This is a genomic window from uncultured Alsobacter sp. (assembly GCF_945952055.1).
Lineage (GTDB): Bacteria > Pseudomonadota > Alphaproteobacteria > Rhizobiales > Beijerinckiaceae > Alsobacter.
Genome location: NZ_CAMFHB010000010.1, coordinates 114,438 through 167,412, shown reverse-complemented (window position 1 = coordinate 167,412; position 52,975 = coordinate 114,438). Strand labels below are relative to the sequence as shown.

Here is a 52,975-nt window from a genome sequence, read left to right as displayed (position 1 = left end):
GCCCTGGCGCTGGATGTTCGGCTCGGTCGTGCCCAGCGCGTCGACGCGCCGGCGCAGCACCTCGATGGCCTGGTCGATCGCCTTGCGCACGCGCTCGTTCACGCCCGCCTCGGAGACGGTCAGGGTGATCTGGCCGTCCGCCTGCTCCGCGAAATCGATGGTGCGCTGGCCGCTGCCGCCGATGCCGCCGCCGACCGGAACCGACAGTTCCGCGAACTTGGGCATCACCTTGGCGCGGTCCGCGGCGTCCGGCACGCGCAGGCTGACGCCGCGCGGCTGCAGCGTGATGCCGCCGGAAAGGTTCACCCGCTGCTCGCGCAGCACGCGGCGCACGTCGTCACGCAGGGTGTTGATCTGCGCCCGAAGGACGGCGCCGGTGTCGACCTCCAGCAGGACGTGCGAGCCGCCCTGCAGGTCGAGCCCGAGCACGATCGCCTGATGCGGCACCAGCCAACGCGGGATGAAGCCGGGCGTCGACTGCTCGATCGCCTTGCGGGTCTCCGGCGACAGCACGCTCGGCATGGCGTAGAGCACGCCGAGCAGGGTGAGCAGGAGTACGCCGAAGGTCTTCCATCGTGAAAAGCGCAGCATCGTGTGGCGTCTGTCTTTCTGCCGCCCCCGGGCGATTGCTTGGTCTTGCGTCTGGGTGCCCGTGCCGGCACCTCGCTTACGACTTGACGGGCTCGCCCTTGGCGCGGACGTCCGCGATCATCCCGCGGACGAGACGCACCCGCACGCCGTCGGCGATCTCGATCTCGAGCTCGGCGTCGTCGGACACCTTCGTCACCTTTCCGATGATTCCCCCGGTGGTCACCACAGTGTCCCCGCGACGCACGTTCTTGATCATCTCCTGGTGCTCGCGCGCCTTGCGCTGCTGCGGCCGGATGATCAGGAAGTACATGATCACGAAAATGAGGACGAACGGCACGATCTGCATGATCATGTCGACGCCACCGGCCCCGGCCGGGGTCTGGGCGAAAGCAGGCGTGATCAAGGGTTACCCTCCGAAGAGTTGCGGGCTGCGCACGGAGCGCGCAGGGACCGGCAAAATCGGCGCGGACTATAGCCAGCGGGACCGGGAAAGCAAACGGAACCACTGCCGGAACCCCCGTTGCCCCGCCCGGATTCGCGCTCGTTCGGGAAGCGGATGACACGGCACCGGCCGGCGGCTAGGAAGAGCGGCCCCCAGGAAGCCCCGCGCGAGCCCCTCCCGCCATGACGACCGACAAGACCCCGGACCTTTCCGCCGCCACCCTGCTGCGCATCGCGGAGGCGCTCGAGCGCCTCGCTCCGCCCAGGTCCAGCGAGGCCGATTTCGACGCGGCGGACGCCTTCGTCTGGCATCCGGAGCCCCCCAGGCTCGCGCCCGTCGGCAAGGTCAACCGGGTCGAGATGCTGCTCCTCAAGGGCATCGACCGCGCCCGCGACACGCTCCTCGACAACACCAGCCGCTTCGCCAGGGGGCTTCCCGCCAACAACGCCCTTTTGTGGGGCGCGCGCGGCATGGGCAAGTCGTCGCTGGTGAAGGCCGCCCACGCGCAGGTCAACCGCACCCTGCCGGCCGGGACGGCCCCGCTGAAGCTCGTCGAGATCCATCGCGAGGACATCGAGTCGCTGCCGACGCTGATGACCCTGGTGCGCGCCGCACCGTTCCGCTTCGTGGTGTTCTGCGACGATCTCAGCTTCGATGGCGGCGACACGTCCTACAAGTCGCTCAAGGCGGTGCTGGAGGGCGGCATCGAGGGCCGTCCGGAGAACGTGATCTTCTACGCCACGTCGAACCGCAGGCACCTGCTGCCGCGCGACATGATGGAGAACGAGCGCGCAACCGCGATCAACCCGGGCGAGGCGGTGGAGGAGAAGGTCTCCCTCTCCGACCGCTTCGGGCTCTGGCTGGGCTTCCACAAGTGCAGCCAGGACGAGTACCTGGCCATGGTGGACGGCTACGTGGAGCATTTCGGACTGGCCGTGCCCGACCGCGACGCGATGCATCACGAATCCCTGGAATGGGCCACCACCCGCGGCTCCCGCTCCGGCCGCACCGCCTGGCAGTACATCCAGGACCTCGCCGGACGCCTGGAGCACAGGCTCGACTGAACGGCGCCAAACCCGAAAAACAGAAAGCGGGAGACGCCCGACGCGTCACCCGCTTTCCTGACGATCAGCGATGGGTCTCGCGGTGCTGATCGGATGACGTGGAGGCCGTTCAGGTGCCCGAGAGATGGGGCATCGGGTCGACCGGCGTGGAGCCCTTGCGCAGCTCGAAGTGCAGCTGCGGCGAGGAGACGTTGCCGCTGGCGCCCGAGGTGGCGATGGTCTGGCCGCGCGACACCGTATCGCCGCGCTTCACCTTCAGCTCGCCGTTGTGGGCGTAGGCGGAAACCCAGCCGTCCGGATGGCGGATCAGGACGAGGTTGCCGTAGCCCTTCAGCTCGTTGCCGGCATAGGCCACCGTGCCGCCTTCGGCCGCCTTCACCGGCGTGCCTTCCGGCAGCGAGATGTTGATGCCGTCGTTGGACGAGCCACCCTTGCCGCCGAACCCGGAGATGATGCGGCCCTTGGCGGGCCACCGGAACTCGGTGGAAGGCTTGGCCGCCGCGGCGATCGAGGCCGTGGTCTCCGTGGCGTCGACCACCGTGGCCGCGGGAGCGGCCGCCGGCGCGGCGGGCTTGACGGCGGCGACCTGGGCGGGAGCCTTGACCGGCTCGGCCGCGGGCTCCGCCTTGGCGGTCGCCACCGGCTTCACCGGGACGGCCTTGGCCGGCGCGGCGACGGGCGCGGGCACCGGGGCGGCAACGGCCACCTGGGCCGGAGCCGGCTTGGCGGCGACCTTCTGCTCGGGAACCTTGACGGGCGCGGGCTTTACTTCCGCGACCTTGGGGGCCGTGACCTTGGTGGGCGTCGTGGCCGGCACGGCGGCGGCGACCTGCGCCGCGGCGGGCTGCGCGCCCTGAACCAGCTTCATGCGCGTGCTGCCCACCGGAACCTTGGCCGCCGCGGCAGTCTGCTGGACCACCGGAGCCGCGGCGACCGGCTTGGCGACGGCCGCGACGGCGGCAGAAGCTGCGGGCGGTGCCGTGGCAGAGGCGTTGTAGACCGGGATGAGGACCGCCGTGCCGGCGACGGGCTGGGCCGCGCCGTTGAGGCCGTTGGCGGCGCGGATGGCCGCCTCAGGAACCCCGTAGCGATTGGAGAGCGACTTGACGGTGTCGCTCGCGCCCACCGTCACGGTCGAGCCGCCCTGTGTCGTCCAGCCCTTCGCGCCGGGAAGCGACGTGACGGCGCCCGATGCGGCGACCGGCGCGGCCATTGCGACCCGCGACGCCGAAGCGGTCGGAGCCGGGAGCGGCGCCGAGGCGACGGGGGCCACCGGCGGCAGCGCCTGCGACTGCACGGGCATCGAGGGCGCGGACGCCACGCTCGCCGTCGTCTGCGGCTCCATCCGCGCGGAGCTCCCGAAGGGATTGTTGAAAGGCGTGTCGGTGAACCGCATCGCGTCCGAGCTGCAAGCCGCCGATGCACCGGCGATGGTGCAAACGAAGGCGACGCGGGCGGCGGAATTCAGGAGAGGAAAACCCAGACGCATACCCATGACTGTTCCCGATCGAAACGGACCGTTGGCCCCGAAAGTCCATGGTCTTATTCATGCCTTGTTGGGGTTAAGGAATGGTTGGAACCGGGCAAGAAACGCGCAGAAGCGTTCACCACAACTGCAATTGCGCCGCGCTCAAAGTGCCGCAGCGACGCCTGCCATCAGGGGCGGGCTTGAAAACGGACGCAGGACGTCGCGCGTCCAGTCCTGAAGCGCGTCGCGCTGGTAGCGCACCATGACGGAGCCACCCTCGTCGCGCTCGACCAGCACGACCCGGCCGTTGGGTCCCAGTTGGTCCGCCAGCGCCGCGGGCAGGCCCTCCACGCTCGCATCCACGAGAATCCGATCGTAGGGAGCACCGGCGGCGTGGCCGTGCCAGCCGTCCGCATGCACCACGCGGACGTTGGCGACCTCCTGAGCGTCGAGGCGAGTCGAGGCTTCCAGGGCGAGCGAGCGGTAGCGCTCCACGGAGACGACATCGGCGCCGAGCCGCGCCAGCAAGGCCGAGCCGTAGCCCGTCCCGGTCCCGATCTCGAGGATCCGGTGCTCCGGGCGCACGTCGAGCGCCGTGATCATTTCCGCCATCAGGGACGGTGCCAGCGTCGATTGCCCGCAGGCGATGGGCAGCGCGACGTCCGTCAGGGCGAGGTCCGCGAATCGGCGGGGAACGAATCGCCCCCTCGGCACGGTCTCGAAGGCCCGCAGCACGGCGGTGTCCCGCAGGCCCTTCGCCCGCAGGGCCATGAGAAAGGCGATCCGGGCTTCGGCGCTGCCGTGGTCACGAACCAGCGACATGCGGTCGAAGCCTTCCGGTCAGGGGCGGTCGAAAAGCTGCGCGTACCGCGTCAGCGTGGGCTCGTCGGTCATGTCGATCCGCAGCGGCGTCACGGACACCTTGCGCGCCGCGAGCGCGGCCAGGTCGGTGCCGTTGCCCGGCGCGAACGGCTCGCGCGAGAAGCCGAGCCAGAAATACGGATTTTGCCGGCCGTCCAGCCGCTCCTCGATCCGGAACAGCGCCGACCCGCGCTGGCCCTGGACCGCGGTGGCCACGCCGACCACCTCCGCCGGGGGGCAGTTGGGAAAGTTGACGTTGACCAGGACGCCCCGGGGGATCCCCTCCCCCAGCACCTTCCGGATCAGGTCCGGCGCCAGGGTCTCGCCGCAGTCCCAGTGGATGGCATTCCGGTTCGCCGGGCCGAAGGCCTGGGACAGTGCGAAGGCCGGGATCCCGAGCAGAGTCGCCTCGATGGCTCCGGCCACCGTGCCCGAATAGGTCACGTCCTCGGCGATGTTCTGGCCGCGGTTGACGCCCGACAGCACGAGGTCCGGGGCGGCGTCCTTCAGGATGTGACGCACGCCCATGATCACGCAATCGGTGGGCGTGCCCTTCACGGCGAAATGCCGCGGGCTCACCTCGCGCAGACGCAACGGATCGTTGAGCGACAGCGAATGGGCGACGCCGGACTGGTCCGTCTCGGGCGCCACGACCCACACGTCGTCCGTCAGCGCGCGGGCGATGGTCTCGCAGACCTTCAGCCCGGGCGCATTGATGCCGTCATCGTTGGTGACCAGGATGCGCATCAGGCCACCTTCTCCAACCGGGTGATGCCGCCCATGTAGGGCAGGAGCGCATCGGGGACGGTCACCGACCCGTCCTCGTTCTGATACGTCTCGAGGACCGCGACGAGCGCGCGCCCGACCGCCACGCCCGATCCGTTGAGCGTGTGGACGAAGCGGTTGCCCTTGCCCTCGGCGGGCTTGAACCGGGCATTCATCCGCCGCGCCTGGAAATCGCCGCACACCGAGCAGGACGAAATCTCGCGATAGGCGTCCTGGCCGGGCAGCCACACCTCGATGTCGTAGGTCTTCTGCGATCCGAAGCCCATGTCGCCCGTGCACAGAAGAACGGTGCGGTAGGCGAGCCCGAGGCGCTTCAGAACCTCCTCGGCCGCCGCCGTCATGCGCTCGTGCTCGGCCAGAGACTGCTCCGGCGTCGTCACGGAGACGAGCTCGACCTTGCTGAACTGGTGCTGGCGGATCATGCCGCGCGTGTCGCGGCCGGCCGCCCCGGCTTCCGACCGGAAGCAGGGCGTGAGCGCGGTGAAGCGATACGGCAGCACCTTCTCCTCGAGCACCTGCTCGCGCACCAGGTTGGTGAGCGACACCTCGGAGGTCGAGATCAGGTAGAACCCGTTCGTGGTCTTGAACAGGTCGTCCTCGAACTTCGGCAGCTGGCCGACGCCGTAGACCGCATGGTCCTTCACCAGCAGCGGCGGGTTCACCTCGGTGTAGCCGTGTTCGCCGCCGTGCAGGTCGAGCATGAACTGCCCGAGCGCGCGCTCCAGGCGCGCGAGACCGGCGCGGTTGACCACGAAGCGAGCTCCCGACATCCGGGACGCGGCCTCGAAGTCCATCATGCCGAGGCCTTCGCCGATGTCGAAATGCTGCCTGGGGGCAAAGCCCATCGTCGCGGCCGTGCGCGGCTCGCCGTAGCGGCGCACCTCGACATTGCCGTGCTCGTCGGCGCCGACCGGCACCTCCGGCAGGGGCGTGTTCGGAATGGCCGCGAGCGCCGCGTCCAGCTCGGCGCTGATGGCCTTCTCCTCCGCCTCGGCGGCGGGAAGCGCGTCCTTGAGCGCGGCGACCTCGGCCTTCAGCGCCTCGGCGCGGGCCTTGTCCTGCCTGGCCATCGCCTGCCCGATCTCCTTGGAGAGGGCATTGCGGCGTTCCTGCGAGACCTGGGCGGTCTGGATCGCGGCACGGCGGCGGTCGTCGATCGAGATCAGCGTGGACGACAGCGCGGAGGCGCCCCGGTTCACGAGACCCTGGTCGAAAGCCTGCGCGTTATCGCGGATCCACTTGATGTCGTACATCGCTCCACCCGTTTGTCCGTCGCAGGGCCGACGGTCCGGGAGGCGGATGCGGCCGGCCCGAGGGGCCGGCGACCGTGCCGCGCGTCAGGTGCTGGACGTGGTGTCCTGGGCCTGGCGCTTCTTCTCGACCATCTGCACCGCGATGATGGAGGCTTCGTAGAGGAGCAGCGTCGGGATCGCAAGGGCGAGCTGGCTGATGACGTCGGGCGGCGTCAGCACGGCCGCGGCGATGAACACCAGCACGATCGCGTAGCGCCGCTTCTCGCGCAGGAACTTCGCATCGATGAACCCGGCGCGCGCCAGCAGCGTGAGCAGGACCGGCAGCTGGAAGCAGATGCCGAAGGCGAAGATCAGCGTCATGATCAGCGACAGGTACTCGCTGACCTTGGGCAGGAGTTCGATCGCCGCCTCTCCGGGAACCAGCTGCTGCTGGCCGATCGAGAAGCGCATGACGATCGGCATGGCGATGAAGAAGACCACCGCCGCGCCGAGCGTGAACAGCACCGGCGTCGCCACCAGGTAGGGCCGGAACGCGTCGCGCTCGTTCTTGTAGAGGCCCGGCGCCACGAACTTGTAGAGCTGCGTGGCGATCACCGGGAACGAGAAGAACCCGGCGCCGAACACGGCCAGCTTGATCTGGGTGAACAGGTACTCGAGCGGCGCGGTGTAGATGAGCTTGACCTGGCTCGCGTCGCCCGCGGCCAGCACGTAGGGGAAGATCAGGATGTTGTAGATGTACTTCGCGAAGGCGAAGCAGATCACGAACATCACCATGAAGCTGACGAGCGACTTGATGAGCCGCGACCGCAGCTCGACGAGATGCTCGATCAGGGGGGCCTTGGTCGCCTCGATATCCTCGTGGCTCATCCGGCCGCGCCCTCGTCATCGGTGGTCTTCGGCTTGCGCGGCCGGCGCTTGGGCTTGGCGGGCTCCGCCTCGTCCCCCGCCGCGGCAACCGGCTCGGTGGAGCTCGCCGCGACGGTCGTCGGCTCGGCCGGTGCGGACTCCGCATCGGCGACCACGTCGGCCTTGCGGGCGCGGCGGCGCTTCGGAGGCGGCGCCGCCTCCTCCACCGGTGCCGCGGGCTCGCTGGCGAACGCGGCGTGGATTTGCTCCGGCGTCAGGTCGGGAACCGGCGGCGGCGCCGGAATGTCGAGAATCGGCTGCGGCGCGGTCGCCTGGACGTCGGACGGCGTCACCGGCGTGGTGGTCGCGGGTGTGGTGCTCGCCGGCGTCGCGCCGGTGCCCTCGACGGCGTTCTTGATCTCTTCGCGGATCGTCTGGATCGGATTGAACGTCGAGGTCGAGTTGATCGTGTTGTTGGCGCCGTCGAAGGCCTTGCGGGCTTCCTCGAACTCCGAGTCCCGGATGGCTTCGTTGAACTGCTGCTGGAAGTCGCCGGCCATGCGCTTGAGCTTCGACACGGCTCCGCCCACCGTGCGCAACACGCTCGGCAGCTCCTTCGGCCCGATGACGACGAGCGCAACCGCGCCGATGACGACGAATTCGCCCCAACCTATGTCGAACATGACGTACCGATCACCGGGTCAAGGCGGCCCGATCGCCGCCCGCCCACCGTGCCCCACCGGCCCCCCGCTACGGGCGGCCGGCCGTCTTCACGACGCCTTGTGTTCGCTGGCAGGCGCCTGCACGCCGGCGGCGCGCTGGTCCTCGATGGTCTTGACGGGCTCGGCCGGCTTGGCCGCCTCGGCAGCCGCGGCTTCCTCGTCGCTCATGCCCTTCTTGAAGGCCTTGATGCCCTTGGCCACGTCGCCCATCAGTTCGGACACCTTTCCGCGCCCGAACAGCAGCATCACGACGATGCCGACGACGATCCAGTGCCAGATGCTGACCCCACCCATCACGAAACTCCCAGAAGCGGGCAGCAACCGGACATCCGGCTCCCCGACCAGTTTATTGCCGGGAACCTAAGGTGCCGGTGCGGCAAAAACAAGAACCCCGGCGGGGTCAATTGCCCATCGTGTCGGGCCATGGTTGATCCGCCAGAGGCTTTTCCGGCCGCCGGCCGCGGCTGAAAACGATGATTCCGACCCGTCTCGCCCCGCCTGCCCGGGCTTGGCCGGCCTGGATGCGGAGCGCTGGCGGCCGAGCGAATCTTCTCGGTGTCGCCGCAGGAGGCGCACCCCGCAACGCTCACTCCTCGGGTCCCGCATCCAGCGGCGGCTCGGGGGTCGCCGCGGCCTCCTCGGCCATGACCGTGAAGAGGTCCTCCCCGAGCGGATCCTCGTCCGGGCGCAGCGACGGATCGTCGGAGGGCACCGGCACGCCGAAGCCCGGAGGCAGGCGTCCGTCGAAGAAGCCCGACCCCTTGAGTTCGTCCAGGCCGGGAAGATCGTCGATGCGGGACAGACCGAAATGGCTGAGGAAGGCCTCGGTCGTGCCATAGGTCACCGGGCGCCCGGGCGAGCGCCGCCGGCCGCGCAGGCGGATCCATCCCGTCTCCAGGAGCACGTCCAAAGTCCCGCGCGACAGCGACACGCCGCGAATGTCCTCGATCTCGGCGCGCGTCACGGGCTGATGGTAGGCGATGATGGACAGCGTCTCGAGCGCCGCCCGCGACAGCTTGCGCGGCTCGATCGCCTCCTTCGACAGGAGGTAGCCGAGATCCTCCGCCGTGCGGAACGCCCATTTGCCGGCCACCTCGATGAGGTTGACGCCGCGCGATGCATAGTCGGCCTGGAGGGTGCGCAGAACGGTCGCCACGGCGACGTCGCCCGGCAGGCGACTGGCGATGGATTCGGCCGCCAGCGGCTCGGACGAGGCGAACAGTAGCGCCTCCGCGATCCGGCACGCCTCGCCGAAGGAGCGCGTCAGATCGCCCTCTCCCGGCAGGTCGTCATCGAAGGCCCCGGCTTGAGGCTTGCTCATGCATCCGCCCGATGTCGCCAAGGCGCCCGATCAGGCGGCCCTGGCCTTCACCCACAACGGCGCGAAGGCCTTCTCCTGCTGGATCTCCAGCAGTCCCTCGCGCACCATTTCCAGCGTGGCCGAGAAGGCCGAGGCGCGCACGGTGGCGCGCATGCCCGGTTCGACCACGAAGCGCGTGAGATACTCGTCCAGGACGGTCCAGTCCACGGCGATGCCGACCAGGCGCTCCAGAGCCTGCCGCGCATCGACCAGCGAGAAGAAGTGTCGGCGGCGGAACGTCATCTTCGACATCGCGTGGCGCTGGCGCTCGCGCGCATAGGCGGCCAGCAGGTCGTAGAGGCTGGCGTCCCACTGCGGCGTCTTGGTCACGACGACCGGCTCCGGCATGCCGCGGGCGAAGACGTCGCGCCCCAGGCGGTTGCGCTCGGTGAGCTTGCGGGCGACCTCGCGCACGGCCTCGAGGCGCCGCAGGCGGAAGGCGAGCTGGCTGGCGAGGTCCTCGCCGCTCGGCTCGTCACCCTTGGGGGCCTCGGGGAGCAACAGCCTGGACTTCAGGTAGGCGAGCCATGCGGCCATCACCAGGTAGTCCGCGGCGAGCTCGAGCCTGAACTTCCGGGCCTCCTCGACGAAGGCGAGATACTGGTCCGCCAGCGAGAGAATCGAGATCTTGTGCAGGTCGACCTTCTGCCGGCGCGCGAGCTCCAGCAGCAGATCCAGCGGACCGGCGAAGCCGTCCACGTCGATGATGAGCGCGGGCTCCGCGTCGCCGCGGTCCACCCTCACCGGATCCTGGAAATCGAGCGTTTGCACAAAATTCACCATCGACCGTGGCGTGCCGAACTGATTCGGCCGCTGATTCGATGGTGGGGTTCTCACCCCGTCGCGGCAAGCATGGCCTCGAGAAGTCCACGGGCATCCACAGGATCCAGCGGCTCCGGGCGATGGGCGATCCGCGCCATCGCGGCGCGCGCCCGGCGGCGGGCCGCGCCCCGCAGGTCGGGGACCGCACCGGCGACGGCCACCATCTCGTCGAGCTTGCCGTTGCAGTGGAGGGCGATGTCGACGCCGGCGGCGATGGCGGCCCCTGCCCTGTCCGAAAGGCTTCCCGACAGGGCCTGCATCGAGAGATCGTCCGAGAACACCAGCCCGTCGTAGCCGATTTCGCCTCGGATCACCCGCCGGAACACGGTCCGGGACGTCGTCCCCGGCGCCTTGTGGTCGATCGCCGTGTAGACGACGTGGGCGGTCATCGCCGCCGGCATGTCTGATAGGGTCGCGAACGGCGCGATGTCGCGGGCGAGCAGGTCGTCCCACGACGCGTCGACCACCGGCAGGGCGAGATGGCTGTCGGCCTTGGCGCGGCCGTGGCCGGGCATGTGCTTGATCACCGGCAGGACGCCGCCGGCCAGCAGGCCTTCCGCGGCGGCCCGGCCATAGACCGCGACGGCATCGGGTTCGCCGGCGTAGGCGCGGTCGCCGATCACCGCGTGGGCGTCCGGCAGGGGCACGTCGAGGACGGGAGCGCAGTCGATGGTGATCCCGACGGCGCGCAGGTCGTGGGCCATCAGGCGGGACGCGAGCCGAACGGCCTCGCGCCGCACCAGCGGATTGTTCACGGGAAGCGAGGCCAGCGTCCTCGCCGAGGGATAGGCCGGCCAGTGCGGCGGCCCGAGGCGCTGCACACGCCCACCCTCCTGGTCGACCAGCACGGGCGCGTCGGCGCGTCCGACCGCCTCGCGGAAGGACGCGGTCAGGGCCAGCACCTGCTCGGGCGTCTCGACGTTGCGCCGGAACAGGATCAGGCCCCAGGGGTCCGCGTCGCGGAAGAAGGCGATTTCGTCGACTGTCAGGCGGGGACCGGCGCAGCCGGACACGAAAGCACGGGTGGTCATCGGCCGAAGTGAGCTCGAGGAGGCATGAAAAAGGCGGCGGACAGGGCCCGCCGCCCGGTTGAAGGCAGAAGAGGAACCGCGGTCAGTTCTTCGCGATGAAGCACTGTCCGCCGGCGGCCTTGAGCTTCTCACACAGCGCCGTCGCATCTTCGCGCGAGAGGCTGCCGACGCGGACCCGGTAGATGGTCTTGCCGTTGACCTCGGCCTTGCGAATGCCGGGCTTCAGGTCGCCGAGCTCGCCGGCGAACCGGCGGCCGAGGCGAGAGGCCGTGTCGCGGGCCTCCTGCTCGCTCGCGGGAGCGGCGAGCTGGACGGCGAAGCCGCCCGAGGACGCGGTGTCCGTGGCCTCGGTGGCGGCGACCGGCTGGGTCGAAGCGACCTGGGTCGGCCGCGGGGCGGCCGGCTTCGGGGTCGGGGCGGCCGTGGCGGTCGAGGTCTGCTGGGCGGGCCGGGTGGTCGGCGCGGCCGGCGTGGCACCCGCCGTTGGACGCTGCGGCGGAACCGCGACGGCCGAGCCGGACGTGTCGGCGGTGGCGACCGGGGCAGAAGCCACCGTGACGCTGCGGGGCGCGCCGCCCACGGGGCCGGCGTCGCTGTCGATGATCGTGCCGTCCGGACGCACGGAGACGGTCTTGACCCGGCGCGGCTCGCCCAGGCCCGGCGGCAGGGCCGTCGCCTGAGGCGGCTTCGGCAGCTCGACCGACGAGGCGGGCGGCGCAGGGACCACGGCAGCCGTGGTCGTGCCGGTGCCGGCCGGGGCCGGCACGGCCGGCTTGGCCTGCAGGCGAGCCACCTGGTTCACGTCGACCGGCTGTTCCTCGCCGCCGACGACCTTGGCGCCCTTGGTGTCTTCCGGGGTGCCCTTGTTGAAGACCTGGCGGTCCTGATTCGGCACCTCGACGCCACCGGGGTTCTCCGGCGCGATCTTCATCGGCCCGGTGTCGGCCTTGATGACCGGCGGCGTGCCGCCCGAGGCCACCTTGCTGCCCGACAGCGTGTTCTTGACCGCGAAGCCGGCGCTGACGCCGATCACGGCCACGCCCATCACGACCATCACGGCGTAGAGGCCGCGGCGCGAGCGGCGCGGAGGCTCCGCGTAGGGCGCGTCGTGCGGGGGAAGCTGCCCTTCCGGCTCGTAGACCGGCTCGAGCTCGGGATCGGGCCGGACCGCGTAGGGATCGGCGGCGCCCTGGGGGGCCGGCTGGAACCGGTCGTCACGGGCGGGAGTGCGCAGCGCCCAGGAGGCGGCATCGGTGGCGGCGACCGCCTGGTGCTCGCCGGTCGGAGGCGCCATCGGCGCGGCGGGGGCCTGACCCTGCGGCGGCACGAAGGGCTCGCCCCGGCTCAGCGCGGCGAGCTCGGCTTCGAAATCGCTGGCCTCGAAGCGCTGGGAGGGCGCCGGCGCGGGCTCGGGTGCCGCGGGCACCGCATAGGGCGCGGGCGGCACCGGCCGTGGCGCCGCCACCGGCCTCGCCGCGGGCGCCTGGCGATAGGGATCGTCCTGTCCGACGATGCGCGCGAGCTCGGCCAAGGGGTCGTCTCGGCCGGGAGCACCGGCGGGAGCAACGGGCCGTGGAGCCGACGCGGCCCGGAGCTGGCGCTCCAGCTCGTCGAGATCGATGACCGGCCGGGACCTGTTCTGTTCAGTCATGGACGCACCCGTTGTCTTTCGCCCGAGCGGATTTCACCACGATCGAGCTGCAGCGTCACGCGCCGGAGCGAGGCGGATGGGTACCCGACAGAGATGCGGGTCGACGCTTCTGTCCAGACCTGCATGCCCCTCTTGCTCAACGCATTTCATCCGGAGCGGATACCCCGAGGATACCCAACCCCGATGCGAGGACCGTTTTGACCGCCCAGACGAGCGCCAACCTCGCGTGGGACGACATTCGATCAGTTTCGATAACAAACCGTAAATGCGGCGCTTCTTTGCCTTTGTTCCACAAGCTGTGAAAGTCGCTGGCGAGTTCGTAGAGGTAAAACGCGACGCGATGTGGCTCATGCGCTGCCGCCGCAGCTTCCACCACGCGCGGATATTGGGCGATCCGCCGCAAAACGTCCAGTTCGGCAGAATCACTCAGGGGCGAGAGATCGACGTCGGCAAGCGCAGACGCGTCCGGAATCGATCCGAATGCCTCGGCGGCTTGGCGGAACACCGAACTGCACCGGGCGTGCGCGTACTGCACGTAGAAGACGGGATTGTCCTTCGACTGTTCGATCACCTTGGCGAGGTCGAAGTCGAGCGTCGCGTCGTTCTTGCGGAACAGCATCATGAAGCGCACCGCGTCGCGGCCCACTTCATCCACCACGTCGCGCAGGGTCACGAACTCCCCGGCCCGCTTGGACATCTTCACTGGCTCGCCGTTGCGCAGCAGGCGCACCAGCTGGCACAGCTTCACGTCGAGCTCGGCCTTGCCGTCGGTCACCGCCTTCACGGCCGCGGCCATGCGCTTGACGTAGCCGCCGTGGTCGGCGCCCCACACGTCGATCATCACGCCGAAGCCGCGGGCGTACTTGGACGCATGGTAGGCAATGTCGGACGCGAAATAGGTGTAGGAGCCGTCCGACTTCAGCAGCGGACGGTCGCTGTCGTCGCCGTAGGCGGTGGCGCGGAACAGCGTCTGCTCGCGCGGCTCCCAGTCCTCGACCGGCTGCCCCTTCGGCGGCTCGAGCCGGCCTTCGTAGACGAGGTCACGGGCCCGCAGCGTCTTGATGAGAGCGGCGATCTCGTCCACCGGACCGATCGAGAGCGAGCGCTCGGAGAAGAAGACCTCGTGCCGGATCTCGAGCGCCGCGAGATCGGTCCGGATCATGTCCATCATCATGGCGATGGCCTTGGCCCGCACCACGGGGAGCCACTCCTCCTCCGCCTGCCGGGTCAGGGCGTCGCCGTGCTCGGCCGCCAGCGCGACGCCCACGGGCTTCAGGTAGTCGCCGGGGTACAGCCCTTCCGGAATGGCGCCGATCGCCTCGCCGAGAGCCTCCCGGTAACGCAGGTAGGCCGACCGCGCGAGCACGTCGACCTGGGCGCCGGCATCGTTGATGTAGTACTCGCGCACGACGTCGTGGCCGGCGAAGGCGAGGAGGTTGGCCAGGGCGTCGCCGAACACCGCGCCGCGGCCGTGGCCGACATGCATGGGTCCGGTGGGGTTGGCCGAGACGTACTCGACATTGACCCTCGGGCCCGCGGCCTCGCCCCGTCCGAACGTCGCGCCGGCGGACAGCGCGGCCCGCGCCACGCCGTGGAACACGCCCGAATCGAGCCGGATGTTGATGAAACCGGGGCCGGCGATCTCGACGGCCGTCACGCCGGGCTCGCCGCGCAGCGCGGCGGCCAGCGTCTCGGCCAGGTCACGCGGCTTCATCCCGGCATCGCGCGACAGGACCATCGCCGCGTTCGTGGCGAGATCGCCGTGCGATGGGTCGCGCGGCGGCTCGACGGTGACGCGGCCCCCGTCCAGCCCGGCCGGCAGGGCCCCTTGCGTGGCCAGGGTCGCCAGCGCCGCCGTGATGCGGGACTGGAATTCGGTGAAGATGTTCATGGCGGGCCAGGGTCCGAAACACAGCGAGGGCGTCGCCCGGCGGACGGCACCCGATCCGCGGCGCGCCTATCGCAATTCCGGGGTGTCGTCAAACAGACGCCGGTGTTCCTGCAGGGCGAATCGGTCGGTCATGCCGGCGATGTAGTCGCAGACGCGCAGGGCCAGGGCATCGCCATCGGCCGTCCCGGGCTGCCATTCGCTGGGCAGGAGCGACGGGTCGGCGACGAAGCGGGCGAACAGGTCGCGCACCACCCGGTCCGCTTCCTTGCGGATCGCGACGACCGAGGCATGCCGGTACATGTTGGGAAACAGGAACGCCTTGATGGCCTTGTCGGCGGCCTCGAGGGCGGGGCTGAAGGCGATGACGGGATGGCCGGCGCGGCGCACGGCGTCGGCGTCGGCGGGCTGCAGCGCCGCAAGCCGCCGTCCGCTCTCGCGAATGACGTCCTCGACGAAGCGGGTGATGACGCGCCGGCCCAGCTCGTGGATCGCCCTCCCCCGCTCCAGGCCGGGCCAGGCCTTGTCGATCTCGCCGAGCAGTTCGTCGAGGAACGGGACCTTGCGCAGGTCGGCGAGGTCGAACAGCCCGGCGCGCAACCCGTCGTCGATGTCGTGGGCGTCGTAGGCGATGTCGTCGGCGATCGCGGCGACCTGCGCCTCGGCGCTGGCATGGCTGTCGAGCCACAGCGGGTGACGCGCGTCGTAGTCGAGGATCGCCTTGGGCACGCCGTGGCGGGCGTAGCGGGCGGTCGGCCGGCCGTCGGGGCCGACCAGCGGGCCGTTGTGCTTGACCAGCCCCTCGAGGGTCTCCCACGACAGGTTCAGCCCGTCGAACCCGGCGTAGCGCTGCTCCAGCGCGGTCACGATCCGCAGCGCCTGGGCATTGTGGTCGAAGCCGCCATGGGTCGCGAGGCAGGCCTCCAGGGCGTCCTCGCCCGTGTGTCCGAACGGCGTGTGCCCGAGATCGTGCGAGAGCGCCAGCGCCTCGGCCAGGTCCTCGTCGAGGCCGAGCGCCCGGGCGAGCGAGCGGGCGATCTGGGCGACCTCGATCGTGTGGGTGAGCCGCGTCCGGTAGTGGTCGCCCTCGTGGTACACGAAGACCTGCGTCTTGTGCTTCAGCCGGCGGAACGCCGTGGCGTGCACGATGCGGTCGCGGTCGCGCTGGAATTCGCTGCGGGTGGGCGACACCGGCTCGGGCACGAGGCGCCCGCGCGACAGGGCCGGATCGGCGGCGTAGGGTGCGCGCCACCGGTCGAAGGTCCGCCCTTGTGGGAGTTCGAGGCCGCTCATGGTCCTTCCCCCGCCCTGCCGGTGCATCGCGCCGACGCCCGTCGGCCTGGCCGCGACCGCGGTTGAAGTTGCCGCCTGCGGCACTTACTTTCGCCTCGGGGACTTTTGCAAGGGGCCTCTGCAGGGCGCACGCTCTGCCGTCCGCCGCCCCGGAGATCGCCGATGACCATGCTCGACCAGCCCTCCACCCTGCCCGCCGCTCCGCCGGCCGACGCGTTCGCGGTGACCGAACGGGCGGCGCGCCGCATCCTCAAGGTCCTCGCGGGCGAACCGGCGGGCTCCAAGATGCGGATCAGCGTCAATGGCGGCGGCTGCTCCGGGTTCAGCTACGATTTCGGCTTCGACACGGCGGTCCAGCCCGACGACCTCGTCATCGAGAAGGACGGCGCGGTGGTTCTCGTCGATTCGGTGTCCCTGCCGTTCCTCATGGGATCGACGCTCGACTTCGTCGACGACCTCATGGGCCAGAGCTTCCGGGTGACCAATCCGAACGCCAAGGCCTCGTGCGGGTGCGGCACGAGCTTTTCGATCTAAGCCTTTGATTTACCAGCCCAGCGGACGGCGTTCGTCTCCGTGCCGGCTGCGCAAGGCCGGTTAACCAGTCGCCCCTAGCCTGCTCCGGTCATTTTCGGGCCGGACGCAACTCTGCCATGGGCGGCAGTCATCGTGCGATCCGAGCCAGTCGTCGTCCGAAGGGGATCCATCATGCGTCGCAAAGCAGGCCGGTCGAGCTTCAGGAAACACGCGACCCTCGCGGCCGGCGCCACGGCCGCGCTGGTCGTGGCTCATGCGGGCACGAGCTGGGCCATCCGCTCGGGGGTCGACGCCCGGCTCGCGGCAATGGCCTCCGCCGGCCTGTCGGTGTCCCGCGAGGCGGTCGAAGTGGACCCCTGGAGCGGTCGGGTGACCGTCAGGGGCCTGGCGCTGGCAAGCGCCGACGGCAACACGGTCAAGGCGGGCCTGATCCGGCTGGCGGGAACCACGGCCCTGGTGAGCCCGGCGCTCGCGGCGGGCAACGTCACCGTCGAGAACCTGACTATCTCCTGGAACAAGCTCACCTATTCGCTGCCCCGCCTCGAGGTGGTCGGCTCCTCGGTCGGCGAGGCCGAGATCCGCGACCTGTTCAACGCGAACGCCACGACGCCGCTGCGGACCCGCCTGGCGGCCATCAGCGCGGAGAGCATGTCGGCACCGGAACTGCGCATGTCGTCCGACGTGCCGGAGGCCAAGGTTTCGATGATCTATCGCGACCTGCGCCTGACCGGCATCGCGGCCGGCGTGGTGCGGTCCATGGCCTCGTCGGGTGGCGCCTATGCCTCCGAGGGCAAGAGCGGCGAGACGGCGACGGGCACCTTCGGTGCCATGACGGCCAACCAGGTCGACCTGCCCTGGATGGTCCATGCCTACACCGAGGCCGCGGCTCCCGGCGAGACCGAGCCGAAGGTCGCCTACGGCTCCATTTCCCTCGATTCGATGAGCGGCACGATCCAGGCCGGCGGCAAGACCCTGGGCCAGTTCTCGCTGGGCAAGATGACGGGCCGCGACTTCCGCATCCGCGCGACCAAGGAACCCTGGATGTCGTTCATCCAGCAGTTCGCGGCCAAGCCCGAGGCCGAACGCAAGGACCTGTCCAATGCGGACCGGGCCAAGCTCGTCAACGTGATCGCCGACATGATGGATGCGTCACAGGTCGGCGGTATGGAGGCGGCCGGCTTCTCCTTCACCGGTGGGGACGACCTGAAGAAGGTGACCTTCAGCATCGGGCGCATGGCCTACACCGGCGCCCAGGTGGGCAAGCCCAACGAGGTCCGGCTCGACAATTTCGAGATGAAGATGCCGGACGGGCGCGCCCGGTTCGGCACCATCGCCCACAGTGGCTGGTCGTTCCGCAACACCATCGAGGGCCTGCGCAAGACCCTGGGCCAGCCTGACTTCGACATGCAGACGATCGATCCCCGGGTCCTCATCCCGGAGATCGGCACGTTCACCCTGCGTGACCTCGACTTCGACGTGCCGGACACCTCCGCCAAGACGAAGGATGCCTCCGCCCCGAACATCAAGTTCACGCTGAAGGCGTTCGAGCTCCAGGCGACCGAGCCCCTCAACGGCATTCCCACGGTGATCCGCACGTCGGTCGACCGCATGAACATGCCGCTGCCGCAGAACACCAAGGACGAGAGCCTGAAGAACGTCCTCGCGCTCGGCATCAAGGAGCTCGACCTGTCCTTCGGGCTCGACATGCGCTGGCAGGAATCGACCTCCGACCTGACGCTGAGCCAGATCGCCTTCCAGGGCGTCAACATCGGCGCGGTGAGCCTGCGCGGCACCGTCGGTAACGTGTCCCGCGACATCTTCACCGGCGACGCCATGACCGCCCAGTTCGCCGCCATGGCCGCGACGGTGAAGGACGCCACGCTGACGATCGACAACAAGGGCATGTTCGAGAAGGTTCTCGAGAGCGAGGCCCGCAAGGCCAAGAAGAGCCCGGACCAGCTGCGCAAGGACCTGACCAACGGCGCGGGCATGCTCGTCCCCGCCTTCCTCGGCCCGAGCCCGGGCAGCAAGGCCGTCCTCGTGGCGCTGCAGAAGTTCATCGCCAAGCCCGGCCGGCTGACGGTGAGCGCCACCGCCAAGGACCCCGCGGGCCTCGGCGCGGCCGACCTCATGATGGCGGGCGGGAACCCGCAGGCCATCATGTCAAAGCTCGACGTGACGGCCAGCGCGGACTGAGAGATCGGGCCGATCAGGTTTCCTAGGTCGGACGAAGGGCGCTCTCCCTCCCCTGCAGGGGAGGGAAAACGCGCTCAACGACCGAGAGTCGATCGTACGCATGCCGAAGGGCTCGGCCCGGGTAGGACGCGCGGAGAGTGACGCGAGCTGGACGTCTCGCCCCCTCCGTCCATCCCCCTTCCCGCCGCGAGGCGTCAGCCCGCGGCGGCCTGGTGCGCCTGGGCTTCCACGACCGCCAGCGCGGTCATGTTGACCACGCCGCGCGCCGTCACCGACGTCGTCAGGATGTGCGCCGGCTTGGCCGGGCCGATCATGATCGGCCCGATCGGAAGCGCGTCCGCCAGCACCTTGATGAATTGGTAGGCGACGTTGGCCGCGTCCAGGTTCGGCATGACGAGGAGGTTGGCCTCCCCCTTCAGCGTCGAGTGCGGCAGCTTGCGCTCGCGCACGAGCTCCGAGAGGGCCGTGTCGCCCTGCATTTCGCCGTCCACCTCGAGGCCGGGCGCCTTGTCGCGGATGAGGGCGAGTGCCTCCCGCATCTTCAGCGCCGACGGCGTGTCCGCCTCGCCGAAGTCCGAGTGGCTGACGAGGGCGATCTTCGGCGTGATGCCGAAGCGCGTGACGTGCTCGGCGCACATCACCGTCATGTCGGCGAGTTCGGTCGCGGTCGGATCGGTCCGCACGTGGGTGTCGGCGAGGAAATAGTTGCCCTTGCTGGTGATCAGCAGGGTCATCGAGGAGAGGCCCTTCACGCCGGGCGCGAGACCGATGATGTCGCGGATCAGCCGCAGCTTCGACTGGAAGCGTCCCTCCAGGCCGCAGATCATCGCGTCGGCGTCGCCGCGGATGACGGCGATGGCCGCGATGACGGTGGTCGAGGTGCGCACCAGGCTGCGGGCCGCATCCGGCGTGATGCCCCGCCGGCCCGAGCGCTCGACGAAGGTGGCGACGTAGTCGCGGTAGCGCGGATCGTCCTCGGGATTGATGACCTCGAGGTCCTTGCCCGGCCGGATGGCGAGGCCGTAGCGCTCGCAGCGGGCGGTGATCACCGCCGGGCGGCCGACCAGGATCGGCACGGCGATCCCTTCCTCGAGAGCGACCTGGGCGGCGCGCAGCACGCGCTCGTCCTCGCCGTCGGCGTAGATGACGCGCTTGGGCGCGGCCTTCGCCTGGGAGAAGAGCGGCTTCATGATGAAGCCCGAGCGGAAGACGAAGCGCGACAGCGTCTCCTCATAGGCCTGGAAGTCGGTGATCGGACGCTTGGCGACGCCGGAATCCATTGCAGCCTTCGCCACCGCCGGCGCGATGCGCAGGATCAGGCGGGGGTCGAAGGGGCTCGGGATCAGCGATTCGGCGCCGAAGGTCTTCACCTCGCCGCCATAGGCCCGCGCCGCCACGTCGGAGGGCGCCTCGCGCGCGAGCCGCGCGATGGCCTCGACCGAGGCGTGCTTCATCTCCTCGTTGATCGTCGTGGCCGCCACGTCCAGGGCGCCCCTGAAGATGTAGGGGAAGCACAGGACGTTGTTGACCTGGTTGGGATAGTCCGAGCGCCCCGTGCAGATCATCGCGTCGGGCCGCACGGCCTTGGCGTCCTCCGGCATGATCTCCGGATTGGGGTTGGCCAGCGCCAGGATCAGCGGATGGGGCGCCATCCCCGACACCATCGCGGGCTTCAGGACGCCGCCGGCCGACAGGCCGAGGAAGATGTCGGCGCCCTCGATGACCTCGGCCAGGGTGCGCTTGTCCGTCTTCTGCGCGAAGACGGATTTCCAGCGATCCATGAGCGTCGGGCGGCCCTCGTAGACCACGCCCTCGATGTCGGTCACCCAGATGTTGGCGCGGTTGGCGCCCAGCGACACGAGGAGGTTGAGGCAGGCCAGCGCGGCGGCGCCGGCGCCGGAGGCGACGATCTTGACCTTGGCGATGTCCTTGCCGGCGATCGCCAGGGCGTTCTGGACCGCGGCGCCGACGATGATCGCGGTGCCATGCTGGTCGTCGTGGAAGACCGGGATGGCCATGCGCTCGCGCAGTTGCGCCTCGACCTCGAAGCACTCGGGAGCCTTGATGTCTTCCAGGTTGATGCCGCCGAAGGTCGGCTCCAGCGCCGCGACCACGTCGACTAGGCGCTCCACGTTCTTCTCCGCCACCTCGATGTCGAACACGTCGATACCGGCGAACTTCTTGAACAGGACGGCCTTGCCCTCCATCACGGGCTTGGAGGCGAGCGGACCGATGTCGCCGAGGCCAAGCACGGCGGTGCCGTTCGACACCACGGCCACGAGGTTCTGGCGGGCGGTGTAGTCGGCGGCTTTGTGGGGATCGGCGGCGATGGCCTCGCACGGGGCGGCGACGCCGGGGGAATAGGCGAGCGCGAGGTCGCGCTGGTTGCCGAGCGGCTTGGTCGCCTGGATCTCGAGTTTTCCCGGCCGGGGGAACTGGTGGTAGACGAGCGCGCCGGTGCGCAGGTCATCCGACATTGACGACGCCATGACATGATCCCCGCTGCGGCCGTCCAGCGACCGTCGTATCGTTTCCCCTCGGTGGCCTGGGGCCTCCCTCCTTTGTCTAAGCGGGAGCGTCGGCCAGCGTCCAGACCGGAATTAGTCCGTTTTGGCCCTTTCGCGCCGGATCGCCGCCAGCGCGGCCTCGATGTCGGCCCCCTGCAGCAACGGCACCAGCCGGGCGACCGCCTCCCGGTCCAGCTCCCACCAGGCGGTCTCGACGAGCGCCGCCGCGGTCTCGGCCGCGAAGCGGGTGCCGATCTCGCGCGCCGGATTGCCGCCGACCATCGCGTAGGGCGCGACGTCGCGGACCACCACGGCACGGGCGGCCACCACAGCGCCGTGCCCGATCGTGACGCCCGAGAGAATGGTGGCGCCTGCCCCGATCCAGACGTCGGACCCGATGATCACGTCCCCGCGCGCGAACGGATAATTGTCCGGCCGCGGCGCGCCGGGCCAGAGGTCCGGGAAAGCGAAGAACGGATAGGTGGTGACGAAATCCGTCCGGTGGTGCCCCCCGAGGAGGATCTCGACCCCGTCCGCGAAGCTGCAATAGCGCCCGATCTTGAGGTGAGCCTTCTCGCCCCAGTTGCGAACGCGCAGGCGACCATAGGAATAATCACCGATATCCCACCCTTTGGCGGCCACACCCGCCGCCAGGTGGTCCCGCGTCAGGTTGCCCGCGCCCGATGGGCGGCGGCGGAGGCGGTCGAACAGGCGCCGGACGGTCAGGCTCATGGCATCGCAACTAGCAGTTGTTTTCGGTTGCCGCAGCCATCCCTGCTGACTAAAGACCAGCCATGCACGACTCAGCCCTCGACAAGCTCCGGGTGTTCCGCTCCGTCTATCTCGACGGGCTGGAATCCACGCCACTGTCCATTCTCGACGTCGGTTCGGCGGTAGCCCATCCGGGCCACGACAGCAACCGCAGCGTGATGGAGAACCCCTCCTGGACGCTGCGGGGTCTCGACATCGAGGCCGGCATCAACGTCGACATCGTCGTGGCCGAGCCCTACGACTGGCGCGAGGTGCCGACGGGAAGCATCGACGTGGTCACCTGCAGCCAGGTGTTCGAACACGCCGAGTATTTCTGGATCACCATGATGGAGATCTCCCGTGTGCTGAAGGTGCACGGTCTGGCCTTCATCAATGCGCCCGGTTCCGGCCCGCTGCACCGCTATCCCGTGGACTGCTGGCGCTTCTACGACGACGCCTTCCCGGCGCTGGCCCGCTATGCGGGCCTCGACCTGCTGGAGGCGCAGGTCCAGTGGGCGCCGGCCTACCGCAAGGGCCTGCAGTGGCGCGACGCGACCGGCATCATGCAGCGCCCGGTGCGCACCGCCGAGGAAGAGCAGGCCATGGCCTGCCGCATCGCGGCGGCCAAGCTCAGCGCCAAGGCCACCATCGGCGTGGCGGAGCTGGGGGCCGTGGGTGCCGCCGCCCTCGAGGCGGAGACGAGCGTCATCGGCTCGCGGCAGGGCCAGGGGGCGCTGGAGAAGCGCGCCGGCACGCTGATGGCCGACGCCTCCTCGTTTTCCCGCAAGGCTTTCCTCATTCGCCGGGAACTGCGCTCGATCGGCGAGATCCTGCGCCGCCCGATCCGCGATCTGCGGCTCTGACGCTGACTCAAGGTTCTGCGTCCTTCGACACGGCCGCTTCGCGGCCTGCTCGGAGCGTGTGAAGCTTTAGGTCGTCCAGCTGGCGCCTCCCTCTCCGCGTCATGGCCGGGCTTGGCCCGGCCAACCCACGACTGAGGCGTGGCCCCCGCAAAGTCGTGGATGCCCGGGCCAAGCCCGGGCAGGACGGCGGAGAGAGGTCAATACCCGGACGTCCTCATCCTAAGCAGCCGCCAAAGGCGGCGTGTCGAAGGACGGCGCGCCTAGCGCTTCTCCGCCACGATGGCGAACTGCTTGATCATCAGGTCGTCGAGCGCGCCGAAGGTCAGGCGGGACAGGAGACCGCGGCCGTCGGTGATCGGCCAGGGGTGGGCGTTTCCCGCGAAGGCGAGCGACAGGCCGCCCGACGTGGCGAGCTCGATCGCGGTGTCGCGCACGAAGAAGCGCAAATGCGTGCGGTCGAGCAGGCCCGCATCCTTGTAGTGGAAGTCGGCGCGGGTCAGCAGTCGCCAGATGAACTTCCAATTGCGGATGTTCGGCAGCGAGACGATCAGCCGCCCGCTCGGCCGCAGCAGCGGCGACAGGCGCCGCACCACCGACCAGGGATCGGCGAGGTGCTCCAGCACGTCCAGGCACAGGATGAGGTCGAGCGAGTTCGGCTCGATCTCCGCTTCGGGCATCATGCTCTCGATGTTGCCCACCCAGACCCTGTCGCACACGGTCTCGGCCATGCGCCCGGCATCGGCCATGATCTCCACGCCGCCCGCCCAGGTCACCGGGCGCAGCGAGCGGATGAAGGCCGTCGTAGCCCCCTCCCCGCAGCCGAGGTCCAGCAGCCGCTCCACCCGGGCGGGCAGATGCGGAGCGATTTCGGTCCGGGCGGTGGCGAAGTAGCGTTTGGTCACGCGCCCCCATGCCGTGGGACGCGGATAAATGCAATTGGAAGTTGTTGGTACCCGCTCTCTCTTCGCTCAGAAGTCGAGATACGGGGAGGGATCGGTGCGCCGGCGCGCCATCAGCGCGCCCGTCTCCAGGATGGTCCACCACGACCGGACCGTGGAGCTCAGCCGGTTTGGCGCCCGCCTCGCGGGCCGTGTGGGAATCGCCGTCTCGCAGCCCAGCAGAAGCTTGCGGAAGCGGCGCACCATCCGCGCCGCGGCCTGCACGTCGAAGGGCTGCCGGCACGCGTCCTCGACCGCCGCCAGGAACAGGGCCGACGCCTGCGTGGGCGCGACACGCTCGCGCGCCGTCTGCAGCGCGCCCGCCCGCAGGCGCTCCAGCAGCGCCGGATGGTCGGCCAGCCGGTTCAGCGCGTTGACGGCGGCGTCCTCGTCATGGGTGGGCACGACGAGGCCGTTGAGGCCGTTGCGCATGTAGTCGTCGTGGCCGGTGACGTCGTTGGTCACCGCGGTCCCGCCGCAGGCCATCATCTCCAGCGGAACCAGGGACACGCCCTCCACGAGCGACAGCCGCAGGATGACGTCGCAGGACCGGTAGACGGAACCGGTCTCCTCCGGCGCGACGCGCGTCAGCAGCCGGTCGACCCCCAGATAGAACGGCACGTCGGACTGGGTCATCAACCAGAGCTCGTGGGCCCGGGACCGACGGGCGAGCGCGACCGTCCGCGGCACGTTCTTCAGCCGCATGCGCAGCGGCCCCTCCACGAGCACGCGCAACCGCCCGGGCACGCGCGGCGCCAGCGCCCGGCCTTCGGGCGCATGGACCGCCGGGTCGGTGAACACGGGGGCCACCGCCACGACCCGCCCGAAGCGCGCCTGCAGGAACTCCTGCATCCAGGCCCCGGTCGTGACGACGGGCATGTCTACCATGTAGGTCATGTCCGCCGCGGCCCGCTCCAGCGCCCGGGCTTTCGGCACGAAGCGCGTCTCGATGGACTGGACGAAGTAGACCCACCGCCCGGCGTCGAATTCCGGCAGGGCGTAGACCGTCCGCCAGAAGGTCGCGACGACGACCTCGTAGCGCCCCGCCCGGACCGCATCGGCCAGCGGCAGCACACGGATCGCGGTGTCGCATGCGAGCGATGGCGGGACATCCGACGCCTGCAGGGCCGTGACGGTCACCGACCACCCGGCCGCCGCGGCGGCCCGCGCATGGGCCAGCACGATGGCATTGCCGCCCGTGATCGCGGCGAGCGAGCCGAGGACGAAGCACACCCTCATGGCGAGATCGCCGAGGACCGATCCCCCGCGCGGGAGCCGGGGCGGTCAACACCACTGTCACGGGCCATGGTCGGCATCGGGATCACCGTCCAAACGCTCACGACGATGAATCGGCCGAACCCACGACAGCGTCCACGAACCAGGGATTGAGCAAACACACGCTTACCGCGCAGCGCCCCAAGTCGCTCCGACCGGGCTAGCTCAGCCCTTCCTGCTCGAGCGCGGTGCGGCCCTGCCGGAAGGCCCAGGCCCCCGCGACGATCCCGCCGTAACGCTCCATGAGCTTGCCCTGGCCGCCGAGCGCGGCGAGCAGCCATTTGGGGCCGTTCTGGCGGATCAGGGCGAGGGTCGGATCGGGCAGCCCCCACTTCCGGCAGACATAGGCCCGCGACCATGCGATGTGCCAGCGGGCCCGCCGGGTCCGGCCCTTGCGCGGGGACGACGATCCGCCCCGGACGTGCCGGGCCACCGCGTCATGCACGTGCACGATGGCCTGGCCGGCGTCGGCGACCCGGCGACAGAGGTCGTCGTCCTCGTAGAACAGGAAGATGTTCGGGTCGAAGCCGCCGAGGTCCAGGAATCGGTCGCGCGACACCAGCATCGACGCCCCGGAGACGAAGGGGGCGCAGCAGTCACCGTCGGGCAGCGCGATCACGTTGCGCGGGTTGGTGAGGTAGGGCGCGAGCAGCGAGCGGTGCTGCCAGAAGAACCGGCCGTCGGGCTCGATCAGCCGCGGGGCCAGGATGCCGGCGTCGGGCCAGCGGGCGGCGGCCTCGAGCAGCGCCGCGACGGCGCCGGGATCGTAGGTGAGGTCCGGATTGGTGATGAGGCAGTACGGCGTGGCGGCCGCGGCGACCCCGGCGTTCACGCCGCGCCCGAACCCCTCGTTGCGGGCGTTGCGGACGACCGTGGCGCCCAGCCGCTCGGCGAGGTCGGCGCTGCCGTCCCCGCTCGCATTGTCCACCACCACCGCGGGCACGCCGTCCCGCGCCAGCGCCGCGAGGCAGGCGGGGAGCACGTGGGCGCTGTCATAGGCGACGACGACGGCCGTGACCGGCAGGGTCATGACCACCCTCCCCGCCCCGGCCGCCCGCCGTTCACTCCGGCAGGTTCAGCCGCAGGTGCAGCTCGCGCAGCTGCTTGGGCGTGGCATCGCTCGGCGCCGCCATCAGCAGGTCGAGCGCCTGCTGGTTCATCGGGAACAGAGCGACTTCGCGCAGGTTCTGCGCTCCGCACAGCAGCATCACGATGCGGTCGACGCCGGCGGCCATGCCGCCGTGGGGCGGTGCGCCGTACTGGAAGGCGCGGTACATGCCGCCGAAGCGCTCGACCACCGTCTCCTCGCCGTAGCCTGCGATCTCGAAGGCCTTCACCATGGCCTCGGGCCGATGGTTGCGGATGCCGCCGGACGCGATCTCATAGCCGTTGCAGGCGATGTCGTACTGGAAGGCCTTGATCGTCAGCGGATCCTGGCCCTGCAGCGCGTCGAGGCCGCCCTGCGGCATCGAGAACGGGTTGTGCGAGAAGTCGACCTTCTTGTCGTCCTCGTTCCACTCGAACATCGGGAAGTCGACGATCCAGGCGAGCTCGAAGCGCTCCTCGTCGACGAGCTTCAGGTCGAAGCCGACCTTGTTGCGCGCCGCCCCGGCGAACTTCACGAACTTTTCCGGATCGCCCGCCACGAAGAAGGCGGCGTCGCCGTCCTTGAGCCCGAGCTGCTTTCGGATAGCTTCCGTTCGTTCAGCACCAATATTGTTGGAGATCGGACCCGCACCAACAATCAAGCGATTTGCTGGAATCCTGTTGTAGGTCTCCGAACCCTCATTTTGTGCTCGGACCAATGAGACCTTTTCAGCATCAGAAACATCGATGTCTTCGGCTCGCCACATGATGTAGCCGAGGCCGGGCTGGCCCTCGCCCTGCGCCCAGCTGTTCATGCGGTCGCAGAAGGCGCGCGAGCCGCCGGTCGGCCCCGGAATCGCCCAGACCTGGTTCTTGGGATCCTCGAGCAGGCGCGCGAACACCTTGAAGCCCGAGCCGCGGAAGTGCTCGGAGACGTCCTGCATGACGAGCGGGTTGCGCAGGTCCGGCTTGTCGGAGCCGTACTTGCGCATGGCCTCGGCATAGGGAATGCGCGGCCAAGGGCTCGGCGTCACGGGCTTGCCCTTGCCGAACTCGTTCAGCGTGCCGCCGATGACGGGCTCGACCGCGGCGAACACGTCCTCCTGGGTCACGAAGCTCATCTCGAGGTCGAGCTGGTAGAACTCGCCCGGCAGGCGGTCGGCGCGCGGGTCCTCGTCGCGGAAGCAGGGCGCGATCTGGAAGTAGCGGTCGAAGCCCGCCATCATCAGGAGCTGCTTGTACTGCTGCGGCGCCTGCGGCAGCGCATAGAACTTGCCGGGATGCAGGCGCGACGGCACCAGGAAGTCGCGCGCGCCCTCCGGCGAGGACGCCGTGAGGATCGGCGTCTGGAACTCGTTGAAGCCCTGGTCCTTCATGCGGCGGCGCAGGCTGTCGATCACGGCCACGCGGGTCATGATGTTCTGGTGCAGCTTCTCGCGGCGCAGGTCCAGGAAGCGGTAGCGAAGCCGCGTCTCCTCGGGGAACGGCTGGTCGCCGAACACCTGCAGCGGCAGTTCGGCCGCCGCGCCCAGCACCTCGATCTCGGTCACGAAGACCTCGATCGCGCCGGTCGGCAGGTCGGCGTTCTGGGTGCCCTCGGGACGGGTGCGCACGCGTCCGTCGCAGCGCACGACCCATTCGGAGCGCAGCTTCTCGGCATCGCGGAAGGCGGGCGAATCCGGATCCACCACGCACTGCGTCATGCCATAGTGATCGCGCAGGTCGATGAAGAGCACGCCGCCATGGTCACGGATGCGATGGCACCAGCCCGACAGGCGCACCGTCTGGCCGACGTCGCCGGCGCGCAGGGCGCCACAGGTGTGGGAGCGGTAGCGATGCATGGCAAGTCCTCGTCTCGCGAACGGGGCGGACAACGCCTCGCCGCAGGGGAAATGTCAAGGCGGCGGGTGCAGCCGCCCCGCGAAGGAACAAGCATGGCCCGCCCTTTGCAGCGTGGCGCAACGGACCAGTTTCCTTTATGGGTCGCGAATGCCGCTGATTGACTCGACCGACGCCCTCGCCGGGGCCTGTGAACGCCTCGCCCGCCATGCCTTCGTGACATTCGACACGGAGTTCATGCGGGAAACGACCTATTACCCCAAGCTGTGCCTCATCCAGCTGGCCTCGGAAGACGAGGTGGTGCTGGTCGATCCACTGGCCCAGGGCATCGATCTCGCCCCGTTCTTCGCGCTCATGCGCAACCCGGCCGTGGTCAAGGTGGTCCATTCCGGCCGCCAGGACCTGGAAATTCTCTGGAATCTCGACAGCTGCATTCCCTCGCCGCTGTTCGACACCCAGGTGGCGGCCATGGTCTGCGGCTACGGCGACAGCGTCTCCTACGAGCAGCTCGCCCACGACCTGGCCAAGGCGCGCATCGACAAGTCGTCGCGCTTCACGGACTGGTCGAAGCGGCCGCTGTCGGAGGCGCAGCTCGTCTATGCGCGCTCCGACGTCACCCATCTGCGCGCCGTCTACCAGGAACTGGCCAAGCAGCTCGAGAAGACCGGGCGCACCCACTGGCTCGAGGACGAGATGCGGGTGCTGACCTCCGCCTCGACCTACGAGATGAAGCCGGAGGACGCTTGGCACCGCCTGAAGGGCCGCATTCGCAAGCCCAAGGAGCTCGCCGTCCTGATGGAGCTGGCGGCCTGGCGCGAGAGCGAGGCCCAGTCCCGCGACGTGCCGCGCAGCCGCGTGCTGAAGGACGACGCCGTCATGGACATCGTCACCTCGGCACCGCGTTCCGCCGAGGCGCTCGGCCACCTGCGCTCGATCCCGTCGGGCTACGAGCGCTCGCGCGCCGGGGCCGAGATCGTCGCGGCCGTCGAGCGCGGCCTCGCGCGCGATCCCAAGAGCCTGCCGGCCTTCGACCGCAACCATCGCAAGCCGGCCAACCAGGCCACGGTCGACCTGCTCAAGGTCCTCCTCAAGATGGTCTGCGAGGCCGAGGGCGTCGCCGCCAAGATCGTCGCCACGGTGGACGACCTCGAAGCCATCGCCGCCGACGACGAGGCGGACGTGCCGGCCCTGCAGGGCTGGCGACGCCAGCTCTTCGGCGAGAACGCCCTCGGCCTGAAGCACGGCCGCGTGGCGCTCGCCGTGGAGAACGGCAAGGTGATCTCGATCACGCGGTAGTGCGCGGCCGAACGGCGCCGCGCACTCTCCCGGCGCAAGCGCTTAGTCGGCGCAAGCACTTAATCGGCGAATGTGATGTTCGGCGTCCGGCCGATGATGCGCGCGAGCTGTTTCAGGCGGTTGAACAGGCGGTCGCTGGCCAGGGGCGCGAAGTCGGGCGGGAGCGTCAGGTCGAGCAACCCCGCGTGGCAGAGCAGCGGCGTACGGCCGAGCACGCCCGGCATCGCCGCGCTCAGCAGATAGGCGACGCGCATGGCCGCGCCCAGGATCCGGGCCCGGTCGATCATGCGGGTCGAGGCCAGTTCGCGCAGCCGCGGGCTGACGTCGTCGTCGTTCAGGCCCATGTGCCGGTACGCCACCGCGAGCGCCAGGTAGGCCCGCCCGGGGTGGTCGATGCCGATGAAGCCGGCATGGGCGATGATGTTGAGCGACTGCTCGCCCCGGTACTCCGGATGGGCGCGCCAGCCGATGTCGGCCAGAAGGCAGGCCGCGTGGCGAAGGCGCTTCTCGTCGGCCGTCTCGTCGAGGCCCGAGGACGCCATCAGCGCGTCGGTCCAGCGGGCGAGATCCTCGCCGTGCTTGGGAGCGCGCGAGCGCAGGACGTTGAGGTCGCCCGCCATCGCGAGCAGCGGATCTTCGTGGCGCTGGGCTTCGTCCAACTGCTCGTACAGGACGCCCTCGCGCACGCCGAGCGCCGAGACCACGATTTCGGAGGGCTTGGCGATCTTGATGATCTGCTCGAGCACCAGGGCGCCGTAGCCGAGCAGCGGCCGGCGCTGGGCCGACACGGTCTCGATGCTGTCGAGCGTCTCCGCCTCGACCCTCTCCACGAGCCTGGCAAAGTCCTCGGCATCGCGGGTCGGGATCACGTAATTGTGCATGACGTGAAGGGGATAGCCACGCTGCTTCATGTGAAGCCTGGCCAGCGAACGCCAGGTGCCACCCACCGCGTAGAACGCCCGGCCCTTGGCGGCGGCGAGCAGCGGCGCCTCGCCCAGGGCTTTGCGGACGATCTTCAGCGCCTTCTTCAGGTTGCCGCCCGACTGGTCCTGGAGGGCGAGGCCTCCCAGCTGCAGCGACACGGCCCCGGTGAGGCGGTGGCCCTTGACGTCGATGAGCTCCAGCGACCCGCCGCCCATGTCGCCGACGATCCCGTCCGGCTTCCAGATGCCGGAAACGATGCCCAGCGCCGAAAGGCGCGCCTCGCGCTTGCCCGGGATGAGCTCGACCTTGCGCCCCGTCACGCGCTCGCATTCAGACAGGAAGGCCGCCCCGTTCGAAGCGTCGCGGGCCGCGGCCGTGGCGAGCACCCGCACCTCCGAGATGCCCATCGTGTCACAGAGCACCCGGTAGCGCGCGAGCGCGGCCAGAGCCTTGGACATGGCGTCCTCGGACAGCCGGCCCGTCGACAGGACGTTGCGCCCCAGGCCGCACATGACCTTTTCGTTGAAGATCGGCGTCGGGGCCCGGACATTCCCCTCGTAGGCGACGAGGCGCACCGAGTTCGAGCCGATGTCGATGATCGCGATCGGGTCGCCGACCTTGAGCCGGCCCTGGGCGGAATGCAGCATGGCTTACGATCTGTGGGATTGGCCGGGGCGAGTCAACCCGTGACCGCCTGGCTGTCCACGGTGCACACGCAGGGCCTGCGTTCTTCGACGGGCCGCTGCACGGCCTGCTCAGAGCGTGTGAATCTTTCAGTTGTCCAGCTTGCCTCACTCTCTCCGCGTCATGGCCGGGCTTGGCCCGGCCACCCACGACTTGAGAATGGCGCAGGCAAAGTCGTGGGTCCCCGGGCCAAGCCCGGGGATGACGGCTGAGAGGTCGGTTTGAACTGGACTGCCAGTCCTTGGGTAAAAGCTTCACAAGCTCCGAGCAGGCCGCGCAGCGGCCGTGTCGGAGCCCGCACGACCTTTCGGCCTCAACCCTTCCCCTTCTGCAGCGTCCGCGGGCTGGAGCTCTTCATGGACTTCCCGCGCCCGGAGAGGCTCGGGTTCGTCATGAAATACTTGTGCGCGTTGAAGGGCTTGTCGTCGGGCCCTGGCGCGATGCGCACGCTGGAGCCGTCCTCGGTCACGCGCCAGCTCTGCTCGTTGTCGAGGAGGTTGGCCAGCATGATCTGGTCCAGCACCTGCTGGTGGACGGTGGGATTGAGGATCGGCATGAGCGCCTCGACGCGGCGGTCGAGGTTGCGCTGCATCAGGTCGGCCGACGAGATGTACACATGGGCCTTTGCCGACGGCAGGCCGTGCCCGTTGCCGAAGGCGTAGATGCGGGAATGCTCCAGGAAGCGCCCGACGATCGACTTCACGCGGATGTTGTCGGACAGGCCGGGCACGCCGGGGCGCAGGCAGCAGATGCCGCGCACGACGAGGTCGACCTGCACGCCGGCCAGGCTGGCGTCGTACAGCGCGTCGATGATCACGGGATCGACCAGCGCGTTGCACTTGGCCCAGATGGCCGCCGGCCGCCCGGCCTTGGCGTGCTCGATCTCCTCGACGATGTGCTGCAGCAGCTTCTTCTTGAGCGTGAGCGGCGAGACCGCCATGCGCTCGAGCTCGGCCGGCTCGGCGTAGCCCGTGATGAAGTTGAAGATGCGCGCCACGTCGCGCGCCATCACCGGATCGGCGGTGAAGAAGCTGAGGTCGGTGTAAACGCGCGCCGTGATGGGGTGATAGTTGCCCGTGCCGACGTGGCAGAAGGACACGAGCTGCCCGGCCTCGCGCCGCACCACCATCGACAGCTTGGCGTGGGTCTTCAGCTCGATGAAGCCGAACACCACCTGCACGCCGGCACGCTCCAGGTCGCGCGCCCAGCGGATGTTGGCCTCCTCGTCGAAGCGTGCCTTGAGCTCGACGAGGGCCGTCACCGACTTGCCGGCCTCGGCGGCTTCCGCCAGGGCCTTGATGATCGGGCTGTCCGACGACGTCCGGTAGAGCGTCTGCTTGATCGCGACCACGTTGGGATCGCGCGCCGCCTGCTGCAGGAACTGCACGACGACGTCGAAGGACTCGTAGGGATGGTGGACGACGATGTCCTTCTGCCGGATCGCCGCGTAGCAGTCGCCGCCGTGGTCGCGGATGCGCTCGGGAAAGCGCGGGTTGTAGGGCGTGAACTTGAGGTCGGGCCGGTCCAGCGCGACGAGCTGGGACAGGTCGTTGAGGGCCAGCATGCCCTCCACCAGGAACAGCTCCTCGGAGGGGACGTCGAACTCCTCGGCCACGAACTGGCGCAGCGTCTCGGGCATGGTCGCCTCGACCTCGAGGCGGATGGCCGAGCCTCGGCGCCGCTGCTTCAGCGCGGTCTCGAACAGGCGGACGAGGTCCTCGGCCTCCTCCTCCACTTCGATGTCGCTGTCGCGGATCACCCGGAAGCCGCCGAGGCCCTTCACCGTGTAGCCCGGGAAGAGCCGCCCGGTGAACAGGGCGATGGCCTGCTCGAGCGCGATGAAGCGGCTGGCCCCCGTCTCGGCGAGATCCGGAAGGCGGATGAACCGATCGACCCGGCCGGGCACGCGGATGAGCGCGTTCAGCGTCCGGCCGTCGGCAGGCCGGAACAGCTCCAGCGCCAGCGAGAAGCCGAGATTGGGAATGAAGGGGAACGGATGGGCGGGATCCACCGCCAGCGGGGTGAGCACCGGGAAGACGTGGTGCAGGAAATAGTCGTCGAGCCAGGCGAACTCGGCCTTGGTGACCTCGGGCGCCTCCACCAGGACGATCCCGACCTCGAGCAGCTGGTCGCGCAGTTCGCGCCAGCGGCGCTGCTGGTCGCTCGCCAGCACGGTCACGGCCTCCCCGATCCTGGCGAGCTGTTCGGCCGGCGTGAGACCGTCCTGCGACAGCTGGACCACACCGGACCGCACCTGGCCCTTCAGGCCGGCCACCCGGACCATGAAGAACTCGTCCAGGTTGGCGGCCGAGATGGACAGGAAGCGCAGCTGCTCCAGCACCGGGTGATTGCGGTTGGAGGCCTCCTCGCAGACCCGGCGGTTGAAGTGGAGCCAGGAGAGCTCGCGGTTGAAGAAGCGCTCGGGAGAGTGGCGGAGCGGGCTCGGCCGAGGCGGAATCACCGTCTCGGGTTCGGCCAGTGTCGGCCGGCGCTGGGCCAGCTCGTCCTTCAGCATCGCCGCCTGCTCCCCCCTCTCGATCGCCGCCGGAGCCTTCCTTCGGGCTGGCCGCGCGGCATTGACCGTCTTCACGGTGCCATCCTCCGTCGTCGCGGCGCCCTTGTCACCCGTCTTCACGACGGCGCGATGACGTTTGGTGTCAGGTGTCTTCGCCATCGTCCTCGGCCCCCCGCAGGATTTCGCCGGCCAGCGCGCGCGTGATCCGCCGGCCCCGTTCGAGCGCCAGCCGGTCGAGGCCGTCGACCACGGCCCGCGCTGCCGGGATCGAGCGCTCGATGCGCTGCGCGATGTAGTCGACCACCGTTGTGTCGATCACGAGCTGGCGGTCGAGGAACAGCTTCACCAGGACCGCCTTGAGCAGGCCGTCGTCGGGCGCGCCGAGCTGCACGCGCGGCGCCAGCCGCAGCCGCGACAGGATGTCGGCCGTGGCGAGCCCCCACGCCTCCGGCGCATGGCGCGCGGTCATCAGCAGGAAGGTCCGCCGCTCCCGCACCAGGTTGAGCAGGTGGAACAGGGCGTCCTCATGCCCGTGCGCCTGGTCGCAGTCCTCCAGCACGAGGGCGCCGGTGGAGGCCAGGCGCGGCACGTCGGCATCCCGCAGCGCCGCGCGCGCCACCGTCCAGGCATGGCTCCGGGCGGCCCAGATGGCGGCGAGATGGCTCTTGCCCGCCCCTTCGGGCCCCACCATGAGCAGCACGGGATCGGGCCAATCCGGCCAGGCCTCGACGACCCCGTAGGCCTCCTCGTTGGCGGGGGACACCAGGAAGTCCTCGGCATCGAGCCGCGTCTCGAACGGCAGGTCGAGCGCCAGCTGGCGGGGAGGTCCGTCCGGATCGGGCATGGGACGCCTTATTCGAACTCGACGGGCCGGGCGGCCGGGCGCGGCGCCGGATGGCCCGAATACAGCGGGCTCGCCAGGTACTGCCGCAGCGCGAAGCGCGCCAGCACTCCGGCGGTGGCCGCCAGGGGAACGGCCAGCAGCAGGCCGACGAACCCGAACAGCGTACCGAAGGCGAACAGAGCGAACATCAGCCAGACGGGGTGCAGCCCCACGGCCGTGCCGACGAGCTTGGGCGACAGGATGTTGCCCTCCAGGAACTGCCCGGAGAAGAACACGGCCAGCACGAGGCCGATCTTCAGCCCGTCCGGCCAGAACTGCACCAGCGCGACGCCGGCCGACAGGATCAGGCCCGTCAGCGACCCGACATAGGGGATGAACGACAGCAGGCCCGACAACAGGCCGATCAGGAAGCCGAAGTTGAGCCCGGTGAGCGACAGGCCGATCGCGTACCAGCCGCCGAGCAGGAGGCAGACGAGCGCCTGGCCGCGGATGAAGCCCGCGATGGCGTCGTTGATCTCGCGCGCCAGGCCCCGGATCGTGTCGCGGTGGCGGCGCGGCAGCCAGCGGTCGACATTGGCGATCATCTCGTCCCAGTCGACGAGGAGATAGAAGGCCACGACGGGCGTCACGACCAGGAGCGACAGCACGCCCACCAGCGCCTGGCCGCCCGTCCACAGCGAGGAGAGCAGGTTCACCAGCCAGGTGACGCCCTTGCCCACCACGTCGCTGAGCGAATTCTGGAGGTCCGGCACGGAGGTCGACACCCCGAGCCGCTCCAGCAGGGGCCAGCCGCGGGTCGCGACGAGGTCCTGGAGCTGGCGGGCATACTCGGGGATGCGGGCCAGGAAGCGGGCCAGGTCGGACGCGATGAACGGCACGATGCCCAGGAGCGCCACCGCGAACAGGACGATGAACAGCCCCAGGATGACGATCGTCGCCCACAGCCTGCTCAGCCCGAGCCGCTCCAGGCGATCGGCCAGCGGATCGAGGAAATAGGCCAGCACGAGGCCCGCCACGAACGGCAGGAGGATGCCGCTGAACAGCCACAACGCCAGCACGAACAGGGCGAGCGCCGCGAGCCAGAACAGGACCTGGCGTTCCACAGTCATGGCGGTGCCTCCTGGCGTCAGGACGTCATGTGGCGCAGCCACTGAGCGAGATAGTGGGCCGCGGACGCCGTCGTCAAGGCGGCCACCACGAGCAGCAACTGGTCGAGATAGACGTCGTCCTCGATGGCGAAGGCATGAGCCCCGAGCACCAGGCCCGCGAGCGCGATCTGCGCCGCCGTGTTGAGCTTGGACAGCCGAGACGGGTTGATGATCACCGGATTCGACAGGACCCAGGAGAGCACCACGGCGCCCACGATCATCAGGTCGCGCGACACCACGACGATCGCCATCCAGCTCGGCATCACCGCGACGACGGAGAGCGTGATGTAGATGGAGACGAGCAGCGCCTTGTCGGCGAGCGGGTCGAGATAGGCCCCCAGTTCCGAGCGCATGTCGAACCGGCGGGCGATGAACCCGTCCACGGCGTCCGAGATGCCGGCGAGGAGGAACGCGAAGAAGGCGAGCGACCACTGGCCGCGCAGGATCATCGCCACCACGAAGGGGACGAGAAAGAGCCGGCCGATCGTGATGATGTTGGGCAGATTGACGGGCAAGCGGCGACCTCCACCTGCAAGATAGGGATGCGAAAGCGCCACCGCGAGGCTTTCCCCGCAGCTTTCCGTGGTCAGAAGCGCGCCGAGGCCTTCCGCCCCTTGCCTCCGGCCCCACGCGGCCTTACTCGGAGCCGTTGCAGGAGGACCCGCGATGGCCGAGACACCCGCCAACGGACTGACCTACGCCGACGCCGGCGTGGACATCGATGCTGGCAACGCTCTGGTCGACGCGATCAAGCCGCTGGTGCGCGCCACGCGACGCCCCGGCGCCGACGCCGAGATCGGCGGCTTCGGCGGTCTCTTCGACCTCAAGGCCGCAGGGTTCAAGGATCCGGTGCTGGTGGCCGCCAACGATGGCGTGGGCACCAAGGTCATGATCGCCATCGAGATGGGCATCCACCACTCCATCGGCATCGACCTCGTGGCCATGAGCGTCAACGACCTGGTGGTCCAGGGTGCCGAGCCGCTGTTCTTCCTGGACTACTTCGCCACCGGCAAGCTCGCCCCGAGCGTCGGCGCCGAGGTGGTGAAGGGCATCGCCCAGGCCTGCCTCGACAGCGGCTGCGCCCTGATCGGCGGCGAGACCGCCGAGATGCCCGGGCTGTACAAGGCGGGCGACTACGACCTCGCGGGATTTGCCGTCGGAGCCGCCGAGCGCGGCACCATGCTGCCCCGCCCCGACGTGATGGCCGGCGACGTGCTCCTCGGCCTGCCCTCCTCGGGCGTGCACTCCAACGGCTTCTCCCTGGTGCGCCGCATCGTCGAGGCGTCCGGCCTCGCCCTCACCGACCCCGCCCCCTTCGATCCGTCCAAGAGCCTCGGCGAAGCCCTGCTCGAGCCCACGCGGCTCTACGTCAAGCCGGTGCTGACCGCGCTGCGGGCGACCGCCGGTCTCAAGGCGCTCGCCCACATCACCGGCGGCGGCTTCCCCGACAACATCCCGCGGGTGCTGCCCGACACCGTGGCGGTGCGCCTCGATCTCGACGCCGTTCCCGTGCTGCCGGTGTTCCGCTGGCTCGCGCGCGCCGGCGGCGTCGCCGAAAGCGAGATGCTGCGCACCTTCAACTGCGGCATCGGCATGGTCGCCGTGGTCGCCGCCGACAAGGCCGACGCGGTCGAGGCGGCCTTCCGGGGCGCGGGCGAGAACCCGGTGCGGCTCGGGGCCGTGGTGCCGCGGGCGGGCGGCGCGGCAGTGGTCACCACGGGGCAGCTCGCGCTGTGACCCGCCGGCTCCGCACGGCCATTCTCATCTCCGGGCGCGGGTCCAACATGACCGTGCTGATCGAGGCGGCCAGGTCGCCCTCGTTCCCGGCCGAGATCGTGCTCGTGGCCGCCAACCGCCCCGATGCCGGCGGCCTGGCCCGCGCGGCCGCGGCCGGCCTGCCGACCGTCTGCGTCGACCACAAGGCCTTCGGCGGGCGCGAGGCCTTCGAACAGGCGCTGCAGGCGGAACTGGAGCGCCACCGCGTCGGCCTCGTCTGTCTGGCCGGCTTCATGCGCGTCCTCACGCCGTGGTTCATCGAGCGCTGGCCGGGACGGCTCCTCAACATCCATCCGTCGCTGCTGCCCTCGTTCCGGGGCCTGCACACGCACGAGCGGGCGCTGGCCGAGGGCGTCCGGCTCCATGGGGCGACGGTGCATTTCGTCGTGCCCGAACTGGATGCAGGCCCCATCGTCGCCCAGGGCGCCGTCCCGGTGCTGGAAGGCGACACACCCGACACGCTCGCCGCGCGCGTGCTGACGGTCGAACACGTGCTCTACCCCCAGGCGCTGGCCCTCGTCGCGAGCGGCAGCGCGATGCTGGCCAACGGCCGCGTCGCGTTGACGCAGGCCCAAGCCGCAGACGCTCCCGGAATGCTGCTCAATCCGCCGGGTCCCTGAGGCGCGGCGGGGGCCGGGCTTGGCCCCGGCATCCACCACTTCGGCTGGGCTATGGGTGCCCCGACCAGGCCCGGCGATGACGGCGGGGGGATGGCGCGAGCTGGACCACCGAAGCGCGCGAGGCGCGTCGGAGCGGCGAAGCGACCGGAACGCTCCCCCGCCCAAAGGTCCGCCAGAGATGCGGGCACGTTGCGACAGTAAGGCGAAATATTGTCGGCGCGTTGCCTTACTGCCACGTTGAGGCCGCGAATCAACGGCCAAGTGATCGTCAGTCGGTTTGTTGGTCGAACGCTTCGGGAGGACGCATGTCATCCGATCGCACGTCGCTTGGCGCGCTGTTTCTCGTCACCCTCGTCGCCTTGATCGGGCTGTTTGCGGCCTATGACGCAATGGCGCGTGACGGACGCGGTGGGACCGTGTCGCGCGCCATCGGGCGATCGCTGGGCTGAAGCCCGGCTCATCAATCCAGGAACCGAACACCCCCGAGCCCCGCCTCCCTCTGGAAGAAGATGAGGTCGAGCGCCGGTGCCTCCCGCCCCAGCCCGGTCAGGATGGCATGGGCCTGCCCACGATGGTGGGTCTGGTGATTGAACAGATGATCGAGGGCCGGGGCCAGATGCTGCTCCACCGTCCGGGGCGCGGTGACCGTCCTGTAGCGCACTGAGCCCGTGAGGTCTGCTTCCGTCAGTCCGGCGACATAGTCCACGATCCGCTGGTCCTCCGCCTCCCGCAGGCCCGTCAGGGTCTCGCGATCCTCCGCGATGATCGCATCGAGCCGGTCCGGGGCGTCGCCCTCCCCCGTGAACCGCTTCATCCAGATCCTGTCCGTCGCCAGCAGGTGGTTCAGCGTCCCGTGCATGGACCGAAAGAACGCTCCGCGGTCGGCCGTGTAGTCCTGCGGCGAAAGACCCGCGGCGGCGGCGTAGAGACGTCGATTGGCCCAACGATTGTATGCGGCAAGCATCACATATCTTGCGTGCATCATGGGTCTGCCCTCACTGTGGCCAAGCCTACGCCGTGGGGAGCGGCGAACGGCGGAACGGGAACCGCGCGTCGCGCGGCGAGGGGGACAGAGAACCATGAAGAAGTATCTCGCGGAATGCCTGGGCACCGCGGCCCTGGTCATCATCGGGTGCGGCTCGGTGGCCGTGGCGGGGCTGGGCGCCGTGCTCGGCAGCGGCCCGGCGGGCGCCCTGGCCGTGCTTCCGATCGCGGCGGCCTTCGGCCTGACCGTGACGGCGATGGCCTACGGCATCGGGCCGATCTCCGGCTGCCACATCAATCCCGCGGTGACGGCGGCCGTGTGGTCGGCCGGGCGCATGTCGACGAACGACGCGGTGGGCTACGTGATCGCGCAGATCGTGGGCGGCATCATCGGGGCCGGCGTGCTCGTGGCCATCCTCGTCGGCAAGGACGGCGGCTACGACATCGGCACCCTCGGCCTCGGCCAGAACGGCTGGAGCAAGTTCTCCACGAGCGCCGCCTTCCTCACGGAGGTCGTCGCCACGTTCCTGTTCACGGTGGTGATCCTGGGAGCGACGTCGAAGGCGGGCGCGACGCCGGTGGCGGGCCTGGCGATCGGGCTCACGCTGCTGGTCATCCACATCACCTTCATCGCCGTCACCGGCGTCTCGGTGAACCCGGCCCGGTCGATCGGCCCTGCCCTGTTCGTGGGCGGGACGGCGCTCGCCCAGCTCTGGCTCTTCATCGTGGCGCCCATCGTCGGCGGCCTCGCGGCAGGGTGGCTCTTCCGGGCCCGCGTGCTCGAAGCCGACGCCTGAAAACGGCTCCCTCCTTGTTTGGGCGGCGGGGCTTGGCTATAAGCCCCGCCAACAACGGCCCGAAGGAAGGACCACACATGGCGCTCCAGCGCACGTTTTCGATCATCAAGCCCGACGCGACCGCCCGCAACCTGACCGGCAGCGTGAATGCCGTCATCGAGAAGGCCGGCCTGCGCATCGTCGCGCAGAAGCGCATCCACATGACCCGCCAGCAGGCCGAGACCTTCTACGCGGTGCACAAGGAGCGTCCCTTCTTCGGCGAGCTCGTCGACTTCATGATCTCCGCGCCCGTCGTGGTGCAGGTGCTCGAGGGCGAGAACGCCATCGCGAAGTACCGTGAGGTCATGGGCGCCACCAACCCGGCCAACGCCGCCGAGGGCACCATCCGCAAGCTCTTCGCCAAGTCGGTCGGCGAGAACTCGGTGCACGGCTCGGACGCCCCTGAAACGGCGGCGATCGAGATCGCCCAGTTCTTCGCGGGCAACGAGATCGTCGGCTGATCGCCGCGACCACGGTTCAAGCGTCACGGGCGGCCTCGGGCCGCCCGTTTCGTTTGGCGGGCCTCGAGCGCTACACTGCCCCCGTCAGCCAAGCCCTGAGTGCATCATGAACGCGCCAGCCTCCGTCCTCCGCCGCAACTCGGTCTGCCCACACGATTGTCCGTCGGCCTGCGCCCTCGAGGTCGAGGTGATCGACGGGAAGACGATCGGGCGCGTCTACGGGTCGGCCGAGCAGACCTACACGGCCGGCGTGATCTGCGCGAAGGTGGCGCGCTACGCCGAGCGCGCCAACCATCCCGAACGGGTCCTGCACCCGCTGAAGCGCGTGGGACCCAAGGGCTCCGGCGAGTTCGTCCGGGTCTCCTGGGACGAGGCGCTCGACCTCGTGGCCGAGAAGTTCCTGGCCGCCGAGCGCGCCTTCGGGCCTGAATCGATCTGGCCGTACCACTATGCCGGGACGATGGGCCTGGTGCAGCGCGACGGCATCAAGCGGCTCACCAACGTCAAGAAGTACTCGGGTTTCTTCTCGACCATCTGCATCAACACCGCCTGGCCGGGCTACATCGCCGGCACCGGCAAGCTCGCCGGCCCCGATCCGCGCGAGATGGCCAAGGCCGACTGCGTGGTGATCTGGGGCACGAACGCCGTGTCGACGCAGGTCAACGTGATGACCCACGCGATCAAGGCCCGCAAGGACCGGGGCGCGAAGATCGTCGTCATCGACATCTACGACAATCCCACCATGCAGCAGGCCGACATGGCGCTCTGCGTGAAGCCGGGCACGGACGGGGCGCTGGCCTGCGCCGTGATGCACGTCCTCTTCCGCGACGGCCTGGCCGACCGCGACTACCTGGCGCGCTACACCGACTGCCCGGACGACCTCGAGGCGCATCTGCAGACGCGGACGCCCGCGTGGGCGCAGGCGATCACCGGCCTGCCCGCGGCGGAGATCGAGGCCTTCGCCCGCCTCGTCGGCACGACGCCCCGGACCTATTTCCGGCTGGGCTACGGCTTCTCGCGCCAGCGCAACGGGGCCGTCAACATGCACGCCGCCTCCTGCATCGCGGCGGTGACGGGCTCCTGGCAGCACGAAGGCGGCGGCGCGTTCCACAACAACGGCGCGATCTACCATTGGCGCAAGACCCTGATCGAAGGGCTCGACGCCTACGATCCCGACGTGCGCAAGCTCGACCAGTCGAAGATCGGCCGCATCCTCACGGGCGACCCCGAGGCGCTGAAGAACGGCCCGCCGGTTAAGGCTTTGCTCGTCCAGAGCACCAACCCCGCCTCCGTGGCACCGGAACAGGGACTGGTGAAGCAGGGCTTCCTGCGCGACGACCTCTTCGTCTGCGTGCACGAGCAGACCATGACGGAGACCGCGCGGCTCGCCGACGTGGTCCTTCCGGCGACCATGTTCACCGAGCACGACGACATCTATCAGGGCGGCGGGCACCAATATATCGGGCTGGGTCCGAAGCTCGTCGATCCGCCCGGCGAGTGCCGGTCCAACCACGAGGTGATCTGCGCGATCGCCGAGCGGGTGGGCGCGCGGCACAGGGGCTTCGCCATGAGCCCCCGCGAGATCATCGACTGGACGCTGCAGAACTCCGGCTGGGGCACGCTGGCCGAACTCGACGAGGCGAAATTCCTCGACTGCCAGCCGTCGTTCCGCCAGTCGCACTACCTGGACGGCTTCGCCTGGCCGGACGGCAAGTTCCGCTTCAGGCCCGAGTGGCCCAAGGTGCCCTTCGCCAATGACGGCCTCATGGGGCCGGCGGACCAGATGCCGACGCTGCCCGACCACTGGGCGGTGATCGAGGATGCGACGGCCGACTATCCCTTCCGCCTCGCCACGAGCCCGGCGCGCAACTTCCTGAACTCGACCTTCACCGAAACCCCCTCCTCGCTGGGCCGCGAGGCGAGGCCCAGCGTCATGGTGCACCCCGCGGACGCCGCGGAGCTCGGCATCGCCGACGGAGACCTGGTGATGTTGGAGAACGAGAGGGGCAGCGTTCGCCTGCACGCGCGCCACTTCGCCGGCGTGCGCCGCGGCGTCCTCATCGCGGAATCGATCTGGCCCGACCGCTTCTACCCCGACGGCAAGGGCATCAACCACCTGACGGGGGCGGATTCCCCGGCTCCCTTCGGCGGCGCCGCGTTCCACGACAACCGGGCTCGCCTGCGCAAGCCTTGACGCCGCGCGGCGGGAGACGAAATCCTCCGGGCAGGGAATCATCCCGGAGGACTTTTCAAAGATGCGCGCCCTTTTCACCGCCGGCCTTCTGCTGGCGCTCGCCGCGACGCCGGTTCTCGCCGGAGCGTCGTCGAGCAATTTCCCGCCCCAGCCCGATCCCGACACCAAGGCCATGAAGCGGGCCGACGCCAAGCTCTACGTGGCCCAGGGCTGCGAACGGCAATGGGCCAAGTCGAGCGGCCTGGAGGCGAGCGCCCTCAACAGTGCCTGCTCCTGCTACGCCGGCCGCACGGTCGATCGGATGACCAAGGCCGAGTTCGCCTTCTTCCAGGAGAAGAGCTACTTCGACGACACGACCCGCGAGAAGGCGCTGAAGGCCGTCGACGCCTGCAAGCTCCCGCGCCCGTCGATCTGAGCGCCGACGCGGAGCCAGCCGTCTCGCTCGACCGGAGAGCTTGTCGAGCTTTCTCCAGCGCAGCCTTGCACCGGCCCCTTCCAGTCCGCGCCCCCTCCGCCGTCCTGCCCGGGCCCGGCCCGGGCATCCACGACTTTGCCGGGGCCATTGTGAAGTCGTGGATGGCCGGGCCAGGCCCGGCCAGGACGCGGTGAGGGAGGTGCAAGCTGGACCGCCGACTGAGTCACACGCTCTGAGCGGGGCTGCCCACGATCCGGAGACAGGCTGGGTCGAGACGCGCTGACATCACCCCGGCCGGACCCACGGCACCATCGTGACGCCGGCGGTCGCATCCACTGCGACGGGGTCTCCCGGCACCAGCGCCGCCGCGGCGAGCAGATCCTCGGCGGTGCGTCCCGGCCCTATTCCCGAGAACAGCGTCCTGCCGCGAGGGACGCGCACGCTGCGCGCCCGCGTGAGATGGAATTCGGCGTAGCCGAGGGTGAGAAAGAGGTCGAACACCCCCTGCCCGCCCGGCACGGCCACGCGTCCGCCGTCCGGGAGCACCCGGGCGATCGCCTGCGGCCAGGGCATGGCGGCGGGATTCCACCACCAACCGTCGGGCCGGCGCTCGAGCCCGGGGCTGGACGAGGACACCACGATCCTCAGGCGGTTGCGGGCGTTGCCGTGGGCCACGTGACCCAGCCGCCCCAGCACGGTGACGGCGCAGGCGTCGAGCTCGGCCTGGAATCGCTGCCAGTCGGCGTCGTTGCGCAGCGAGGCCGGGGTCGAGCCCGTCTCGTCGGCGATGCAGTCGTCGTCGGAGACGATGGCGAGGCCGACGACCGGCCAGGTGGGGGACATCGTCACAAGCTCCCTTGTCGCGAAGCGGCGGCCATGGTGTAGGGTCGGGCCGTCTGGAGGCCCGTATGCGCATCGCCACGTGGAACGTCAATTCGGTCAAGCAGAGGCTCGAGCACCTGCTCACCTGGCTCAAGGAGGCCGAACCGGACGTCGTCTGCCTGCAGGAGCTGAAATGCGTCGACGAGGCGTTCCCCGCCTCCGAGATCGAATCGGCGGGCTACAACGTGGCCGTCCACGGCCAGAAGGCGTTCAACGGCGTCGCGATCCTGTCGAGGCGGCCCTTCGACGAGGTGCGGCGCGGCCTGCCGGGCGACGAGGCGGACGTCCAGGCGCGCTATCTGGAGGCGGTGTTCAGCGTCGGGTCCCGGGCCCTGCGCGTAGCCTCGATCTACCTGCCCAACGGCAACCCGCCCGACACCGAGAAATACGACTACAAGCTCGCCTGGATGGATCGCCTCATCGCGCATGCGGGCGGCCTGCTGGCCTTCGAGGAGCCGCTGGTGCTCGCCGGCGACTACAACGTGATTCCGACGGCGCGGGACGTGCACGACCCGGCGCTGTGGGCGGGCGACGCGCTCTTCCTGCCACGGACCCGGGCCAAGTTCCAGGAGTTCGCGGCCCTGGGGCTCACGGACGCCTTCCGCGCCTGCGACGGTCGCGAAGGCCAGTACAGCTTCTGGGACTACCAGGCCGGCGCCTGGCAGAAGAACAACGGGATCCGGATCGATCACCTGATGCTGTCTCCGGAAGCCGCCGACGTCCTGCGCGCGGCCCGTATCGACAAGCATGTGCGCAGCTGGGAAAAGCCGTCCGACCATGTGCCCGTGGTCATCGACCTCGCCCTGTAGGCGACGTCGGCCAGCGGCCGCGGGTCAGCAACTGGAAAGTCAGCGGCGCTTGGCCGAACCCTTGTCGATGTAGACCAGTGCCGCCTCGCGGTCGGTCTTGTCGGCCTCGGCCTCGGCTCGGTCGTGCAACTCGATGATCCAGGCGTCGCGCTTGGGGTTGGCGGCCGCGGCATCGCGCGCCAGGGTCAGCCACATCAGGCCACGCGCGCGCTGTTTCGGCACGCCCTCGCCGTTGAAAAGCAAGTGCCCGAGCAGCGCCTGCGACGGCGGATGGCCCTTCTCCGCGGCGAGGTTCAGCCAGCGCACCGCCTGGCGGGCGTCCTTCTGGCCGCCGACCCCGTCGATGAGGACGCGGGCGAGATTGTACTGGGCGTCCGAGTCGCCGAAATAGGCGGCCGCGTACTGGAACATGTCCCGCGCACGCTCGCCGTTCTGCTTCACATAGGTGCCGGGGATGCCGTCGAGGTAGTAGGACCCCAGCGACACGAAGGCACTGGCCACGAAACGGGCGTTGGGCGAATCCGTCGGCTCGTCAGCGTGTTCGTCGCAGATGCGCGAGAAATGCTCGAAGGCGCGCAGGTCGTCCTGGGGCACCCCGTCGCCGTCGGCATACATGCGGCCGAGCTTCCAGCGCGCCAGCGCGTGGCCCTGCTGCGCCGCATATTCGAGCGCGCGGGCGGCGTTCGCCTTGTCGCCGGCATTGTAGTCCTGGATGCCGGTGCGGAAGGCGTCCTTGGTCGACTTGAAGGCCTCGACCGGGAGGGGCGCGGCATTGGCCTGCGGCTTGGGGTCGAGGGCATGGGCGGCCGTGGCGCACACTCCGGTCAGGACTGCCGCGACCACCATCCGCACGAAAGGAGAGAAGAACCACATGACCGTGTTGCGCCCTGAATCGCGGGCGACGGTCCAAGCCGGAGGCACATCACCCAAGCTGCGGTCATACGAGCCGATTGCGCCGCTCTCGCAGTCCGTCTGGTGCGATTTCGGGGCCATCCTGGGGCGTCCGCCGACAGGCCCGGCCATAATCGCTCCGTCGCACGCCGACGCAGACGCGGGCGACACGCGGCAAGCGTGCGCAGTCGGGAGAGCGGACGGGAAATCGACCGTGTGGATCATGGCACCGACGTCAGAAAGACGATCCGATTGCGCTTCGATGTGGCATGTCTTCGCGCTTCAGATCAAACCGGCAGAGGATCCGAGGTCCGTCCGTCGGCAATCAGGGTTAACACCCTCTGATTGCGCAAAACCAAGCGGTATCAGCACCTTGCAGGCACACGGACGCTGCGCGTGGTTTGTGGCGGGATTCCGGCATTGTGGCGGGCGGGCCCGCCCCTGTTGCGTTTCAGATCCGATGTTGCACGCCAGCCACAGGCGTGGCCGTAGCGCCCGTGAGCGGGCCGGGTGCCCGGCGGCGCCGGCCGGGGTAACCTGACCGACCGGCATCGACGGCTCGAATCGCACCATGCGTCCCGACATCCTCAATCCGCTCTTCGCGGAAGCGCGCTCCCTGCCGGGCATCGGTCCCCGGCTCGCGCCCCTGTTCGACCGCCTGCTGGGCGAGAACGGCAAGCCGGCGCGGGTGCTCGACGTCCTGTTCCACATCCCCGCCTCCGTCATCGACCGCAGCCGCAAGCCCACCATCGCCGAGGCCGAGCCCGGCGCCATCGTGACCCTCGAGGTGACGGTCGACGCCCACCGGCCGTCGCCGCCGCAGGGGCGCACGCCCTACCGCGTTCTGGTCTCCGACCCCAGCGGCGACCTGGCGCTCGTGTTCTTCAAGGGCGTGCAGGCCCGGCTCGAAAAGCTGCTGCCCGTGGGCGAGACCCGCTGGATCTCGGGCTCGATCGAGCTGTGGGAGGGCCGCCGGCAGATGGTCCACCCCGACCGCATCGTCGATCGCGAAGGCCTGGCGCGGCTGCCCGCCTTCGAGCCGGTCTACGGGCTCACCGAAGGGCTCTACCCGTCCGTCATGGCGCGCGCCGCGCAGGCCTCGGTCGACAGGCTGCCCGCCCTGCCCGAATGGCTGGACCGCTCCACGCCGGCGGGACGGGGCTGGCCGGACTTCGCCGACGCGATCGCCGCCCTCCACCGCCCCGCCTCGGCGCAGGCGCTCGATCCCACGACGCCCGCCCGCATCCGCCTCGCTTATGACGAGGTGCTGGCGAGCCAGCTCGCCCTGCTGCTGGTGCGCCAGTCGATGAAGAAGGCCGCGGGCCGCGCCACCGTGGGCGATGGCCGCTTCTCCCGCGCCATCCTGGCCGCCCTGCCCTATTCGCTGACCAACGCGCAGGACACGGCGGTGTCCGAGATCCGCACGGACCTCGCCACGCCCGAGCGCATGTTGCGCCTGCTGCAAGGGGACGTGGGCTCCGGCAAGACGGTGGTCGCCCTGCTCGCCATGGCGACGGTCGCCGAGGCCGGGCGCCAGGCGGCGCTGATGGCCCCGACGGAAATCCTCGCCCGCCAGCACCACGACCGGCTGAAGCCGCTGGCGGAAGCCGCCGGCCTTCGCGTCGCCCTACTCACCGGGCGCGAGAAGGGCCAGGCGCGGGAGAAAGTGCTGGCGGCGCTGGCCGGGGGCGACGTGGACATCGTATTCGGCACCCATGCGCTCTTCCAGGAGCACGTGGCCTTCGCCGACCTCGCCCTCGCCGTGGTGGACGAGCAGCACCGCTTCGGCGTGCACCAGCGTCTCGCGCTGTCGCAGAAGGGCGAGGCGGTCGACGTCCTGGTCATGACGGCCACGCCCATCCCGCGCACGCTGGTGCTCTCCTATTTCGGCGACATGGACGTCTCGACCCTGCGCGAGAAGCCGGCCGGACGTCAGCCCGTGGACACGCGCGCGGTGTCGCTCGACCGCATCGACGAGGTCGTCTCCGCCGTGGGGCGGGCCATCGCCGGGGGCGCCCGGGTCTACTGGGTCTGCCCTCTCGTCGATGAATCCGAGGCACTGGACGTCGCCGCCGCCGCCGAGCGCCATGCCACGCTGGTGCAGGTCTTCGGGGACCGGGTCGGCCTCGTGCACGGCAAGATGCCTGGGCGGGACAAGGACGCCGCCATGGGCGCCTTCGCCCGCGGCGAGACCGACATCCTGGTCGCCACGACGGTGATCGAGGTCGGCGTCGACGTGCCCCAGGCGACCGTGATGGTCATCGAGCACGCCGAACGCTTCGGCCTCGCCCAGTTGCACCAGCTGCGCGGGCGGGTCGGGCGTGGCAGCGGCAAGTCGACCTGCCTGCTGCTGTTCAAGGCCGGGCTCGGCGAGGTCGCGCGCGCCCGCATCGACACCATGCGGCGTACGGAAGACGGCTTCGAGATCGCCGAGGAGGACCTGCGCCTGCGCGGCGAAGGCGACGTGCTGGGGACCCGCCAGTCGGGCATGCCCGGCTTCCGCCTGGCCGTGGCCGAGCAGCAGGGCGCCCTGCTCGCTCTGGCCCGCGACGACGCCAAATTGATGCTCACCCGCGACCCGGACCTCGCGTCCGAACGCGGGCAGGCCCTGCGCGTGCTGCTCTACCTGTTCGAGCGCGACGAGGCGATCCGGCTGCTGCAGGCGGGGTGAGAGGGCCCAAACCGAACAGAACACGTCCTGCCCGGGCTTGGCCCGGGCACCCACGACGTCGGCGCGGCCCCGGCAAAGTCGTGGATGGCCGGGCCAAGCCCGGCCGTGACGGCGGTGGGACCGAAAATGGTGCTCACGCCACCTTGCGCGCTTCCGCCGCCAGCGCCGCCAGGCGCTTCTGGCCCTCGGGCTGGATCAGGCCGGCCGACATGATGAGCTTGGCGCCCTCGTCCACGGTGATGGTGAGCTCGATCACCTCGCGCCGCGGCAGGTAGAAGAAGAAGCCCGTCGTGGGGTTGGGCGTGCACGGCAGGAACACCGCCACGTGCTCGTCCGGGCCGGGCAGCTTCTCGGCCACGTCCCCCTGGGGCGGCGTGGAAATGAACACGATCGACCACATGTCCTTGGCGGGAAACTGGACCAGGCCGACGGTGCGGAACGAGGTCCCGGACTGCGAGAACACGGTCTCGAAGATCTGCTTCACGCTCTTGTACAGGCCGCGGATGACCGGCGTGCGTCCCAGCAGGCTCTCCCCGAAGGCCACCATCGAGCGCCCGACGAGGTTGGCGGTCAGGAACCCCAGCGTGGTCAGGCCGACCAGCGCGACGATGAGCCCGAACCCGGGGATCGAGGTCTGCAGGTAGGTCTCGGGCAGGTAGCGCGCCGGAATGAGCGGCTTCACCCAGCCATCGACGAAGTTGATGAACCACCAGGTCACCGACGCCGTGATGGCCAGCGGCCCGGCAACGACGACGCCGGTCAGGAAATAGGCGCGCAGCCGCGCACCGGCCGTACGGATGGGCTTGTCGGGAGGCGGCATGAAGGGCGGCGTCCCGAGCGGCGCGCCCTCCGTCTCCGACTGCTTGGTCATCCTCACGCCTCCAACGCCGCACCCACCTCACGTACGGACGATGCAAGGCTCATGCAAGGGCCGTGGTTGGCGCGCTCGGGAGACGAGGCCGCACGTCGAAGGCGATTTCACGGCCGTTCAGGGCGCTTTGGCTCCCTTCAGGCGAGGGAACCGGCCAAAAGCCGGGGTCGGGACCCGGCGCTCCAGGGTCACCGGCAAAAATCGGCGCAGCCGGCGTCCCAGAAGGGGCGCCCGGGCTCGGGCGCGGGCATCATCGGGCGGTCCTTGCGGCCGGGAAGGTCGGCGGGCGTCGGCGCGACGAGCTCCCACCAGCCATGGGCACACTGCGAGCGATAGGCCATCTGGTCGGCGATGGAGGTGCCTTCGCGGCCGAGCGCCTCGTCCAGCCCGGCAATCGCGCTCCGCAAAGCGGCGTCGGCGGACTGCGCCGGCGTGGCCGCGTAGTCGAGGAAGGCCTGCGTGAGCCGCTCCATGTCGCGCGCCACGTGAGGCCACGCGGCGCGGTCGAGGTGCCAGGCCGCCATCCATTCGCGCACCACCGACTCCACGGCCTCGCCCCGCGGCTTGTCCATGACCTTGCGGGCGGTGGTGAGCATGTGGCGCATCAGTTCGGCCCGCGCATGCAGCGTGCGGGCGCGCAGCGCCGCCTCGCGCATCGCCGCGATGGCGGCCTCCGCCTCCTCGCGCAGCTCGTCGACGACATGGGCCATGGGCAATCTCGCTGTGGACGGTCAGGGCAGCGCGGCGAGCCGCGCGAAGATACGATCGAAGAGCGTGGGGGCATCGACGGTGTCGACCACGTGGACGTTGGCCGGCAGCCGCAGGCGCCCGTGCCAGTCGATCGTGGTGCGCCCGCGCAGCGGACCCTCGCTCGTCTCCACCTGCACGTGGCAATCCCGCCCGCCGAACAGGTCCGGCCAGAGCAGCCAGGCGATGACGCAAGGGTCGTGCATGGGATGGCCGACGGAGCCCAGCCCCCCGGGGCGCGGGCGGGTCAGCATGCCGTTGATCGTGCGCGCGGTGGCCGTGCCCGTGGCCGCGAACGCCGCGATGGCCTCGTGCGTGGCGATCGCCTGCAGGGTCATGTGCAGGCCCATCATCACCATCGGCCGGCCGCAGCCCAGGACGATCGCCGCGGCGTGGGGATCGGCGAAGACGTTGAACTCCGCCGCCGGCGTGATGTTGCCGAGGTTCATCGCGCCGCCCATGAACACGATGGACGCGATCTTGGGCAGGATGTCGGGCGCCAGGCGGATGGCGAGCGCGATATTGGTGAGCGGCCCCAGCGCGCAGACCGTCACGCCCCCGTCGGGCGCGGCGCGCAGGATCGAGACGATCGCCTCCACCGCGTTTCCGGGCGTCGGCTCGCGCGAGGGCGCCGCGAAGTCGCCGCCGGCCAGCCCGTCCGGCCCGCACACGAACTCGGCGGTGTGCAGCGGCACCAGCAACGGCGTCTCGGCACCACGATGCACCGGCACGGTGGTGTCGCCGGCGAGATCGCAGATGCGCACCACGTTGGCCGTGGTCTGCGCGACCGGCACGTTGCCGGCCACCGCCGTGATGGCCTCGACGCGCAAGGCCTCGCGGACGCTGAGCGCGAGCAGGATCGCCACCGCGTCGTCCTGGCCGGGATCGGTGTCGATGATGATGGAGCGCGGGTTCGGGACGGACATGGGGTCACGCGGCCCGGGCATTGCCGCTCATGATCATGTGGGTGAGGTCGTCGGGCGTGAGGCCCTCGACCGGCCGGTCGACGAACTTGCGCCCGGCCCCCATGATCACCACGCGGTCGGCGAGCGCCACCACGTCGCGCATGTTGTGGCTGATGAGGATGATGGTGCGGCCATCGGCCTTGAGCCGACGAACGAGATCGAGCACGAGCGCCGTCTCCTTCACGCCGAGCGCCGCGGTGGGCTCGTCCATGATGATGATCTCGGCATTCCAGCGCAGCGCCCGGGAGATGGCGACGGCCTGCCGCTGCCCGCCGGAGAGGCGCTCGACCGGCCGCGCCATGTCGGTGATCGCCACGGAGAGCTGGGAGAGGAAGCGCTGCGCCTCGGACGCCATGCGCTTCTTGTCGAGCACCCGCAGGAACGGCAGCACGACCGACCGCGTGAGCTCCGAGCCCATGAACACGTTCTGGGCGATCGACAGGCGCGGCGCCAGGGCGAGGTCCTGGTAGATCGTGGCCACCCCCTTCTCCAGCGCGTCGTGCGGCGAGGCGAAGCGGACCCGCTCGCCCTTCAGGCTCATTTCGCCCGACGTCGGCTCCTCGGCGCCCGAGATCACCTTGATCAGGCTGGACTTGCCCGCGCCGTTGTCGCCGCAGATGGCGACGACCTCGCCCCGATGGATGTCGAGATCGACCTCCCGCACGGCGACGACCGGGCCATAACTCTTGCCGATGCCGCGAAGCGAGAGAAGCGGGGCACTGCCGGTCATCGATGCGCGATCCGTGGTTCTGGGAAGGCAGAAGGGACACGGGGGCCGCGGGGCCCCCGCTTCGGCGTCTTGGACCTACTTCAGGAAGTCCTTGACGTTGGTGCGGTCCACCAGGATCGCCTTGGCGAACAGGTAGGGCCCGCTCGTCACGGTGTCCTTGGACTTTTTCTCGACGACGATCGTCTGCACGGCGTCGACCGCCTGCTTGCCCATGGCCTCGAACGGGATCGCGACCGTGGCGAGGAAGGTCGAGTTCGGGTCGGCGATGCGCTCGTAGCTTTCCTTGCCGCCATCGACCGAGATCAGCGGGATCTGGCCCTTCTTGACGCCCTGGGCCTGCAGCAGGTCGTCGATGATGTAGGCCTGACCGTCGAAGGACGCCCAGATGCCGTTGATCTTGCCCTGGTTCTGCAGGAGCAGCGCCTGCATGCCGGCGCGCACGTCATCGCGCCAGCTCTGGGTGCGGGCCATGGAGAACTTCCCCAGCTCCTTCACCGCCTGGTTCTCGGACAGCACGACGTCGAGGATCTTGCCGCGAATGCGCGAGGCGGCGTTGAGGTCGAAGCGGGCGGTGACGATGTTGCCCTGGTAGCCGAGCTGGCCGAGCAGGTAGAGCGCGGCGTCCGCCCCGACCGTGTACTCGTTGGTCTGGATGTCGAAGAGCGCATGCTGGCTGGCGCCGGACTGCACGGTGATGACCGGGATGCCCTTGTCCTTGGCGGCCTTGAACTGGGCGTCGGCTTCCACGGGCTTGCCCATGGCGATGATGATGGCGTCCACCTTCTTGGTGATCAGCGCCTCGAACTGCTCGGCATGCTTGGGCAGCGAGCCTTCCGAGTTCAGCAGCGTCACGCCCCAGCCCTTGGCCTTGGCCGCCTCGGCGGCGGCGTTGGCGACGCGGGCATGCGTCTCCGACGAGAACTGGAAGCCGATGATGCCGAGCTCGAACGCCTGCGACGTCGAGATCGACGCGCCGAGGGCGAACGCCGCCGCCGCGACAGTCTTGAACAGTGTCATGCCAATTCCCCTTCCCCGATGATGATGTGTCGTTCGATCACACCTTGAACGCCGCCTTCTTCATCGCGCTGGCCGAAAAGGCGACCGAGCCGATGATGATGACGCCAAGAACGATATCCTGCACGTAATAGGGCGCGCCGAGTAGCACGAGCCCGTTGCCGAGCACCTTGAGCACGAAGGCGGCGTAGACCGTGCCCCACACGTTGGGCTTGCCCGGCTCGAACATGGTCATGCCGAGCAGCACCGCGGCGATGGCGTAGAGCAGGTAGTCGCCGGCCATGTTGGGGGCCGCGGACGAGAGATTGGCGGCCAGCAGCACCGCCATGATGCCGGCGCACACGCCCGCCAGCAGCAGGCCGATGCGCTTCATGCGACCGGTGGCGATGCCGGCCAGGCGCGCCGCCTCGTCGGCCTCGCCGGTCGCCACCATGTGCGCGCCCGTACGCGTCCACTTGACGAGGACATAGGCAAACAGCGTGACCCCGGCCATCCACAACACGAGGTTGGGCAGGCCCAGCGTGTTGCCCCGGGCAAGCCCGGTGAAGCCGGTGGGCCAGCGGCCGACGAACGCGACGCCCTGCGTGATCATGAAGGCGCAGCCCTTGGCGATGGCCGCCGTGCCCAGCGTC

The 52,975-nt window shown here is 69.7% G+C and carries 48 protein-coding genes and 1 pseudogene (1 of these 49 running past the window's edge); 14 read left to right on the top strand and 35 right to left on the bottom strand.

Annotated features, from left to right (window positions below; translation table 11 throughout):
- Both Q0Q47_RS10485 and yajC read right to left on the bottom strand, forming a co-directional pair.
- Positions 1–591: pseudogene (locus Q0Q47_RS10485) on the bottom strand (protein translocase subunit SecD); the annotation flags it as partial.
- Positions 592–667: 76 nt separating this feature from the next.
- Positions 668–994 (bottom strand): preprotein translocase subunit YajC, encoded by a 327-nt coding sequence (gene yajC, locus Q0Q47_RS10480; RefSeq protein WP_293858538.1) that lies wholly within the window; start codon positions 992–994, stop codon positions 668–670.
- Between the two features lie 221 nt (positions 995–1,215).
- On the opposite strand from yajC, the gene Q0Q47_RS10475 reads away from it, so the two are divergent.
- On the top strand, positions 1,216–2,097 hold the full coding sequence (locus Q0Q47_RS10475) for an ATP-binding protein (RefSeq protein WP_293858535.1): 882 nt from the start codon (positions 1,216–1,218) through the stop codon (positions 2,095–2,097).
- Positions 2,098–2,206: 109 nt separating this feature from the next.
- On the opposite strand, the gene Q0Q47_RS10470 is transcribed toward Q0Q47_RS10475, so the two are convergent.
- The 13 genes from Q0Q47_RS10470 to Q0Q47_RS10410 all read right to left on the bottom strand — a co-directional run bounded on the left by Q0Q47_RS10470 (position 2,207) and on the right by Q0Q47_RS10410 (position 16,078).
- Positions 2,207–3,592, bottom strand: coding sequence for a LysM peptidoglycan-binding domain-containing M23 family metallopeptidase (locus Q0Q47_RS10470; RefSeq protein WP_293858532.1), 1,386 nt, complete (start codon positions 3,590–3,592; stop codon positions 2,207–2,209).
- A 135-nt stretch (positions 3,593–3,727) separates the two neighbouring features.
- Positions 3,728–4,387 (bottom strand): rRNA adenine N-6-methyltransferase family protein, encoded by a 660-nt coding sequence (locus Q0Q47_RS10465; RefSeq protein ID WP_293858529.1) that lies wholly within the window; start codon positions 4,385–4,387, stop codon positions 3,728–3,730.
- A gap of 18 nt (positions 4,388–4,405) precedes the next feature.
- Positions 4,406–5,173 carry a 5'/3'-nucleotidase SurE gene (surE, locus tag Q0Q47_RS10460; protein ID WP_293858526.1) on the bottom strand — a complete coding sequence of 256 codons (768 nt, stop codon included), beginning with the start codon at positions 5,171–5,173 and terminating at the stop codon, positions 4,406–4,408.
- Positions 5,173–6,465, bottom strand: a complete 1,293-nt coding sequence (gene serS / locus Q0Q47_RS10455; protein ID WP_293858523.1) for a serine--tRNA ligase — start codon at positions 6,463–6,465, stop codon at positions 5,173–5,175. Before serS ends, surE begins: the two co-directional genes overlap by 1 nt.
- An 84-nt stretch (positions 6,466–6,549) precedes the next feature.
- Positions 6,550–7,332, bottom strand: coding sequence for a twin-arginine translocase subunit TatC (tatC, locus tag Q0Q47_RS10450; protein WP_293858520.1), 783 nt, complete (start codon positions 7,330–7,332; stop codon positions 6,550–6,552).
- Positions 7,329–7,994 carry a Sec-independent protein translocase protein TatB gene (gene tatB / locus Q0Q47_RS10445; protein ID WP_293858517.1) on the bottom strand — a complete coding sequence of 222 codons (666 nt, stop codon included), beginning with the start codon at positions 7,992–7,994 and terminating at the stop codon, positions 7,329–7,331. The genes tatC and tatB overlap by 4 nt, the downstream gene beginning before the upstream one ends.
- Positions 7,995–8,081: 87 nt before the next feature.
- Positions 8,082–8,327 carry a twin-arginine translocase TatA/TatE family subunit gene (locus Q0Q47_RS10440; protein WP_367278233.1) on the bottom strand — a complete coding sequence of 82 codons (246 nt, stop codon included), beginning with the start codon at positions 8,325–8,327 and terminating at the stop codon, positions 8,082–8,084.
- Positions 8,328–8,619: 292 nt separating this feature from the next.
- Positions 8,620–9,354 (bottom strand): SMC-Scp complex subunit ScpB, encoded by a 735-nt coding sequence (gene scpB, locus Q0Q47_RS10435; protein WP_293858514.1) that lies wholly within the window; start codon positions 9,352–9,354, stop codon positions 8,620–8,622.
- A gap of 30 nt (positions 9,355–9,384) precedes the next feature.
- Positions 9,385–10,164, bottom strand: a complete 780-nt coding sequence (locus Q0Q47_RS10430) for a ScpA family protein (RefSeq protein WP_293858511.1) — start codon at positions 10,162–10,164, stop codon at positions 9,385–9,387.
- A 62-nt stretch (positions 10,165–10,226) separates the two neighbouring features.
- Positions 10,227–11,246, bottom strand: a complete 1,020-nt coding sequence (nagZ, locus tag Q0Q47_RS10425; protein ID WP_293858508.1) for a beta-N-acetylhexosaminidase — start codon at positions 11,244–11,246, stop codon at positions 10,227–10,229.
- 82 nt (positions 11,247–11,328) lie between these two features.
- A complete protein-coding gene (locus Q0Q47_RS10420) occupies positions 11,329–12,897 on the bottom strand; it encodes an SPOR domain-containing protein (RefSeq protein ID WP_293858505.1) in 1,569 nt (522 codons plus the stop codon).
- 136 nt (positions 12,898–13,033) lie between these two features.
- Positions 13,034–14,788: an arginine--tRNA ligase gene (gene argS / locus Q0Q47_RS10415; protein WP_293858502.1), complete on the bottom strand. Its 1,755-nt coding sequence runs from the start codon at positions 14,786–14,788 to the stop codon at positions 13,034–13,036.
- Between the two features lie 66 nt (positions 14,789–14,854).
- Positions 14,855–16,078 (bottom strand): deoxyguanosinetriphosphate triphosphohydrolase, encoded by a 1,224-nt coding sequence (locus Q0Q47_RS10410; protein WP_293858499.1) that lies wholly within the window; start codon positions 16,076–16,078, stop codon positions 14,855–14,857.
- Positions 16,079–16,240: 162 nt separating this feature from the next.
- Here Q0Q47_RS10410 and erpA point away from each other — a divergent pair, with 162 nt between their 5' ends.
- Both erpA and Q0Q47_RS10400 read left to right on the top strand, forming a co-directional pair.
- On the top strand, positions 16,241–16,612 hold the full coding sequence (gene erpA / locus Q0Q47_RS10405; protein ID WP_293858496.1) for an iron-sulfur cluster insertion protein ErpA: 372 nt from the start codon (positions 16,241–16,243) through the stop codon (positions 16,610–16,612).
- 171 nt (positions 16,613–16,783) lie between these two features.
- The gene (locus Q0Q47_RS10400) at positions 16,784–18,808 is read left to right on the top strand and encodes a hypothetical protein (protein ID WP_293858493.1); all 2,025 of its coding nucleotides are present in this window, start codon (positions 16,784–16,786) and stop codon (positions 18,806–18,808) included.
- Between the two features lie 194 nt (positions 18,809–19,002).
- On the opposite strand, the gene Q0Q47_RS10395 is transcribed toward Q0Q47_RS10400, so the two are convergent.
- Both Q0Q47_RS10395 and Q0Q47_RS10390 read right to left on the bottom strand, forming a co-directional pair.
- Entirely contained in the window at positions 19,003–21,297 is a 2,295-nt protein-coding gene (locus Q0Q47_RS10395; protein ID WP_293858490.1) for an NADP-dependent malic enzyme, read from the bottom strand.
- Positions 21,298–21,408: 111 nt separating this feature from the next.
- Positions 21,409–22,047, bottom strand: coding sequence for a CatB-related O-acetyltransferase (locus tag Q0Q47_RS10390; RefSeq protein WP_293858487.1), 639 nt, complete (start codon positions 22,045–22,047; stop codon positions 21,409–21,411).
- A 62-nt stretch (positions 22,048–22,109) separates the two neighbouring features.
- Here Q0Q47_RS10390 and Q0Q47_RS10385 point away from each other — a divergent pair, with 62 nt between their 5' ends.
- Positions 22,110–22,928 carry a methyltransferase domain-containing protein gene (locus Q0Q47_RS10385; protein WP_293858484.1) on the top strand — a complete coding sequence of 273 codons (819 nt, stop codon included), beginning with the start codon at positions 22,110–22,112 and terminating at the stop codon, positions 22,926–22,928.
- Positions 22,929–23,188: 260 nt separating this feature from the next.
- Here Q0Q47_RS10385 and Q0Q47_RS10380 read toward each other — a convergent pair whose 3' ends face one another.
- The 4 genes from Q0Q47_RS10380 to aspS all read right to left on the bottom strand — a co-directional run bounded on the left by Q0Q47_RS10380 (position 23,189) and on the right by aspS (position 28,068).
- Positions 23,189–23,830 (bottom strand): bifunctional 2-polyprenyl-6-hydroxyphenol methylase/3-demethylubiquinol 3-O-methyltransferase UbiG, encoded by a 642-nt coding sequence (locus tag Q0Q47_RS10380; protein ID WP_293858481.1) that lies wholly within the window; start codon positions 23,828–23,830, stop codon positions 23,189–23,191.
- Between the two features lie 66 nt (positions 23,831–23,896).
- Entirely contained in the window at positions 23,897–25,105 is a 1,209-nt protein-coding gene (locus Q0Q47_RS10375; RefSeq protein ID WP_293858478.1) for a glycosyltransferase family 4 protein, read from the bottom strand.
- A 196-nt stretch (positions 25,106–25,301) separates the two neighbouring features.
- Positions 25,302–26,171 carry a glycosyltransferase gene (locus tag Q0Q47_RS10370; protein ID WP_293858475.1) on the bottom strand — a complete coding sequence of 290 codons (870 nt, stop codon included), beginning with the start codon at positions 26,169–26,171 and terminating at the stop codon, positions 25,302–25,304.
- A 31-nt stretch (positions 26,172–26,202) separates the two neighbouring features.
- Complete coding sequence (aspS, locus tag Q0Q47_RS10365; RefSeq protein ID WP_293858472.1) at positions 26,203–28,068, bottom strand: aspartate--tRNA ligase; 1,866 nt, start codon at positions 28,066–28,068, stop codon at positions 26,203–26,205.
- Between the two features lie 148 nt (positions 28,069–28,216).
- On the opposite strand from aspS, the gene rnd reads away from it, so the two are divergent.
- Positions 28,217–29,362 (top strand): ribonuclease D, encoded by a 1,146-nt coding sequence (gene rnd / locus Q0Q47_RS10360; protein WP_293858469.1) that lies wholly within the window; start codon positions 28,217–28,219, stop codon positions 29,360–29,362.
- Between the two features lie 59 nt (positions 29,363–29,421).
- On the opposite strand, the gene ppx is transcribed toward rnd, so the two are convergent.
- The 5 genes from ppx to Q0Q47_RS10335 all read right to left on the bottom strand — a co-directional run bounded on the left by ppx (position 29,422) and on the right by Q0Q47_RS10335 (position 35,992).
- Positions 29,422–30,933 carry an exopolyphosphatase gene (gene ppx, locus Q0Q47_RS10355; RefSeq protein WP_293858466.1) on the bottom strand — a complete coding sequence of 504 codons (1,512 nt, stop codon included), beginning with the start codon at positions 30,931–30,933 and terminating at the stop codon, positions 29,422–29,424.
- A 350-nt stretch (positions 30,934–31,283) separates the two neighbouring features.
- Complete coding sequence (locus Q0Q47_RS10350) at positions 31,284–33,644, bottom strand: RNA degradosome polyphosphate kinase (RefSeq protein WP_293858463.1); 2,361 nt, start codon at positions 33,642–33,644, stop codon at positions 31,284–31,286.
- Positions 33,628–34,329, bottom strand: coding sequence for a DnaA/Hda family protein (locus tag Q0Q47_RS10345; protein WP_293858460.1), 702 nt, complete (start codon positions 34,327–34,329; stop codon positions 33,628–33,630). Before Q0Q47_RS10345 ends, Q0Q47_RS10350 begins: the two co-directional genes overlap by 17 nt.
- A gap of 8 nt (positions 34,330–34,337) precedes the next feature.
- On the bottom strand, positions 34,338–35,438 hold the full coding sequence (locus Q0Q47_RS10340) for an AI-2E family transporter (protein WP_293858457.1): 1,101 nt from the start codon (positions 35,436–35,438) through the stop codon (positions 34,338–34,340).
- A 17-nt stretch (positions 35,439–35,455) separates the two neighbouring features.
- A complete protein-coding gene (locus Q0Q47_RS10335; protein ID WP_293858454.1) occupies positions 35,456–35,992 on the bottom strand; it encodes a CDP-alcohol phosphatidyltransferase family protein in 537 nt (178 codons plus the stop codon).
- A 151-nt stretch (positions 35,993–36,143) separates the two neighbouring features.
- Between Q0Q47_RS10335 and purM the strand changes: the two genes are divergently transcribed.
- The 3 genes from purM to Q0Q47_RS10320 all read left to right on the top strand — a co-directional run bounded on the left by purM (position 36,144) and on the right by Q0Q47_RS10320 (position 38,322).
- Positions 36,144–37,214 carry a phosphoribosylformylglycinamidine cyclo-ligase gene (gene purM / locus Q0Q47_RS10330; RefSeq protein WP_293858451.1) on the top strand — a complete coding sequence of 357 codons (1,071 nt, stop codon included), beginning with the start codon at positions 36,144–36,146 and terminating at the stop codon, positions 37,212–37,214.
- Positions 37,211–37,873 carry a phosphoribosylglycinamide formyltransferase gene (gene purN / locus Q0Q47_RS10325; RefSeq protein WP_293858448.1) on the top strand — a complete coding sequence of 221 codons (663 nt, stop codon included), beginning with the start codon at positions 37,211–37,213 and terminating at the stop codon, positions 37,871–37,873. Before purM ends, purN begins: the two co-directional genes overlap by 4 nt.
- A gap of 305 nt (positions 37,874–38,178) precedes the next feature.
- Positions 38,179–38,322 (top strand): hypothetical protein, encoded by a 144-nt coding sequence (locus tag Q0Q47_RS10320; RefSeq protein ID WP_293858445.1) that lies wholly within the window; start codon positions 38,179–38,181, stop codon positions 38,320–38,322.
- A gap of 11 nt (positions 38,323–38,333) precedes the next feature.
- On the opposite strand, the gene Q0Q47_RS10315 is transcribed toward Q0Q47_RS10320, so the two are convergent.
- Positions 38,334–38,855 carry a DinB family protein gene (locus tag Q0Q47_RS10315; protein ID WP_293858545.1) on the bottom strand — a complete coding sequence of 174 codons (522 nt, stop codon included), beginning with the start codon at positions 38,853–38,855 and terminating at the stop codon, positions 38,334–38,336.
- Between the two features lie 97 nt (positions 38,856–38,952).
- Here Q0Q47_RS10315 and Q0Q47_RS10310 point away from each other — a divergent pair, with 97 nt between their 5' ends.
- From Q0Q47_RS10310 to Q0Q47_RS10295, 4 genes are all read left to right on the top strand, one after another.
- Positions 38,953–39,654 carry an aquaporin gene (locus tag Q0Q47_RS10310; RefSeq protein WP_293858442.1) on the top strand — a complete coding sequence of 234 codons (702 nt, stop codon included), beginning with the start codon at positions 38,953–38,955 and terminating at the stop codon, positions 39,652–39,654.
- A gap of 77 nt (positions 39,655–39,731) precedes the next feature.
- Positions 39,732–40,154: a nucleoside-diphosphate kinase gene (gene ndk / locus Q0Q47_RS10305; protein WP_293858439.1), complete on the top strand. Its 423-nt coding sequence runs from the start codon at positions 39,732–39,734 to the stop codon at positions 40,152–40,154.
- Between the two features lie 106 nt (positions 40,155–40,260).
- The gene (locus Q0Q47_RS10300) at positions 40,261–42,348 is read left to right on the top strand and encodes a molybdopterin oxidoreductase family protein (protein WP_293858436.1); all 2,088 of its coding nucleotides are present in this window, start codon (positions 40,261–40,263) and stop codon (positions 42,346–42,348) included.
- A gap of 61 nt (positions 42,349–42,409) precedes the next feature.
- The gene (locus Q0Q47_RS10295; RefSeq protein ID WP_293858433.1) at positions 42,410–42,763 is read left to right on the top strand and encodes a hypothetical protein; all 354 of its coding nucleotides are present in this window, start codon (positions 42,410–42,412) and stop codon (positions 42,761–42,763) included.
- A gap of 285 nt (positions 42,764–43,048) precedes the next feature.
- On the opposite strand, the gene Q0Q47_RS10290 is transcribed toward Q0Q47_RS10295, so the two are convergent.
- On the bottom strand, positions 43,049–43,606 hold the full coding sequence (locus tag Q0Q47_RS10290) for a hypothetical protein (protein ID WP_293858430.1): 558 nt from the start codon (positions 43,604–43,606) through the stop codon (positions 43,049–43,051).
- Between the two features lie 65 nt (positions 43,607–43,671).
- Here Q0Q47_RS10290 and xth point away from each other — a divergent pair, with 65 nt between their 5' ends.
- Entirely contained in the window at positions 43,672–44,454 is a 783-nt protein-coding gene (xth, locus tag Q0Q47_RS10285) for an exodeoxyribonuclease III (RefSeq protein WP_293858427.1), read from the top strand.
- Between the two features lie 39 nt (positions 44,455–44,493).
- Here the strand turns inward: xth and Q0Q47_RS10280 are convergent, their stop codons facing one another.
- Complete coding sequence (locus tag Q0Q47_RS10280) at positions 44,494–45,327, bottom strand: tetratricopeptide repeat protein (RefSeq protein WP_293858424.1); 834 nt, start codon at positions 45,325–45,327, stop codon at positions 44,494–44,496.
- Positions 45,328–45,916: 589 nt separating this feature from the next.
- Here Q0Q47_RS10280 and recG point away from each other — a divergent pair.
- On the top strand, positions 45,917–48,016 hold the full coding sequence (recG, locus tag Q0Q47_RS10275) for an ATP-dependent DNA helicase RecG (protein WP_293858421.1): 2,100 nt from the start codon (positions 45,917–45,919) through the stop codon (positions 48,014–48,016).
- Between the two features lie 133 nt (positions 48,017–48,149).
- Here recG and Q0Q47_RS10270 read toward each other — a convergent pair whose 3' ends face one another.
- From Q0Q47_RS10270 to Q0Q47_RS10245, 6 genes are all read right to left on the bottom strand, one after another.
- Positions 48,150–48,836, bottom strand: coding sequence for a DUF502 domain-containing protein (locus Q0Q47_RS10270; protein WP_293858542.1), 687 nt, complete (start codon positions 48,834–48,836; stop codon positions 48,150–48,152).
- 239 nt (positions 48,837–49,075) lie between these two features.
- Entirely contained in the window at positions 49,076–49,597 is a 522-nt protein-coding gene (locus Q0Q47_RS10265; protein WP_293858418.1) for a hypothetical protein, read from the bottom strand.
- A gap of 21 nt (positions 49,598–49,618) precedes the next feature.
- Positions 49,619–50,560 carry a nucleoside hydrolase gene (locus Q0Q47_RS10260; RefSeq protein WP_293858415.1) on the bottom strand — a complete coding sequence of 314 codons (942 nt, stop codon included), beginning with the start codon at positions 50,558–50,560 and terminating at the stop codon, positions 49,619–49,621.
- Between the two features lie 4 nt (positions 50,561–50,564).
- Complete coding sequence (locus tag Q0Q47_RS10255) at positions 50,565–51,329, bottom strand: ATP-binding cassette domain-containing protein (protein WP_293858412.1); 765 nt, start codon at positions 51,327–51,329, stop codon at positions 50,565–50,567.
- Between the two features lie 75 nt (positions 51,330–51,404).
- Complete coding sequence (locus tag Q0Q47_RS10250; RefSeq protein WP_293858409.1) at positions 51,405–52,346, bottom strand: substrate-binding domain-containing protein; 942 nt, start codon at positions 52,344–52,346, stop codon at positions 51,405–51,407.
- Positions 52,347–52,383: 37 nt separating this feature from the next.
- A protein-coding gene (locus Q0Q47_RS10245) for an ABC transporter permease (protein WP_293858406.1) crosses the window boundary here: on the bottom strand, positions 52,384–52,975 show its 3' portion. 350 nt of this gene lie beyond the right edge of the window; 592 of the gene's 942 nt are visible here — the last part of the coding sequence; the start codon falls outside the window, past its right edge — the gene reads right to left on this strand; its stop codon occupies positions 52,384–52,386.

Excerpts from the sequence above, each read along its gene's own strand:
- Q0Q47_RS10475 (WP_293858535.1), top strand. The coding sequence starts at position 1,216 with ATGACGACCGACAAGACCCCGGACCTTTCCGCCGCCACCCTGCTGCGC.
- Q0Q47_RS10470 (WP_293858532.1), bottom strand. The coding sequence starts at position 3,592 with ATGGGTATGCGTCTGGGTTTTCCTCTCCTGAATTCCGCCGCCCGCGTC.
- Q0Q47_RS10465 (WP_293858529.1), bottom strand. The coding sequence starts at position 4,387 with ATGTCGCTGGTTCGTGACCACGGCAGCGCCGAAGCCCGGATCGCCTTT.
- surE (WP_293858526.1), bottom strand. The coding sequence starts at position 5,173 with ATGCGCATCCTGGTCACCAACGATGACGGCATCAATGCGCCCGGGCTG.
- serS (WP_293858523.1), bottom strand. The coding sequence starts at position 6,465 with ATGTACGACATCAAGTGGATCCGCGATAACGCGCAGGCTTTCGACCAG.
- tatC (WP_293858520.1), bottom strand. The coding sequence starts at position 7,332 with ATGAGCCACGAGGATATCGAGGCGACCAAGGCCCCCCTGATCGAGCAT.
- tatB (WP_293858517.1), bottom strand. The coding sequence starts at position 7,994 with ATGTTCGACATAGGTTGGGGCGAATTCGTCGTCATCGGCGCGGTTGCG.
- Q0Q47_RS10440 (WP_367278233.1), bottom strand. The coding sequence starts at position 8,327 with ATGGGTGGGGTCAGCATCTGGCACTGGATCGTCGTCGGCATCGTCGTG.
- scpB (WP_293858514.1), bottom strand. The coding sequence starts at position 9,354 with ATGAGCAAGCCTCAAGCCGGGGCCTTCGATGACGACCTGCCGGGAGAG.
- nagZ (WP_293858508.1), bottom strand. The coding sequence starts at position 11,246 with ATGACCACCCGTGCTTTCGTGTCCGGCTGCGCCGGTCCCCGCCTGACA.
- Q0Q47_RS10420 (WP_293858505.1), bottom strand. The coding sequence starts at position 12,897 with ATGACTGAACAGAACAGGTCCCGGCCGGTCATCGATCTCGACGAGCTG.
- argS (WP_293858502.1), bottom strand. The coding sequence starts at position 14,788 with ATGAACATCTTCACCGAATTCCAGTCCCGCATCACGGCGGCGCTGGCG.
- Q0Q47_RS10410 (WP_293858499.1), bottom strand. The coding sequence starts at position 16,078 with ATGAGCGGCCTCGAACTCCCACAAGGGCGGACCTTCGACCGGTGGCGC.
- erpA (WP_293858496.1), top strand. The coding sequence starts at position 16,241 with ATGACCATGCTCGACCAGCCCTCCACCCTGCCCGCCGCTCCGCCGGCC.
- Q0Q47_RS10400 (WP_293858493.1), top strand. The coding sequence starts at position 16,784 with ATGCGTCGCAAAGCAGGCCGGTCGAGCTTCAGGAAACACGCGACCCTC.
- Q0Q47_RS10395 (WP_293858490.1), bottom strand. The coding sequence starts at position 21,297 with ATGGCGTCGTCAATGTCGGATGACCTGCGCACCGGCGCGCTCGTCTAC.
- Q0Q47_RS10390 (WP_293858487.1), bottom strand. The coding sequence starts at position 22,047 with ATGAGCCTGACCGTCCGGCGCCTGTTCGACCGCCTCCGCCGCCGCCCA.
- Q0Q47_RS10385 (WP_293858484.1), top strand. The coding sequence starts at position 22,110 with ATGCACGACTCAGCCCTCGACAAGCTCCGGGTGTTCCGCTCCGTCTAT.
- Q0Q47_RS10375 (WP_293858478.1), bottom strand. The coding sequence starts at position 25,105 with ATGAGGGTGTGCTTCGTCCTCGGCTCGCTCGCCGCGATCACGGGCGGC.
- Q0Q47_RS10370 (WP_293858475.1), bottom strand. The coding sequence starts at position 26,171 with ATGACCCTGCCGGTCACGGCCGTCGTCGTCGCCTATGACAGCGCCCAC.
- aspS (WP_293858472.1), bottom strand. The coding sequence starts at position 28,068 with ATGCATCGCTACCGCTCCCACACCTGTGGCGCCCTGCGCGCCGGCGAC.
- rnd (WP_293858469.1), top strand. The coding sequence starts at position 28,217 with ATGCCGCTGATTGACTCGACCGACGCCCTCGCCGGGGCCTGTGAACGC.
- ppx (WP_293858466.1), bottom strand. The coding sequence starts at position 30,933 with ATGCTGCATTCCGCCCAGGGCCGGCTCAAGGTCGGCGACCCGATCGCG.
- Q0Q47_RS10350 (WP_293858463.1), bottom strand. The coding sequence starts at position 33,644 with ATGGCGAAGACACCTGACACCAAACGTCATCGCGCCGTCGTGAAGACG.
- Q0Q47_RS10345 (WP_293858460.1), bottom strand. The coding sequence starts at position 34,329 with ATGCCCGATCCGGACGGACCTCCCCGCCAGCTGGCGCTCGACCTGCCG.
- Q0Q47_RS10340 (WP_293858457.1), bottom strand. The coding sequence starts at position 35,438 with ATGACTGTGGAACGCCAGGTCCTGTTCTGGCTCGCGGCGCTCGCCCTG.
- purM (WP_293858451.1), top strand. The coding sequence starts at position 36,144 with ATGGCCGAGACACCCGCCAACGGACTGACCTACGCCGACGCCGGCGTG.
- Q0Q47_RS10320 (WP_293858445.1), top strand. The coding sequence starts at position 38,179 with ATGTCATCCGATCGCACGTCGCTTGGCGCGCTGTTTCTCGTCACCCTC.
- Q0Q47_RS10315 (WP_293858545.1), bottom strand. The coding sequence starts at position 38,855 with ATGCACGCAAGATATGTGATGCTTGCCGCATACAATCGTTGGGCCAAT.
- Q0Q47_RS10310 (WP_293858442.1), top strand. The coding sequence starts at position 38,953 with ATGAAGAAGTATCTCGCGGAATGCCTGGGCACCGCGGCCCTGGTCATC.
- ndk (WP_293858439.1), top strand. The coding sequence starts at position 39,732 with ATGGCGCTCCAGCGCACGTTTTCGATCATCAAGCCCGACGCGACCGCC.
- Q0Q47_RS10300 (WP_293858436.1), top strand. The coding sequence starts at position 40,261 with ATGAACGCGCCAGCCTCCGTCCTCCGCCGCAACTCGGTCTGCCCACAC.
- Q0Q47_RS10295 (WP_293858433.1), top strand. The coding sequence starts at position 42,410 with ATGCGCGCCCTTTTCACCGCCGGCCTTCTGCTGGCGCTCGCCGCGACG.
- Q0Q47_RS10290 (WP_293858430.1), bottom strand. The coding sequence starts at position 43,606 with ATGTCCCCCACCTGGCCGGTCGTCGGCCTCGCCATCGTCTCCGACGAC.
- xth (WP_293858427.1), top strand. The coding sequence starts at position 43,672 with ATGCGCATCGCCACGTGGAACGTCAATTCGGTCAAGCAGAGGCTCGAG.
- Q0Q47_RS10280 (WP_293858424.1), bottom strand. The coding sequence starts at position 45,327 with ATGTGGTTCTTCTCTCCTTTCGTGCGGATGGTGGTCGCGGCAGTCCTG.
- recG (WP_293858421.1), top strand. The coding sequence starts at position 45,917 with ATGCGTCCCGACATCCTCAATCCGCTCTTCGCGGAAGCGCGCTCCCTG.
- Q0Q47_RS10270 (WP_293858542.1), bottom strand. The coding sequence starts at position 48,836 with ATGCCGCCTCCCGACAAGCCCATCCGTACGGCCGGTGCGCGGCTGCGC.
- Q0Q47_RS10265 (WP_293858418.1), bottom strand. The coding sequence starts at position 49,597 with ATGGCCCATGTCGTCGACGAGCTGCGCGAGGAGGCGGAGGCCGCCATC.
- Q0Q47_RS10260 (WP_293858415.1), bottom strand. The coding sequence starts at position 50,560 with ATGTCCGTCCCGAACCCGCGCTCCATCATCATCGACACCGATCCCGGC.
- Q0Q47_RS10255 (WP_293858412.1), bottom strand. The coding sequence starts at position 51,329 with ATGACCGGCAGTGCCCCGCTTCTCTCGCTTCGCGGCATCGGCAAGAGT.
- Q0Q47_RS10250 (WP_293858409.1), bottom strand. The coding sequence starts at position 52,346 with ATGACACTGTTCAAGACTGTCGCGGCGGCGGCGTTCGCCCTCGGCGCG.